The following is a 56961-nucleotide window of genomic DNA, read 5'->3' on the forward strand; positions in this document are numbered from 1 at the left end:
CACGCTTCGCTGCGTGCATGACCAGGCGTTTTTTTGCGGTCGTGGTTTGTGGTGTCAGCCTTGGCGTGGCGTGGCGTGGCGTGGCGTGGCGTGGCGTGGCGTGGCCGGCGTGGCGAGGCGTCCTGGTGCGGTGCGTTGCGGTGCGGCTCTGATGTTGTCGCCTTGCCGCCCGGTGTCTTGTCGTCTATTCCAGCTTGATATCGGCGCGCCTGGCCACGGCGCTGAATGTCTGCACTTCTTCTTGAATCCGGTCCTTGAACGCTGGTCCCGGCAGGAACACCGGTTCCAGCGCCAGGTCCGACACCGCCTTCTTCACCTGCGGGTCCTGCATGATCTGCGCGACCGCGCGGCTCAACGTGTCGATCACGGGCGCGGGGGTATGGGCGGGCGCCGCCAGCGCGTACCAGCCCACGAACGACACCTGGGGAATCCCGGCTTCCGCGAAAGTCGGCACGTCCGGCATCCGCGGCACGCGGTGTTCGCCCGTGACGGCCAGCGCCCGCACCTTGCCCGCGCGCACCTGCGGCGCGGCGGATGACACCGTGTCCACGCCCAAGGACACTTCGCCGCCAATCATCGCGGTGATCAATTGCGCGCTGCCCTTGTAGGGCACCGGCACCATCTTCGCGCCGGCGGCCTCGGCAAACATTTCGCCCGCCAGATGCGGCGCCGAGCCCGGCCCGAACGTGCCGTACATCAGCCCGCCCTTGCTGCTTTGCTGCTTGGCCAGCGCCGCCGCTTCCTGCACGGTGTTGGCCGCCAGGCCGTTTTGCGCCAGCAGCACCACGGGCGCCATGGCGACGATGCCCACGTGCTCGAAGCTGCGAATGGGGTCGTAGGGCAGCGACGGTTTCAGTGCGGGCAGGACGGTGTACGTGGTGCTGCCCGACAGCAGCAACGTGTAGCCATCGGGCTGGGCGCGCGCCACGACGTCCGCCCCGATCACCGTGGACGCGCCGGGCCGGTTTTCCACGATCACCGACTGGCCCAGGCTGCCCGACAGCTTGTTGGCAAGCAGCCGCGCCACGGCATCGGTCGCGCCGCCGGGCGTGAACGGCACCACGATCTTGATCGGCTGCTCGGGGTAGGCGGCATGGGCGCCGCCCGCATAAGCGGCGGCGGCAAGGTTGAACGCCATCACGGCGGCACAGAATCTAGCGGTCATGGCAACGCTCTCGGTAATGAAACGGTCGGTCAGGCAGGAACGGCTTCGCCCAGGTCCCAGTACAGGCCGGCCATGATGGCCAGCCCTTCGCGCGCCACGCTACCCAGCAAGTGCTCATTCGGGGCATGCTGCGCGCACGCGGGGTACGAATGCGGCACCCACAATGTGGGCAGGCCCAGCAGGTCGGCGAAGATCTCGTTGGGCAGCGAACCGCCCAGGTTCGGCAGCAGCGCGGGGCGCTTGCCGGTTGTGCGTTCCAGCGATGCCGCCGCCCAGCGCACCCACGCGTTGTCGGGCGACAAACGCGTGGCGCCGCCTTGCATGCCCACGCGCACCTGCACGTCTTCAAAGCCGCCTTGGCGCAGGTGCTGGCGCACATGCGTTTCCAGGGCGCGCCAATCGGTGCCCACCACGAAGCGCAACTGGCACCACGCCACGGCCTCCGGGGGAATCGCGTTCACGGGCTTGGCGGGGTCGCCCGCGCCAAAGGTCAGCACGTCCAGGCTGTTCCAGCCGAATACTTTTTCAGGCGCGGTCAGCCCCGGCTCGCCCCACCAGGCGTTGATGTCGGGGTCGTCTTCGCCACCGCCTACCTCAAGATCCGCCAACGCCTCGCGCACGGCCTGGGGGATGGCGGGCGGACGCAGCGCCGGCACGGTAATGCGGCCACGCGCGTCCACCAGGGTGCCGATGGCGTGCATCAGGACGATGGCGGGGTTGGCCAGCAAGCCGCCCCAATTGCCGGAGTGGTAGCCACGCTCACGCGTGCGCAGCTTCAATTCAAAATTGACCGCCCCGCGTGATCCCATGAAAAGGGGGGGGCGCGACGCATGCAGACGCGGGCCGTCGCTGGCGATGAACACGTCGGCCGCCAAGGTGTCGCGCTGCGCGTCGCAGAACGCGGCCAGGCCGGGCGAACCGGCTTCTTCGCCGGTCTCGATCAGCCAGGTGACGTTGAACCCCAGCTTGCCGCCGCGCGCGGCGATCACCTGCCGCAGCGCTTCCAGATTGATGCTGTGCTGGCCTTTGTTATCGGCCGTGCCTCGGCCATACCAGCGGTCGCCGTCCACTTGCAACTGCCAGGGGTCGCGGCCCGCTTCCCACTTGGCCGCATTGCCGCGCACCACGTCGCCATGGCCGTACATCAGCACGGTGGGCAGCCCGGGCGCCTCAACGCGGCGCGCCACCAGAATGGGCAGGTCCACGCCGTCGGGGTTGGGATGCACTTCACAGGTAAAGCCCATGCGGTTAAGCACCGGCATCAGATCCTGATTCAGATAGGCGTGCTGCATCGGCGCCTGCTCCGGCACCTCGCTTTCCGTGGCATAGGCGACGCGACGCGCCAGGGCGGCTTCAAGGGTGCCATTGTCAAAGGCTTCAACGGCTTGCTGGACGGCTTGTTCGCGGTTCACGACGGCACTCGAGACGAAGGAGGCACAAAGTTATTACGCATCGGTACATTCCACAATCAGATAATTGGCATCTTTGCATTGCCTTTTTGGCATGCATCGCACGGAGGCGGGATGATTTCGTTGGGACTGCGGTACTTTCTTGAGGTCGCGCGTAGCGGCTCGATCGCCGGCGCGGCGGCGTCGCAGCACGTGGCGGCATCGGCGGTCAGCCGTCAGATCGCCAAGCTGGAAGATGCCTTGGGTGTTGCGCTGTTCGAACGTCAGGCGCGCGGCATGGAACTTAGCGAGGCCGGCCGCCAACTGGCCGCGTACGCCAACGCTGCCGCGCTGGAAGCCGAGCGCGTCACGTCCGAGATCCGCCAGCGCGGTCATGTCGGAGACGTCACGATCCGCCTGGCCTGCACCGAAGGCTTCGCCCATCACTTCCTGCCCCTGTGCATGGCGCAATTCAAGCGCGAGCGGCCCGAAGCGCGCTTTCATCTATACGTGGAGCGCCCCGAAGAAGTCAGCCGCCACATTCTTGAAGGCTTGGCACAGATGGCGCTGCGCTACACCACCGCGCAAGACGACCGCTTGAAAACCGAGCTGCTGACCCGCGCACCCGTCTACGCCGTAATGTGCCGCCAGCACCCGCTGGCCGGCCGCCGCAGCATCGGCATGCGTGACCTGGTCCACTATCCGCTATCGGTGGGCGACCACGGCACCACCGTGCGCCAGCTGTTCGACGCCGCCTGCGCCAACGCGGGCCTGCACATCGAACCGGCCTACGTCTCAAACCACTCCGCCGCCTTCCTGCCAATGCTGCCCGGCAGCCAGATCGTCGCCTTGTCCGGCTACCTGACGCTGATGGGTCAATTGGGCGAAGGCGGCCTCGTCGCCGTGCCCTTCACCAACCCCGAAATGCGCCAACGCAGCATCCAGGTGCTGACCCTGCAAGGCAGGACGCTACCGCAACTGGCCCGCGAATTCCTGGCCTTCATGTCCGACCGCCTGACCGCCGCGCCACGGTGGCCGGAGTAGTGGGTTGTTTGAATGGGGAAATGTGTTTGGCGATTAGCTGCCCAGCTAAACAATGCAAATTAGCTAAAGCGCGCCCGGATTCCAATGGTCGTGGCCGACACGTTAAGCCCTGGGGCAAAAGCCATGCTGCGCGAGCGGCGCATCGGCTACTTCGAACCGGACGGATGCCTTTACTTCCGATGGCGTACGTGGCTTGTGAATATCGAACGCCCGAAACGCGTGCCGTCCCGGACGCGGGCGATGCCGCTGTTTAGCGGATCGCGCGAGAACGTCGTACACGCATTGCTTATGTCGCGGGGTAGCTGGATCGCGGGCCAGGAATCGCTTTACGGCGCATTCGGCAGTCTGAAGTCATCGTTGCGACTGGTCGGCGGACTGGTGCCGCGCTATTTGACCCCGGCTTCGCCTCCCGAAGTCCCGCAATATGCCGGCACTTCGGCGTCGCGCCGTTAGTGGCGATGGCGAGCGCGTGTCGGCACTGACGGTCAAATACGCGAATGTCCTCCGAACGCGTCCGCTTTGCGGACGTGCCGGCCTTTGTCGCCATCGGGCAACCGATGCAGTAAGACCCGCTGCGGCCTCGGCGCGTGTTGCCGTCAGGTGGTGAGCTTTCGCCCCGCACCCCCCAGCTTCACTCGCAGCCGTTCCAATGCCAGATACACGATCGGGGTCGTATACAGCGTCAGGAACTGGCTGATCATCTGGCCGCCGACGATGGCGATGCCCAGGGGGCGGCGCAGTTCCGCGCCTTCGCCCATGCCCAGCACCAGGGGCAGGGCGCCCAGCAGGCCGGCCAGGTTGGTCATCACGATGGGGCGCAGGCGCAGCATGGCGGCGCGGTGGATGGCGGCGCGGGGAGTCAGGCCTTCGCGGCGTTCCAGGCTGAGGGCGAAGTCGATCATCAGGATGGCGTTTTTCATGACGATGCCGACCAGCAGGAACAGGCCCAGCAACGCGATCAAGGTGAATTCGATGTTGGCGATGCGCAGCGCCAGCAGCGCGCCCACGCCGGCGGACGGCAGGGTGGACAAGATGGTCAGCGGGTGCAGGGGGCTTTCGTACAGGATACCCAGCACCAGGTAGATGGCGACCAGCACGGCCAGGATCAGCCAGGGCTGGTCTTGCAGGCTTTGCTGGAAGTTACGGGCGTCGCCGCCCAGGCGTGTCTGGATGGTGGACGGCACCATCAGCTTGGCCATGGCGGCGTCGATGGCGGCCAGGCCTTGTTCCAGCGACACCCCGGGCGCCAGCGAAAAGCCCACGCCGACGGCCGCGAACAGGCCGTCGTGGTAGACGCGGTCGTTGACCAGCCCGTTGTCGTAGGTGGCGAAGGCGGTCAGCGGGATGCGCGCGCCGTCGGCCGCCACCACCTGCACCTGCTCCAGCACTTCGGGGTCTTCGGTGTAGCGCGGGTCCAGCTCCAGCACCACGCGGTATTGGTTCATGGCGTCGTACAGGGTGGCGACCTGGCGTTGGCTGAACGAATTGCTGAGCACGCTGCTGATCGTGTCCATATCCACGCCCAGCCGTTGCGCGGCGGCGCGGTCGATGTTGATGACGACCTGCTGCGTGGCGCCGTCGCCTTGGGCGTCCACGTCGCGCAGTTCGGGAATGTCCTGCATGGCCTTGGAGATCTTGCGTGCCCAGTCGCGCAGCGCGGGCACGTCGCTGGCCATGATGGCCAATTCGTGGTCGCCGGAATTGCCGAAGCCGCCGGGCATGCGCAGGTCCTGGTCGACGTTCAGGAAGAACATGCCGCCGGGCACGGGGGGCGCGTGGGTACGCAGCCAGTTGATGACGTCGGTGGACGATACGCCGCGCTCGGCGGCGGGCTTCAGGCGAATAAGGAAGAGTGAATTGCTGATGCCCAGGCTGCCGCCGTTGTAGCCGATGACGTCCTGCACAGCCGGATGCTTGAGCACCAGCTGGCGGTATTGGTCAATCTTGGGTTGCATGACCTGGAACGAAAAGCCATCGTCGCCGCGCACGAATCCCACCAGTTGGCCGGTGTCTTGCACGGGCAGAAAACCCTTGGGCGCTTCGACGTACAGATACACGTTCAAGCCGACCACGGCGGCCAGCAACAACAGGGTCAGGCGCGCATGCCCCAGCACGCGCGCAAGGGACCGGCCGTAGGCATCATGCGCGCGGGCGAAGGCCGATTGCAGGCGCGACGGGTGCGACTGGGGCGATCTGGACGACTGGGGCGATGGGGCCGAATGGGCCGTTTGGGCCGTTTGGGCCGTTTGGGCCGATGGGGCCGATTGGGCCAATTGGCCCGGTTGGCCCGAGGGTTGATCCGCGCGCAGCCAGCGCGCGCACAAGGCCGGGATGATCGCCACGGACACCACCAGCGAAATCACCGTGGCGGCCACCAGCGTGATCGAAAATTCCCGGAACAGACGTTCGACCAGTCCGCCCATGAACAGGATCGACACGAACACCACGCTTAGCGCCACCGTCATGGCGACCAGCGTGAAGCCCACTTCGCGCACCCCGCGCAACGCCGCCTTGCGCGGCGACAGGCCGCGTTCAAGGTGCCGCGAGATGTTCTCCAGCACGACGATGGCGTCATCCACCACCAGGCCGGCCGCGACGATCAGCGCCATCAGCGACAGGTTGTTCAGCGAAAAGCCCCACGCGTGCATGACGGCGAAAGTGGCGATCAGGCACACGGGTATCGCCACGCTGGGTATCGCCGCCGCGCGCGCATTGCCCAGGAACAGCCACACCACCAGGATGACCAGCGCGGTCGCCAGGCCCAGCGTGACGTGGGCCTCGCGCAAGGTGGCGTTGATGCCGGGCGAGCGGTCCAGCGCCACCGTCAGGTCCACGTCGGCCGGCATCAACGCGCGCAGGCCGGGCAGGGCGGCGTTGATGGCGCCGATGGTCTCAATGATGTTCGCGCCCGTCTGGCGGCTGATGGTCAGCACGACGGCCGGGTTGTGGTTGTGAAAGCCGCTGCTGTAGCGGTTTTCGACGGAATCGCTGACGCGCGCCACTTGCGCCAGCCTGATCACCGCGCCATCCGCGTGGCGCACGATCAGGCGGCCGTATTCATCCGCGCGGCGCGGCTGCTCGGGCGTGCCGACTTCCCAGCGCTGGCCGGCCGCGTCCAGCTGGCCTAGCGGGCGCATGGGCGCGGCGTTGGCGATGACGTTGCGCACGTCGTCCAGCGCCACGCCGTAATGGGCCAGCGCGTTGGGGTTCACCTGCACGCGCACGGCGGGCAGCGAACTGCCGCCCAGCGTGACTTCGCCCACGCCGTTGATCTGCGACAGTTTTTGCGCCAGCACCGTCGAACCCAGGTCATACAGCTGGCCGGCCGGGCGCGTGGCGGAACTCAGGGCCAGCGCCATGATGGGCGCCTGTGACGGGTTGACCTTGCGGTAGCTGGGGCTTTGCGGCATGCCCGCGGGCAGTTCGCCGCGCGCGGCGTTCAGCGCGGCCTGCACGTCGCGGGCGGCTTCGTTGATGTCGCGGTCCAGCTCGAACTGCAACTGCACGCGCGTGGCGCCCTGGTTGCTGGACGAGGTCATGGCGCTGACGCCCGCGATGCTGCCCAGCGCGCGCTCCAGCGGCGCGGCCACCGTGCTGGCCATGCTTTCCGGGCTGGCGCCGGGCAGCTCGGCGCGCACCTCGATGGTGGGAAAATCCACCTGGGGCAAGGGCGCCACGGGCAACAGCCGCCACGCCACCGCGCCCAGCAGCGTTAACGCCAGCGCCAGGAACAGGCAGGCGACGGGGCGATGCAGCAACGCGCGGATCATGCGTTACGCCCGTCGGGGCTCACACCGACCCGGCGCCGCTGCCCCAGCCGGTGAAAGAACAGATAGACCGCAGGCGTGGTGAACAGCGTCAGCACCTGGCTGACCAGCAGGCCGCCCACCATGACCCAGCCCAGCGGCTGGCGCAGTTCGGCGCCCGACCCGGTGGCCAGCATCAGCGGCAGCGCGCCGAATAGCGCGGCCAGCGTCGTCATCAAGATTGGTCGCAAGCGCAGCAGCGCGGCTTCGCGGATGGCGTCCCGCGGCGTCAGCCCGCGCGTGCGCTCGGCTTCCAGCGCAAAGTCCACCATCATGATGCCGTTCTTCTTGACCAGCCCGATCAGCAGGATGATCCCGATGACCGCAATCAGGTCCAGTGGCCGGCCGGTGATCAGCAGCGCCAGCAAGGCGCCCACGGTGGCCGACGGCAGGGTGGACAGGATGGTGACGGGGTGGATGGCGCTTTCATACAGCATGCCCAGCACCAGGTACATCGTGACCACCGCCGCCAGCATCAGCCACAGCGTATTGGACAAGGACGCCTGGAACGCCGAGGCCGCGCCTTGCAGCCGCAGTTCCACGCTGGGCGGCAGGGCGATGTCGGCCTTGGCGGATTCAATGGCGGCAATGGCGTCGCCCAACGACCCGCCCGGTGGCAGGTTGAACGACAGGTTCACCGCCGGAAATTGCGACAGATGGTTGATCGCCAGCGGCACCGCGCGTTCGCTGACCGTGGCCAGCGCCGACAGCGGAATTGCCTGCCCGTCCTCGGTTTGCAGGTGGATGCGTTCCAGTGCCTCGGGCCCCAGCGCCAGGCGGCGGTCTACTTCCAGCACCACGCGGTATTGGTTCGACTGCGTGAACAGCGTGGCCACCTGGCGCTGGCCGAACGCGTTGTACAGGGCCTGCACCACGTCTTCCATCGTGACGCCCAGGCGCGCGGCCGTATCGCGCGACACTTCCAGGTAGGCCTGACGGCCGTTGCCTTGCAGGTCGGACGACACCTCGGCCAACGCGGGCGACTGCGCCAGCCGCTGCGTCATCGCCTGGCTCCATTGCGCCAGCAGCGCGCTGTCTGGCGAGGTCAGGCTGAATTGGTATTGCCCCCGGCTGACACGGTCTTCGATATTCAGTTCCTGCACCGGCTGCAAGAACAGCGAGATACCGTGCACGTCGCGGGCTCTGGCGTCCAGTCGCGCCATGATGTCCGCCAGCGGCGCGCTGCGTTGCGCCCAGGGCTTCAGGTTGATCAGCAGGCGGCCCGTGTTCAGCGTGGCGTTCATGCCGTCGATGCCGATGAAGGACGACAGGCTTTGCACATCGGGATCGGCCAGCAGCGCCCGAGCCACGGCTTGCTGGCGGCGCGACATGGCGTCAAACGAGGTGCTTTGCGTGGACTGCGTCACGCCTTGCAGCACGCCGCCGTCCTGCACCGGGAAGAAACCCTTAGGTACTGCCAGGTACAGCAGGCCAGTCAAGGCCACGGTGCCAAGCATCACCATCAACGTCAGGCGCTGGTGGCGCAGCGTGACGTCCAGCCAACCCGCGTAGCGCGCCTGGACGCGGTCCAGCAGGCCGGGGCGCGATTGCACGTGCGCCGGCAGCAGCCGCGCGCACATCATGGGCGTGAGCGTCAGCGATACGGCCAGCGATATCAGGATGGCCACGGCCAGGGTGATGGCGAATTCACGGAACAGCCGGCCCACCACGTCTTCCATGAACAGCAGCGGGATCAGCACGGCAATCAGTGACAAGGTCAGCGACACCAGGGTGAAGCCGATCTGCCCGGCGCCTTTCAGCGCGGCCGACATCGGGCTGTGCCCCTGTTCCCGATACCGCGCAATGTTCTCCAGCATGACGATGGCGTCATCCACCACGAAGCCCGCGCCGATGGTCAGCGCCATCAGCGTCAGGTTGTTGGTGGAAAAGCCCGCCAGGTGCATGAAGCCGAAAGTGCCGATCAGCGATAGCGGCACGGCCAGGCTGGGGATCAGGGTGGCGGGCAGGTTGGAGAGGAACAGGAACGTGACCAGCACCACCAGCCCCACGGCAAACACCAGTTCCCATTGCACGCCGCGCACCGACGCACGGATGCTTTCGGTGCGGTCGGTCAGGATGCGCACCTGCGCGGCGGCGGGCAGGCTGGCCGTCAGTTGGGGCAGCAGCGCCTTGACCTGGTCGGCCACGGCAATCACGTTGGCGCCCGGCTGGCGTTGGATATTGACCAGCACGGCCGGCTGCTTGTCGACCCAGGCGGCCAGGTAGCGGTCTTCGGCGCCGTCTTCAATGGTGGCGACCTGGCCCAGCCGCACCGGTGCCCCGTTCTTCCAGGCCACGATCAGTTCGCGGTATTCAGCGGCGCTTTGCAGCTGGTCGTTCGCGTCCATGATGACGGAGCGCACCGGCCCGTCGAAGCTGCCCTTGGGCTGATTGGAATTTGCCTTGGCGATGGCTTCCTGCACGTCGGACAGTTGCAGCCCGCGCGCCGCCAGCGCCATCGGGTTGACCTGCACGCGCACGGCCGGCCGCTGGCCCCCGGCCAGGCTGACCATGCCCACGCCCGACAGCTGCGACAAGCGTTGCGTCATGCGCGTGTCGACCAGGTCATACACGGTGGGCAAGGGCAGGGAATCCGAGGTGACCGCCAGCGTCAGGATGGGCACGTCGGCCGGGTTGACCTTGCGGTAAACAGGCGGCGTGGGCAAATCGCCCGGCAGCAGCGAACCGCTGGCGCTGATGGCCGCCTGCACCTCTTGTTCCGCCACGCCCAGCGACACGTCCAGCGAAAACTGCAATGTGATGACCGAAATGCCGCTGCCGCTGGTGGACGACATCTGCTTTAAGCCCGGTATCTGCCCAAAGCGGCGTTCCAGCGGCGCGGTCACGGCGCGCGCCGTCACGTTCGGGCTGGCCCCCGGGTACGGCGTGGTGACCTGGATGATGGGGTAATCGACCTGCGGCAGCGCGGCCACGGGCAGCATGCCCCACGCCAGGATGCCCGACAGCAGCAGGGCGATCATCAGGAAAGACGTCGCGACCGGACGCAGGATAAAGGGGCGTGACAGGCTCATGCGCGGTTCAAGTCAGGGGTTCTACGATCTGGACGTTGCGGCCATCATGCAGGCGGTCCACGCCTTCGACCACCACGCGCTCGGCCGGCGCCAAACCGGCTTGCACGACGATATGGCCCGCGTTGGCGGGGCCCAGCTGCAACACGCGGCGCGTGGCGCGCGCGTCCTCGCCAATGACGAAGACGAAGGCCCCTTCCGAGCCATACTGCACGGCCGCCGATGGAATGGTGACCACGTTGTCTTGCTGGACCAGCGCCAGCCGGATGTTCACGAATTGATTGGGAAACAGCGATTCGTCGGTGTTGTCGAAACGGGCGCGCAGCCGCACGGTGCCGCTGCCGGTCTGGACGCGGTTGTCCAGGGCTTCAAGCGCGCCTTCGGCCAGCAGCCGGCGGTCGTCGGCATCCCAGGCTTGCACGCGCAACACGTCCGTTCGCGCCTGCGCCTGGCGCAGCAGGTCCAGCCGCGTTTCCGAAATGCTGAACAGCGCCGAAATGGGCGTGGTCTGCACCAGCGTGGTCAGCCCGTCGGCATCGTTGGCAAGCACATGGTTGCCGGCGTCGACGCGGCGCAGGCCGATGCGGCCATCGTGCGGGGCAGTGATGCGCGTCAGCCCCAGCCGCCGCTGTGCCTCGGCCACCTGTGCGCGGTTCAGTTCGCGCTGCGCGGTGTAGGCGCGCACCTGCGCCTGGGCGGTGTCCAGTTGCTGCCCCGCCACGGCTTCCTGGCGCGCCAATGTGCGATAGCGCTGTAGATCGGCCTGGGCGTTATCCAGCAGCGCCTGTGTGCGTGCCCGTTCGCCTTCGGCCGCCGCCAGCGCGGTTTGATAGGGGCGCGGGTCGATCTCGGCCAACAGCTGGCCGCGCACCACGGCCTGACCCTCGGTGTAATGCAGGCGCACCAGTTCGCCGTCCACCTGGCTGCGCAGCACGACGTGGGTCAAGGGCGTGATGGTGTCCAGCGCATGCAGGTCGCGTTGCAGCGGGCCGACGCGGGCCGGCGCCACACTGACCGCAACGGGAATCTGGTTGTATTCGGGTGGACGCGGCGCGGCGGGACCGCTTTGGGTTTTCCACCACATGGCCAGCGCCGCGACCAAGGCAAGTACCAGCACGGTTGCCGTCAGGATCACGCGGCGCCGTGATCGGGCGACGGGTGGAGGAGGGGCGTGGGCGGAGGCGCGCAGGGGGGCAGGGCCCGCGGCGGGGGGCAAAGACATCGGGACTGCCAAATAGAGGTTGCGCTGACGTTGCGAAAGACGTGGCGAAGGGGTTGCGGACGGGGTGTCCCGGACAGCCGAGATTCTATATTAATAATAATGATTAGCGTTATTAACTGAAAAATCCAAGAGGGGTTTGCCCGAATCGTTTAGAGTGGCGGCTACTTTCATTACCCGGTTTGCAAGGAGCAGGTCATGGGCCAACATTCACTGGAAACCCCGCGTCAGTTATTCGAGCGGCTACAGGCACGGCTGGAAACGGAACGCGGCCGCCTTGATCAATGGCAGGCGGTAGAGGCCGAGTACCAGCGCAAGTACACGGAAGGCCTGGCGCCGCTGGAAAAGAAGCTGCACGAACTGCGCATGAAGCTGGTGCTGTGTTTTGACCACGCGCACAAGAACATGGGGCTGTCCAAGGCCGAGCGCGAATTCGTGTCCGAGCTGGTGACCGAGTTCTCGGCCGAATTGCTGCTGCTGGACGCCAAGGGCGAATTGCCGGCCGGTTGCGATGCCGACAAGCTCAAGGCCCTATATAAAAAGCACAGCGGCCTGGACTACGACGAGGCGGCCGCCGACGAATCGGAAGACGCCAAGGCGGAACTGATCGAGGCGCTGGAGCTGGACCCCGACACCGATCTGTCGACCTTCACGCCGACGCAACTGCTGCGCATCATTCAGGACCAGTTCGAAGACGACGAAGCCGAAGACCTGCTGGCCTTGGCCCGCGCCGCCCTGCGCAACACCACGCCCAACGCGGTGGCGTGGCAGGCGATGCAGGACGAAGAAGCGGCGCGGCGCAAGCAGGGCACACCGGATTTGACGCCGCTGGCGGACGTGTCCGACGACGGCCTGCCGCAAGCCAACGCCGCGCTGCAAGCGCAGCTGGACGAAGTGCTGCATCAAGCCAGCTACGCCGAAGAAGGCTTCAAGCTGCGCTACGACCTGGACCCGTTCGCCTCGTTTGACCCCGAGACCGTGCTGGAAGAACTGGACGATGACATCGTCGACATCCAGGACTACATCGGCGAACTGGAACACGAAGTGATGCAGTTCTCGGATCAGGCGCTGCTGAAGGCGTGGCTGAAGGCCATGCGCCGCGAAGTCGAGGCGATCGAACGCCGCGAAGGGCGCGACTAAACGGGCAGGCGGGGCGGGCCGCCCCGCTTAGACGCGCGGCCGGGCGGCCGGCATCACGCGCATCATCGGCGCCGCCGGCTTGGCGGCGTCGGCGCGTGGGCGGATCATCAGCGGGAAGAAGCGCCACAGGTACAGGCCCATCGCCAGTACCCAGGCGCTGGTGGCGGCATGCAACAGGCCGGTGCTGGCCACGCCGGGCCACAGCGCCGCCAACCGCAGCAGGGCTGCCACGATGACCAGCACGAAGCTGGCTACCATGCAGCGGTCGGTTTGCAAGGGCCTGCCCAGGTGGCCCAGCGCGGTGCGCGTCACCATGCCCACGATCAGTACTGAAAAGCCCGCCACGCCGATCACGTGCGCCGGCCACGCCAGCCGGACGACCATGCCCGCCAGTTGCGCCGCGCCCACCAGCAGGCCCGCGCCCAAACCGACATAGCCGGCATACAGAATCCACAGCAGCGGCACGCGCCGCACGGCCCAAGGCTTCCACGACATCCATTGCCATAGCGCGATCAAGCCCGTGGCCGCCAAGGCCACCGCGGCCAGACGCGGCTGCCCGCCCAGCAAACCGGCAATGGCCGCCACGCCCGTGCCCAATTGCCAGTGACCGCTGCGGGTCTGTGCGGGAATATCCAGGCCCGCCACGGCACGCTTGGCGAAGAACGGAATCACCCGACGCGCAATCAGCAGCGTCAGCACCGCCATGCACAGCAGGCCGGCGTTGAAGTAGCGCATTACCGCCAGATAGTCCCCTTGCGCGGCGGCCCATGAATACAGCGCGTTGGTGGCGGCCAAGCCCAGCATCAAGACCGGCACGCCCGCGTTGCGCTGGTTGCGCGTAATCCAGACAGCGCGGCCCAGGGCGGCGGCGCCCCACACGAAAAATCCCAGGTCCGCCACGATGGCAACCACGTACGCGGGCCTGCCGGGCGTGAGGTAGCCCACGCGCGCGACCACCCATAACAGGCACAAGAGCGCCAGCGCGTTGCCGCGCAGCGGGTTCTTGCCCGTCCAGTTTGCGCCGGCCGTCAGCAGAAAGCCCACGGCAATCGTGGCGACGAACCCCCACAGCATTTCATGCGCATGCCAGAACACGCCGGCCATCAGCCCGGTGATGCGGCCCGGCGCATGCACCCACAACCACACCGATATCAACGCCCACAGGCAGCCGGCCAGATACAGCGGCCGGAACCCCATTTCGGTAAAGGCGCGCCACTGCGGGCGAGGGCGGCGGGGTGGCGCGGCGGGTTCATCGATGGTCAGCAACGAGGGCATGGCGGTCTGCGCTTTTTTTGAAGGTGTATTGGTGAAGATGTATTGGCAATACATATTAATCCTGGGGCTGCGCCGGGCATAGGCCAACGCTTGATCCAGCGCAAACGCGCGCGTGGAACCCGGGTGACTAGGCACATCGGCGTGCCCCGAATGGTCGGCCGGCGAATGGTCGCCGGCGCAGCGCGTGCCTAGGCTAGCGCCATGTCTTCGTGAGTAAAGCGAGAGTAACCATGACAGCAGCAACAACCCCGTCCGGCAGGCCGATGCGGGTCCTGATTTCCAGCACGTTCGCCTTCACCATCTGCTTCGCGGTATGGATGATCTTCGCGGTGCTGGGCATACCCATCAAGGCGCAACTTGGCCTTTCCGAAACGCAATTCGGCCTGTTGGCCGCCATGCCGGTGTTGACCGGTTCGCTGGTGCGCGTGCCCCTGGGCATCTGGACCGACCGCTACGGCGGCCGGCCCGTGTTCTTCATCCTGATGCTGTTGGCGGTGGTGCCGATCTGGCTGCTGTCCTACGCCACCGAGTACTGGCAATTCCTGGTGCTGGCGTTGTTCGTTGGCCTGACGGGCGGCTCGTTCTCGGTCGGCACGCCGTATGTGGCGCGCTGGTTTCCGCGCAACAAGCAGGGCCTGGCCATGGGCGTGTTCGGCGCGGGCAACTCCGGATCGGCCATCACCAAATTCGTGGCGCCCGCGTTGATCGCGGCGGCCGGCGGCGCCTGGGTCGTCGTGCCGCAGGTGTACGCGGTGGCGCTGCTGGTCACGGCGGTGCTGTTCTGGATGTTCTCGGCGTCGGACCCGTCGCACCGCGTGACCCAACGCGCCACGCTGTCGGCGCAATTCGCCATGCTGCGCGACCCGCGCGTCTGGCGCTACTGCCAGTACTACTCGGTGGTGTTCGGCGGCTACGTCGCGTTGGCGCTGTGGATGACCAAGTACTACATCGGCGAATACGGCTTCGACATGAAGCTGGCCGCGCTGCTGGCCGCCTGCTTCTCGTTGCCCGGCGGCGTCTTGCGCGCGATGGGCGGGTGGATCTCGGACCGCTACGGCGCCTACAAGACCACGTGGTGGGTGATGTGGGTGTGCTGGGTCGCGTTCTTCCTGCTGAGCTATCCGCAGACCCAGTTCACCGTCATGACCACCGGCGGCCCCCGGCAGTTCGGCATAGCGTTGGGTCCGGTGACCTTCACCGTGCTGCTGTTCGTGGTGGGCATCGCCATGGCCATCGGCAAGGCATCCGTCTTCAAGTTCATCTCGGACGAGTTCGGCGAGAACATCGGCGCGGTGTCCGGCATCGTGGGCCTGGCGGGCGGCATGGGCGGCTTCGTGTTGCCCATCCTGTTTGGCGTGCTGCTGGACCTGACCGGCGTCCGGTCCAGCGCCTTCATGCTGCTGTACGGCACCGTCTGCGTGTCGCTGATCTTCATGCACTTCAGCTTCCGCCCTGAAAGCGCGGCGCTGGGGCGCGCGTCGCTGACGGCCCCGCAACCCATTTCCTCCAAATAGAGGCTCCTATGTCCACACAAGTCCTGACGCGTTGGGAGCCGGAAAACCCCGGCTTCTGGAAGCAGACCGGCGCCCGCGTCGCCAACCGCAATCTTTGGATCTCGATTCCCGCGCTGATGCTGGCGTTCAGCATCTGGATGCTGTGGAGCGTGGTCGTCGTCAACCTGGACCGCGCGGGCTTCATGTTGTCCAAGAACCAATTGTTCTGGCTGACGGCGCTGCCCGCGCTGTCGGGCGCCACCTTGCGCATCTTCTATTCGTTCCTGGTGCCCGTGTTCGGCGGACGCAAGTGGACGGCGATCTCGACGGCGTCCTTGCTGGTGCCCGCGTTGGGCATGGGCTTTGCGCTGCGCGATCCGACCACGTCGTTCCCGACGCTGCTGATCCTGGCGCTGTTGTGCGGGCTGGGCGGCGGCAACTTCAGTTCCAGCATGGCAAACATCAGCTTCTTTTTTCCCAAGGAAAAGAAGGGCCTGGCGACGGGGCTTAACGCCGGCATCGGCAACCTGGGCGTGTCGCTGGCGCAGTTCGTCGTGCCCGTGGTGATTTCGGTGGGTGTCTTTGGCGTGGCCGGCGGCGCACCGCGGGAAATCACCGTCAATGGCGCGTCGCAGAACCTGTGGCTGCAAAACGCCGGCTTTATCTGGGTGGTGCCGATCGCCATTGCGGCCATCGCGGCATGGTTCGGCATGAACGACATCGCCGACGCGCGTGCGTCCTTCGCCGACCAGGCGGTGATATTCAAGCGCAAGCACAACTGGTTGATGTGCTGGCTGTACGTGGGCACGTTCGGCTCGTTCATCGGGTTTTCGGCGGGCTTTGCCATGCTGACCAAGACGCTGTTTCCCGACGTCAACCCCATGGCGTACGCGTTCCTCGGGCCGCTGGTGGGTTCGTTGACGCGGCCCGTTGGCGGCTGGGTGTCGGACAAGCTGGGCGGCGCGCGCGTCACGCTGGTCACCTTTGCCGGGATGATCGCGGCGGTGCTTGGCGTGATGCTCTTCCTGCCCATGGCGGGCCAGGGCGGCAACTTCAACGGCTTTCTGGCGATGTTCATCGTGCTGTTCGCGCTGACGGGCGTGGGCAACGGCTCGACGTTCCGGATGATCCCCGTGATCTTCCTGCGCGAACGCACGCAGGCGGCAGCCGGCAAAGGCCCCGAGGCGCATAAGCGCGCACTGGGCGAAGCGGCCAAGGAATCGGCGGCGGTGTTGGGCTTTTCCGGGGCCATCGGCGCCTACGGCGGCTTTTTCATCCCGCGCAGTTTCGGCACGTCGCTGGAAATGACGGGCAGCGTGCAGGCGGCGCTGTTTTGCTTCATCGGCTTTTACGCCACGTGCATGGTGATTACGTGGTGGTTCTATGCGCGCAGGAACGCGCCGGTGCCTTGCTGAACCAGACGCGCGGCGCGTGACTAGTCACTCTGCCGCGCCCGGGTTGGCCCTCTGGCGAATGGTCGGGGGACGGACCCCGCCCTACAGTGAAACCAGCGCAACGATTGCAGTACGCGCCGCCGACGCGGCGCTCTTGGAGAAACACAATGAGTCACTTCCTGGACCGGTTGAAGTTCATGTCCCGCGTCAAATCCACCTTTGCCGACGGCCACGGCGAAACGGTCAATGAAGACCGCAAGTGGGAAAACGCCTACCGCGCCCGCTGGCAGCACGACAAGGTGGTGCGGTCTACCCACGGCGTGAACTGCACGGGCTCGTGCTCGTGGAAGGTCTATGTCAAGAATGGCCTGATCACCTGGGAAACGCAGCAGACCGACTACCCGCGCACGCGGCCCGACCTGCCCAACCACGAGCCGCGCGGCTGTCCGCGTGGCGCCTCGTACAGCTGGTACGTCTATTCGGCACAGCGCGTGAAGTACCCGATGATCCGCGGCCGCCTGATGCAGATGTGGCGCGAAGCCCGCAAGACGATGGACCCGATTGCTGCCTGGGAGTGGATCAGCCAGGACCCGGTGCGCGCCAAGCGCTACAAGTCCATCCGCGGCCTGGGCGGCTTTGTGCGCGCCGATTGGGACACCGCCACCGAGATCATTGCCGCCGCCAACGCGCTGACCATCAAGAAATTCGGCCCCGACCGTGTGATCGGCTTTTCGCCGATTCCCGCCATGTCCATGGTCAGCTACGCCGCCGGCGCGCGTTACCTGAGCCTGCTGGGCGGCGCATGCCTGAGCTTCTACGACTGGTACTGCGACCTGCCGCCCGCCAGCCCCCAGATCTGGGGCGAACAGACCGACGTGCCGGAATCGGCGGATTGGTACAACTCCACCTACCTGATGGTGTGGGGCTCGAACGTGCCGCAGACCCGCACCCCCGATGCGCACTTCTACACCGAAGTCCGCTACAAGGGCACCAAGACCGTGGCCGTGTCCAGCGACTTCGGTGAAATGGTCAAGTTCGGCGACATCTGGCTGGCGCCCAAGCAAGGCACCGATGCCGCGCTGGCCATGGCGATGGGCCACGTCATCTTGAAAGAATTCCACCTGTCGGCCAACCCGTCGCCGTACTTTCGCGACTACGTGCGCCGCTACACCGACATGCCCATGCTGGTGTTGCTGAAGCCGCGCGAGGGGTTTTACGCACCCGACCACTTCCTGCGCGCCTCGCACCTTGACGGCGCGTTGGGCGAACAGAACAACCCCGACTGGAAGACGCTGGTGCTGGACGCGCACAGCGGCAGCCTGGTGGCGCCTAACGGCAGCATCGGCTTTCGGTGGGGCGAGGGCGCGGTCAACGACGGTGAAAAGGTCGGCCGCTGGAATCTGGAACCCCGCAATGGCGGCAACGGCCAGGCCATCGAACCCACCCTGAGCCTGCTGGACCAAGGCGCGGAAACGGTCGGCGTGGGCTTTCCGTACTTTGGTGGCGAGCACGACGACGTGCTGGTGCGCAACGTGCCGGCCCGCCGCATCCGCCTGGCCGATGGCACGGACGCGCTGGTCGCCACGGTGTACGACCTGCAAATGGCCAACTACGGGCTGGACCGTGGGCTGGGTGGCGCCAACGTCGCCACGTCCTACGACGATGACGTGGCCTACACGCCCGCCTGGCAGGAAAAGCACACCGGTGTGCCGCGCGCGCAGGTCATCCAGGTTGCGCGCGAATTCGCGCAGAACGCGCACGACACCGAAGGCAAGTCGATGGTGATCGTGGGCGCCGGCCTGAATCACTGGTACCACATGGACATGATCTACCGCGGCATCATCAACATGCTGATGATGTGCGGTTGCGTGGGCAAAAGCGGCGGCGGCTGGGCGCATTACGTGGGCCAGGAAAAGCTGCGCCCGCAGTTCGGCTGGGCCCCGCTGGCCTTTGCGTCCGACTGGGTGCGCCCGCCCCGCCAGATGAACGGTACGTCGTTCTTCTACGCGCACACCAGCCAGTGGCGTCATGAAAAGCTGAACGTGCAGGAAGTGCTTGGCCCCACCGCCGACCGCGCCAAGTACGGCGACCTGTCGATGATCGACCTGAACGCGCGCGCCGAACGCATGGGCTGGCTGCCGTCGGCCCCGCAGCTGCGCACCAACCCGCTGGACCTGGTGGCCCAGGCCGACGCCGCCGGCAAGGACCCCATTGCGCACGCCGTGGAACAACTGAAGTCCGGCGCGCTGCGCATGTCGTGCGAAGACCCGGACGACCCGGCCAACTTTCCGCGCAACATGTTCGTGTGGCGCTCCAACATCCTGGGTTCCAGCGGCAAGGGCCACGAGTACTTCCTGAAATACCTGCTGGGCACGCAAAACGCCGTGTTTGGCGACGAAGCCGCCGCCATCAAGCCCACCGAGGTCACCTATCAGGAAGACGCCGCCGAAGGCAAGCTGGACTTGCTGACGGTGCTGGATTTCCGCATGAGCACCACCTGCCTGTACGGCGACATCGTGCTGCCCACGGCCACCTGGTACGAAAAGGACGACCTGAACACGTCCGACATGCACCCCTTCATCCACCCCTTGAGCGAAGCCGTGCAGCCGCTGTGGGAAAGCAAGACCGATTGGGAAATCTACAAGCTGCTGGCCAAGAAGTTCAGCGAGATCGGTGGCCCCTACCTGGGCAAGCGCCGCGATCTGGTGCTGACCCCGCTGATGCACGACACGCCGGGAGAGCTGGGCCAGGCCTTTGAACCGCGCGACTGGAAGCTGGGCGAATGCGATCTGGTGCCGGGCAAGACCGCGCCGTCGATGACGGTGGTTGAGCGCGACTACAACGACATCTATCGCAAGTTCACGTCGGTGGGCCCCTTGCTGGACAAGCTGGGCAACGGCGGCAAGGGCATCAACTGGAACACCGAGCACGAAGTGCACGAGCTGGCCGGCATCAATGCCAGCGTGGGCGAGGCCGGCGTCAGCCAGGGCCGCCCGCGCCTGGACACCGCCATCGACGCGGCGGAAATGATCCTGACCTTTGCGCCCGAAACCAACGGCCACGTGTCGGTGAAGGCCTGGCAAGCGCTGGGCAAGATCACCGGACGCGACCACACCCACCTGGCCGTGGGCCGAGAGCACGACAAGATCCGTTTCCGGGACATTCAGGCGCAACCGCGCAAGATCATTTCGGCGCCGACGTGGTCGGGCCTGGAAAGCGAAGAGGTCAGCTACAACGCGGGCTACACCAATGTGCACGAACTGATTCCGTGGCGCACGCTGACCGGCCGCCAGCAGTTCTACCAGGACCACCGCTGGATGCTGGACTTTGGCGAAGGCTCGTGCGTGTACAAGCCCGCCATCGACACCAAGACGGTGGCGCCCATGCTGGGCAAATATCCCAACGGCGAAAAGGAACTGGTGCTGAACTGGCTGACCCCGCACCAGAAGTGGGGCATTCACAGCACCTATTCCGACAACCTGCGCATGCTGACCTTAAGCCGTGGCGGCCCCCACGTGTGGGTGTCGGAAACCGAGGCCAAGCAGGCCGGGCTGGTGGACAACGACTGGGTTGAAGTCTTCAACGTGAACGGCACGCTGACCGCGCGCGTCGTGGTCAGCCAGCGCGTGCCCGTGGGCATGTGCCTGATGTACCACGCGCAGGAAAAGATCGTGAACGTGCCCGGCGCGGAAACCAGCGGCAAGCGCGGCGGCATCCATAACTCGGTCACGCGCACGGTGCTCAAGCCCACGCACATGATCGGCGGCTACGCGCAGCAGGCCTACGGCTTCAACTACTACGGCACCGTGGGTGCCAACCGCGACGAATTCGTGGTGCTGCGCAAGATGAAGAAGGTGGACTGGCTGGAAGGCCCGCTGGTCGAGGATCCGGCTGAACAAGCCACGCAACAAGAAGAGAAGCAATCATGAGGATACGCGCCCAAATCGGCATGGTGCTGAACCTGGACAAGTGCATCGGCTGCCACACGTGTTCGGTCACCTGCAAGAACGTCTGGACCAGCCGCGACGGCGTCGAATACGCCTGGTTCAACAACGTGGAAACCAAGCCCGGCATCGGCTACCCCAAGGAATGGGAAAACCAGGGCAAGTGGAAGGGCGGCTGGAAACGCACCGCCGCCGGCAAGCTGGAACCGCGCCAGGGCGGCAAGCTGCGCATCCTGGCCAACCTGTTCGCCAACCCGAATCTGCCGGCCATCGACGACTACTACGAACCCTTCACCTTCGACTACGAACACCTGCAGAACGCGCCGCTGTCGCAAACGCCGCCCACCGCGCGCCCCGTGTCGGTGCTGACCGGAAAGAAGATGGACAAGATCCATTGGGGGCCGAATTGGGAAGATGACCTGGGCGGCGAATTCAGCGCGCGCAGCCGCGATGCGTTGTTCGAAGGCGTGCAGAAAGAGATGTACTCGACGTTCGAGAACACCTTCATGATGTACCTGCCGCGCCTGTGCGAACACTGCCTGAATCCCGCCTGCGTGGCCAGCTGCCCGTCGGGCTCGATCTACAAGCGCGAAGACGACGGCATCGTGCTGGTGGATCAGGACAAATGCCGGGGCTGGCGCATGTGCATCTCGGGCTGCCCGTACAAGAAGATCTACTACAACTGGAGCAGCGGCAAGGCCGAGAAGTGCACGTTCTGCTATCCGCGCATTGAAGCCGGCCAGCCGACCGTGTGCTCGGAAACCTGCGTGGGCCGCATCCGCTACCTGGGCGTCATGCTGTACGACGCCGACCAGATCGAACGCGCCGCCGCCACCGCCAACGAACAGGACCTTTATGAATCGCAGCTGGACCTGTTCCTGGACCCGCATTCCCCAGAGGTGATCGCCGCCGCGCGTGAACAGGGCATACCCGAATCGTGGCTGGAAGCCGCCCGGCAGTCGCCCGTCTACAAGATGGCCGTGCAGTGGCGCGTGGCGTTCCCGCTGCATCCGGAATACCGCACCTTGCCGATGGTCTGGTATATCCCCCCGCTGTCGCCCATCCAGACGGCGGCCGAAGCGGGCCAGATGCCGCAGCGCACCGTGGGCAAGAGCGCGATGATCCCGGACGTGTCCAGTCTGCGCATTCCCGTGCGCTACCTGGCCAACCTGCTGACGGCGGGCAAGGAAGCGCCCGTGTTGCAGGCGCTGGAACGCATGTTGGCGATGCGCGCCTACAAGCGCTCGGAAACCGTGCATGGCGAACGCGATACGGCGCTGCTGGAACAGGTGGGGCTGTCCGAGGAAACGGTGCAGGACATGTACCAGATCATGGCCATTGCCAACTACGAAGACCGCTTCGTCGTGCCCAGCAGCCACAAGGAAATCGTGGAAGACAGCTTCAACGAAAAAGGCAGCTGCGGTTTTACCTTCGGCAACGGCTGCTCGGGCGGGGTGTCCGTAGGCACCTTGTTTGGCCGCAAGCCGCAGGGCAGCGAAATCTTTATCGAAATGCCCAAATCCCGCAAGAAGGCCGCCCAGGCGCGCTAGGACAGGAGAGAACACCATGACGCACTACCGCTTGCTTTCCGCCTTGCTCAGCTACCCCGAGCCCGACTTGCTTGACGCGCTGGGCGAGGTCGAGGCCGCGTTGGCCGACGACCCCGACGCCGAAGAGGCCCTGCAACCGCTGGTCGCCTATCTGGCCACCAACGACCTGATCACCGTGCAGGAAAACTACGTTGCCACCTTCGACCGCAACCGCTCGCATTCGCTGCACCTGTTCGAACACGTGCATGGCGAAAGCCGTGACCGCGGGCAGGCCATGGTTGACCTGCTGGATACCTACCGGCAGCACGGCTTTGAGCCGGTTGTGTCCGAGCTGCCCGACCATGTGCCGCTGTTCCTGGAATTCCTGGGCGTGATCGATCCGGCCGATGCGCAAGACCTGCTGGACGAGGCCATCCACGTGCTGGCGGCGATCGGTGCGCGGCTGGCTCGTGGCGACAGCCCGTACGCGGGCATCTTTCAAGTGCTGCGCGCGGCCGCCCGCGTGGTGCCGCGCGAGCAGACCGACGCGCCCGTGCGCGACATGGACGAAGCCATGGAAACGTTTGGCGTCAGCGCGGACGGCGTGGAACCGTTGCTGCGGCCGTTCGCGGGCGATGGCGCACAAGCCGTGCGCTTCTATCCCCGCGCCAACCCCCCCATTCGTGCTCAGGACGACGCATCATGAATACCCTGAATCAATTCCTTTTCGGTATCTATCCCTACATCGCGCTGACCGTCTTCCTGCTGGGCAGCCTGGCGCGTTTCGAGCGCGAGCAATACACCTGGAAAACCGATAGTTCGCAGCTGCTGCATCGCGGCCAGCTGCGGCTGGGCAACATCCTTTTTCACGTCGGCATCCTGGGCTTGTTCTTCGGCCATCTGGCCGGCCTGCTGACGCCGGTGGTGGTGTGGGACACGCTGGGGGTGTCGCATACGCTCAAGCAAACGGTGGCCATGGTGGCGGGCGGCGTGATGGGCGGGCTGTGCCTGATCGGCCTGCTGATCCTGATCCATCGCCGCCTGACCGACCCGCGCATCGCTCGCACCACGCGGCCGGGTGACAAGCTGCTGCTGCTTTGGATACTGGTGACCTTGCTGCTGGGCCTGTCGACCATCGCGTTGTCCGCCGGTCACATGGACGGCGAAATGATGGTGCGCCTGATGACCTGGGCCCAGCACATCGTGACGTTCCAGGGCGACGCCGCCAGCCACATCGCCGGCGTGCCGCTGCTGTTCAAGGCGCATCTGTTCATGGGGCTGACGCTGTTCGTGATCTTCCCGTTTACCCGGCTTGTCCACGTCTGGAGCGGCTTTGCCTCGCTGGGCTATCTGGGCCGCGCCTGGCAACTGGTGCGCCCACGCTGAAACCGTCTGAACCAGGAGCCCAACATGCCTGTCATCGTCAATGGCGTCGAACTGAACGACGCCGATCTGGAACGTGAACTGCCGCTGCATGCCGACACCAGCAACCCCATGCGGCACGCCATCACGGCGTTGGTCCTGCGCCGGGTGTTGCTGGACGAGGCGCGGCGGCTGGACGTCAACAACGCCGATTTCGATGACGCCGGCGACAGCGCCATCGGCGACAACGAAGACGCCATCATCACCGCCTTGCTGGCCCGCCGGGCCGCCTCGCCCATGGCGGACGACGCCGCCTGCCGGCGCTTCTATCACGCCAATCCGCAGCGCTTCATGGTCGGGGAGCTGGTCGAAGCCGATCACATCCTTTTCCAGGTGACACCCGACGTCAACCTGGACATGCTGCGCGCGCATGCCAACGCGGTGCTGCAAGATTTGCTGGCCGATCCGTCAAGCTTTGCCCAGGTGGCGCGCGAGCAGTCCAACTGCCCGTCGGCGGCCGTGGGCGGCAGCCTGGGCCAACTGGGCCGGGGCGACACCGTGCCCGAGTTCGAACGCGCCGTGTTCGCCCTGCCGTCGGGCGGCTTGTTGCCGCAACTGCTGCACACGCGGCACGGCTTGCACATCGTGCGGGTCACGCGCCGTATCGAAGGCCGCATGCTGCCCTACGAACACGTGGCGCAGCAGATCGCGGCGGCGCTGTCGGCCATGAGCCAGGACACGGCCTGGCGGCAATACACCAAGCTGCTGGTGGATAAGGCGGACGTGCAGGGCATCGACCTGCAAGGCAGCGAGGCGGATCGCGTGGTCGGCGAGAGAGCCGCGTGATGGTGATGGACGGCCCCACGGTAATGGACGACTCCGCGGCAATGGACGACCCCGCCGCCGTCCGCGACTTGCGCACGCTGACCGACGGCTTTGGCCGACGCATCGACTACCTGCGCGTGTCCGTCACCGATCGCTGCGACCTGCGTTGCAGCTACTGCCTGCCCAAGGATTTCAAGGGCTTTGAAACGCCCGCCAACTGGCTCACCCACGCCGAGATGGCGCGGCTGATCGGGCTGTTCGTTGCGCTGGGCGTCGGCAAGGTCCGGTTGACGGGCGGCGAGCCGCTGCTGCGTCGGGGCGTGGCGGACCTCGCCGCCGCCATCGGCGCCATGCCCGGGGTGTCCGACCTGTCGGTGTCCACCAATGGCACGCAGCTGGCGCGTCATGCGCGGGCGCTGCGCGCGGCGGGCGTGACGCGGCTGAACGTCAGCCTGGACACGCTGGATGCAGACGCCTTCAGCAGGATCACCGGGCGCGACTGCCTGACGGACGTGCTGGCCGGCCTTGCGGCGGCGCGCGACGCAGGCTTTGCGCCCATCAAGCTCAATAGCGTCGTGCACGCGGCCACGCCCCAAGCGCACGTGCGGCGGCTGCTGGATTACGCCGTGGCGCAGGGCTTCGTGCTGCGCCTGATCGAGCCGATGCCGATGGGTACGTGCGGGCAAGGCATGCGGCATACGGACTTGAACGCGCTGGGCGCCACGCTGGCCGCCGAGGCAGGGCTCATCCCGGCCATGCCGGTAGCGGGCGGGGCGTCGGGGCAGGGCTCAGTCAGGCAGGCGGGCTCCGGCCCCGGCCCCGCCCGTTACTGGACAGCCGGCCATGGCGCGCCGGTGCTGGGCGTCATTACCCCCATGTCGCGCCATTTCTGCGCGGCCTGCAACCGCGTCCGCCTGGGCGTGGACGGCACCTTGTATCTGTGCCTGGGTCAAGAGGACCAAGTGCCCTTGGGCCGCATGCTGCGCGCCGGCGCGACCGACGCCGAGCTGACGCGCGCCATCCTGGCCGGCATCGCCAGCAAACCAGAACGCCACGACTTCCAGGAAAAGCCGGAACGCATCGTGCGCTTCATGGCGCAGACGGGCGGCTGAAGGGCGAGGAACAACCATGCGCGACATCGAACGATTCATCGACGGCTTCCAACGCTTTCAACAGCAGTACTACGAAGACGCGCCCGCGCTGTACCGCCACCTGCGCGACGGGCAGCACCCCAGCACCTTGCTGATTGGTTGCTGCGATTCCCGCGTCGACCCGGCCATGTTGCTGGGCTGCGACCCTGGCGACATCTTCGCCGTGCGCAACGTGGCCAACCTGGTGCCGCCCGCCAGCGCGGATCGCGGCCTGCAAGGCGTGCTGGCCGCGATTCAATTCGCGGTTGAACAGTTACGAGTCAGCCGCATCATCGTGCTGGGCCATGCACATTGCGGCGGCATCCGGGCGCTGATGGAACAGCGCACCCGCAGCGACGGCGAAACTGATTACCTGGAACGGTGGATGGATATCGCCGAGCCGGCCCGCGACCGGGTGCTGCGGCAGATGCCCGCCGCCACCGACGCCGAACGGCGGCGCGCGTGCGAGCAGGCGTCCATTCTGATTTCGCTGCGCAACCTGGACGACCTGCCTTTTGTGCGGCGCGCGGTGGCGGCGGGCAGCCTGACGCTGCACGGCTGGTACTTCGATCTGGTGGCCGGGGCATTGCTGGCATACTCGCCCCGGGCGGATGCGTTTCTGCCCATTGTCTGTCCCTTGTTTTCGGAGCACGCATGAGCCCAGTTTTCGGTATCGCCGGCCGGTCCGGCAGCGGCAAGACCACTCTTATCGAGGCGATGCTGCCGCTGTTGGCGGCGCGCGGCCTGCGCGTGAACGTCATCAAGCACAGTCATCACGACTTTCAGATGGAGCCGCCCGGCAAGGACAGCGCGCGCTTTCGATCGGCCGGCGCGCAGGAAGTGATGGTGGCCTCGCCATATCGCTACGCCATCGTGCATGAATTGCGCGACACGCCCGAGCCCACGCTGGACGAGCAACTGGCGCGGTTGTCGCCCGCCGACCTGGTGCTGGTCGAAGGCTTCAAGCAGGCCGCGATTGCGCGCATCGAAGTCTATCGGCCCGCCCTGGGAAAGCCACCGTTGCATGCGGAAGACGGCGGTTTTCTGGCGGTTGCCACCGACGCTGCCCTGGATACCGCCTTGCCATGCCTGCCGCTGAACGACCCCGCGCGGGTGGTGGACTTCCTTTGCGACCAACTGGGCCTGCCCTGAAGGCGAATACACTAGCGACCGCGCGGGACGCACGGCAGGCATTGCAGGCATTGCAAGTCCCGCATCGCAAGTCCCGCATCGCAAGTCCCGCATCGCAAGTCCCGCATCGCCCTGATCCGATCACCATGACGACTTCTCCGTCCACCGCCGGTACCGCCACCTCGACGGACAGTAGCGCCAACGCCCGCACTGCCGTCAACGCCCGCACTGCCTCCCCGGACGCCGACGCCGACGGCCTGCCGTCCCCCCGGCACCGGCTGTCCACGCGCATCGTCGCCAGTTCGCTGGCCGCGCTGGTGGTCGTGCTGTCGATGATCGGTTGGACGCTGTGGCTGTCCTGGCAGCTGGAAGGCGCGGGCGCCGCCATCAACGACACCGGCAGCCTGCGCATGCGCGCCAACCGCGTTGCGGTCGAGCTGATGCGCCCGCAAGCCGGCCGCGAAGCGCGCAGCCAGGAACAGATGGCCGAAATGGACGACACCATTTCCCGCCTGGCGCGCGGCAACCCGGCGCGCCCGCTCTTCATCCCCAATAACGAAGCGATCCGCACGCAATGGCATGACGTGGCCAACTATTGGCACGACGTGATGAAGCCCGCGGCATTGCGGGCGCTGGCGCAGCCGGATGCGGCCATCTATTTACAGACGCTGCCGGAATTCGTGACGCGCGCCGACACGCTGGTGCGCATGATCGAGCAGGACAACGCCGGCAAGACCACGGCGTTGCGGCTGTCGCAAGGCGTGCTGGCCGCGATTGCCTGCGCCGGCACGCTGGCGATGATCTATCTGCTGTACCTGTGGATCATCGCGCCGGTGCTGCGCTTGCGCGATGGTCTGCAACGCATGGCCGACCGCGATTTCAGCACCCGCCTGCCCGTGGAAAGCGAAGACGAATTCGGTGTGCTGGCGCGCGGCTACAACCGCATGGCCGACCAGCTGCAAGACCTGTACACCGGGCTGGAAACGCGCGTTGAACAAAAGACGGCGCAATTGGCCGCGCAAAACCGCGACATCGGCGCGCTGTACGACATGGCCGCTTTCCTGAACCAGCCCAACGACATCGAAGCCATGTGCGACGGCTTCCTGCGCCGCGTCATGTTGCAATTCGACGCCGACGGCGGCAGCATCCGGGCGCTGGACCCCGACAATGAAAAGCTGAACCTGGTGGTGTCGGTGGGCCTGTCCGACGCGCTGGTGGAATCCGAACACTGCATGAAGGTGGACGACTGCTATTGCGGCGTGGCCACGCGCCAGGCGGGCGTCGTCGTCATCCAGGATTTTCGGCATTCCCCCCCCGACATGGATTTGAACTGTGTGCGCGATGGCTTTGCCAGCGTGGCGGTCTTTCGCATCGTGACGCGCGACGAAGTGCTGGGCTCGTACTCGCTGCATTTCCGCCAACAGCGCCGGCTGGCGCCGTCCGATTCGCAGCTGCTTGAAACGCTGGGCCAGCATCTGGGCGTGGCGCTGGACAACCGCCGCCTTAGTGCGCAGGCCCGGCAACTGGCCGTGGTTCAGGAACGCGGGCTGGTCGCGCAAGGGCTGCACGACAGCCTGGCGCAAGGGCTGAATTTCCTGAACCTGCAATTGCAGATGCTGGACGCGGCCGTCAAGCGCGGCGACGAAGACGAGGTGGCTGAAATCTTGCCGCTGCTGCGCACCGGCGTCGACGAAAGCTATCAGGATGTGCGCGAACTGCTGAACAACTTCCGCACCAAGCTGGGGCAGGGCGACCTGCAAGCCGCTATCGAAAGCACCGTGGATCGTTTTCGCCGGCAGACCGGCATCGACACCGCGTTGCGCGTTGAGCGCGGCGAAGGCGCGCCCTTGCCGCCCGACCAGCAACTGCAAGTGCTGTTCATCCTGCAAGAAGCGCTGTCCAACGTGCGCAAGCATTCCGAGGCCAGCCGCGTGGACGTCACGGTGGGCAACGACCGCGACTTCAGCCTGCACATCGTCGATAACGGCCAGGGCTTCGACCCCGCCGACGTGGCGGCGCGCGGCGACGCGCACGTGGGCCTGCACATCATGCAAGAGCGCGCGGCCCGCATGCGCGCCGTGATAAAACTCGAATCGCAGCCCGGCGCCGGTACGCGCGTCATGCTGACCTTGCCCGGCAGTGAACGCCAGGCCGCCTGACCTTTATTGACCATGCCCATCCGTATTCTGCTTGTCGATGACCACACCCTGTTCCGTTCCGGCGTGCGCCTGCTGCTGCAACGCCAGCCCGACTTTGAAGTCGTGGCCGAGGCGGGCGACGGCGTGGAAGGCATCAAGCGCGCCAAGGAATTGCAGCCCGATGTGATACTGCTGGACTTAAACCTGCCCGGCTTGTCCGGCCTTGAAACGCTGCAACTGCTGACGCAGGATCTGCCGTCTTGCGCCGTCATCATCCTGACCGTGTCTGAAGAAGCCGACGAACTGGGGCAGGCCTTGCGCGATGGCGCGCGGGGCTATCTGGTCAAGAACATCGACGCCGACGTGCTGACATCCGCCATTCGGCGCGCGGCGCGGGGCGAATCGGTCATCGCCGAGAGCATGACGGCCAAGTTGGTCGATCAATTTCGCGGCCAGGCCACGCAAGCGGCGCAGGCCGCGCAAGGCAAGGGCGTGGCCGAGCGCCACCGCCTGACCGCCCGCGAAACGCAGATCGTGCAATGCCTGGCGCGCGGCGCCAGCAACAAGGTCATCGCGCGCGAGCTGGACGTCAGCGAAAGCACGGTAAAGATCCACGTGCAGAACGTGTTGAAGAAATTGAACCTGACCAGCCGGGTGCAAGTGGCCGTCTATGCGGTGGAACACGGCCTGTATTCCGAAGAAGAATGACGGCAGCGTCACTAAACAATGACGGCCCTGAAATATTGAATCTAAGACGAGATTCAATACTAGTACGACGGGACTATCCCGATTCCTCCCAGTTCATATAAATTAGATTTCAAGGGGCTGGCATACCGAATCCGATTCGGTATCGCCGGGTGGCCCGTCCATTTTTTCATCGTTCCGCCATGCCCGTCCGGGGCATCGTCAACGGGCAGAACACTTTCCCGATATTGCCTCTATTGCTGCGCGCTGCTGAACCGGTGCGAGGCGAATCATTTGCGCGCGGTTGCTTTTCGAGCAATTCGTTTTTGCCATCTGATTATTCAGATCGAATTTATACGAGGTTTCACGCGCTAGCGACAAAACACAAGTCGGATTAATTCCTTTCACTAGGATTCGTGACAGAAATGTCTGAATTTGCTGGGAAAAATCCTCTGATTCTTACTACAAGAATCAGCGTCGCATTTACTGCTGGCGAATCGCGAAATTCGTCAATGGAGATTGGCCGTGAACAAAATCTATAGCCTCGTTTGGAACCGTGTGACCGGTGCATGGGTCGTCGTGTCGGAATTGACGAAATCCCGTGGGAAATCCAATCGGGGCGCCCGTCAAGCCGCCTTGCGCAGGGCGGGGGGCATTGCGGCGCCATTGATACTCGCGGCGGCAATGGGAGGCTCGGTCTGGGCAGGCACCGCCGTCCAGGGCATGGCTGTTAACCCCATCACAACGGGTGGACTTACGCCCGCCTCGGTCGATGCGAACTCCATTGCCATCGGCGGCGGGTCCGGGGCAACCGCAACGAACGTCAGTATCGCCATCGGCGACGTGTCGATTGCCACGGGATCCAACTCCATTGCGATAGGGCGCCTTTCCTCAACGACCGGCAACAATGCGACGGGTGTGGGCTCCCAGTCCTCCGCCACCGGTATCGGCGCGACGGCATTCGGGTCCAGCGCGAACGCGGGGGCGAACAACACCTTGGCGGTGGGTGCGGGGTCCACCGCTTCCAATACCGGCGCGACGGCCTTGGGGCAAGGCTCGACGGCGTCGGGCAACAGTTCTCTGGCGGTGGGCACGGGATCGACAGCGCTTGGCGCAGGCTCGGTATCCATGGGGCTGAATACAACGGCAAGTGGCAATAGCACCGTCGCCCTGGGCCAATTGGCCAGCACCGGCGCGGGCAATGCCGTATCCATCGGCGTGTCGTCGACCGCAACCGCGACCGGCGCGGTGGCGTTGGGTGCGGGCGCCGCGTCCAGCGGCATCGGCTCGATTGCCACCGGCGTCAATGCGCAGGCGTTAAATCAGAATTCACTGGCGATCGGGTCCAGCGCGGTTGCAGGCGCGACCGTTGGTGGCCCGATCAACGACACGGCAATCGGCAACAACGCGCAAGCCAGCGGCGGCAGTTCCCTGGCCGCGGGCAATGGCGCGCGTGCCACCGCCGCGGGCGCGGTCGCGCTGGGCGGCAACGCCACGACCGGCGCTTCTTCAGCCGCCATCAACGGCATCGCTATCGGCGGGCAGTCTTCGGTGACTGCCGTGGCAACGTCGGGCATCGCGGTGGGCCGTGATGCACGCGCAATTGGTGCTTTCGGCATTGCCGTAGGCGATGGAGCCAGGTCCAACGCCACCGGCCAGAACGTGGCGATCGGGTCGGCGGGCACCTCGGCCAACGCCGCCACGGTGAGCGGCGGCGCGGTGGCCATCGGACGTCAGCAAAGCGCGACGGGCGACGGCGCCGTGGCAATCGGAGACCCGAACACGGCCACCGGCACGGGCGCGGTCGCCGTCGGCGCTGACAACAGTGCGACCGCAATCGGCGCGCTGGCGATCGGCAACGCAAACTCGGCGGTCACGCCGGGGGCGGTGGCGCTGGGGGCGGGATCGCAGGCGCACGGCGGCAACGGCGCATTCGGCGCGGGTTTCTCGTCCAATGCCTCGGGACGCGGCGCGGTCGCCATCGGCAACACCAACCCGGCAACGGGGCAAGGCGCAGTCGCCATCGGCGACTTGAACGTGGCAACGGGGCTGGCATCCATCGCCATGGGTTCGGGTTCGCTTGCCACATCAGCCAGCACCATCGCGCTGGGCTATCAGGCCGCCGCGACATCGGGCCAGGCCGTCGCCATCGGCTATCAAACCGTGACGGCGGGCGCCAACAGCGTCACGGTCGGCTATCAAAGCAGTGCGGCCGGGTCGAATTCGGTGGCGTTGGGCGCCAATGCCTTCGCCACGGGCACCTCGTCGGTCGCGATCGGCCGGGGCGCCATTGCCCAAGGGCTGGAAGACACCTTCATCGGCGTAGGCGCGGGCACGGGCACCCTGGCCAGCCGTGGGCAGAACACCGCCATCGGCGCGTACGCGGGATCGCTGGCTACGGGCGAGGGCACCACCGCCATCGGGCAGGACGCAGGCCAAAGCGTGTCCGGCGACGACAACCTGGCAGCCGGCCGGGGCGCGGGCAGCAACGTCACGGTGGACCGCACGGTGGCGCTGGGATATCTGGCCAACACCAACATCGCAAACTCCGTGGCCCTGGGCAGCAATGCGTCCACCACGGCGGCACTGTCCACCAGCACGGCCGGCATGACGTCTTACGGCAGTAGCACGATCAGCGGCAACACCTACAGTTTCGGTGGGGGCCAGGGTTCGCCCACCGGGGTGGTCAGCGTGGGCGATGCGGGCTCTGTGCGCCGCATTCAGCGCGTGGCGACGGGCCTGCTCAGTTCAAACAGTACCGACGCGGTCAACGGCTCGCAGCTGTACGCCGTGGCGCAGCAGATCTCCGCCGGTGCGCCCACCCCCACCAACTACTTCAACGCCAACTCCACGGTGACGGGCGCGGGCAGCAATACGCGCGCCAACTCGGGCGCGACCGGTACGGACGCCGTGGCCGTGGGCGCCAGCGCCGCCGCCACCGGGGTGAACGACATGGCGTTCGGCAAGACGGCCACGGCGGGGGCGGGCAACGCCATCGCCATCGGCGTGGGCGCGCAGGCGACGGGCATCGCCTCGATTGCGTTGGGCGCGGGTGCGACATCGGCAGTGCCGGGCGGGGTTGCGCTGGGCACGAACGCGGTGGGCTCGTCCAACGTGCAGACAAGCGGCCTGGTGTCGCCCAGCACGGCGGGGCCCATCGCGGGTATCGCGTTCGACAACACCTCCAACATGGGTGCGGGTGCCATTTCCGTCGGCACGGCCACGGGCAAGCGTCAGATCAAGAACCTGGCGGATGGCTCGGACCTGACGGACGCCGTCACGGTGCGGCAGATGACGGCCGTGACCAGCGCGGCCAACACGGGCATGAACAACGTGGGCACCAGCGTGGCGACGAACCTGGGCGGGGGGGCGACCTACACCCCGGCGTCCGGCACCATCGGCCCCCCGACCTACAACGTGCAGGGCACGTCCTACACCAACGTCGGCACCGCGATAGGCGGGCTGAACACGGCCGCGACCAACCTGGCCACCGGCAAGATCGGCCCGTTTGTGGCGGACAACAGTGTGACGACCGTGCAGGCGGTATCCTCCGGCGCCAGCGCGGCGGCGGGCGGCTTTGGCGCGTCGGCCACCGGCGCGGCCTCTACCGTGGTGGGCAGCCAGTCGACCGATAACGCGGTGGCCAACTCCGCCATCCTGGGCCAGGGCGCGTCGGTTACGGCGGGCCTGACCGGCAAGAACGTGGCGCTGGGCCAAGGTTCGACGGCGACGATCGGGTTGCAAGCCGGCTATTCCTCGTTCGGGCTGGCGGCGGCGCAGAACTCCGCCGGCGAAGTGTCGGTGGGCACGGCGGGCAGCCGTCGAAAGATCACCAACGTGGCGGCCGGCAGCGCATTGACCGACGCCGTGAACGTGGGCCAGCTGAGCGGCGCGGCCTCCAACGTAGGCACCAGCGTGGCCACCGGCCTGGGCGGCGGCGCCACCTACAACAGCACGGCGGGCACGGTCAGCGCGCCCGGCTACACGGTGCAGGGCACGGCGTACACAAATGTGGGCGCGGCATTGGCCGGTGCGAACACCGCGCTGACCGGCCTGGTAACCGGCAAGACCGGTGGGTTTGTCTCGGACAACAGCGTGACGGCGGTTCAATCGCTCGCCTCGGGCGCGAACAGCAGCGCAGCGGGCTTCGGTGCGTCGGCCACCGGGGCGGCGTCCACCGTTGTGGGCAATTCGGCCACGGATAACGCGGTTGCGAATTCCACGGTGCTGGGTCAGGGCGCTTCGATCACGACGGGGCTGAGCGGATCGAACGTGGCGTTGGGTCAAGGTTCCGTGGCAACGACCGGATCCGAAACGGGCTATACGGCAATTGGTTTGGCGGCAGCGCACAACTCCAGCGGCGAAGTGTCCTTGGGCACGTCGGGCGCGGAACGCAAGGTCACGAATCTTGCAGCCGGCAGCGCCGCCACGGACGCCGTGAACGTCGGGCAACTGACAGGCGTATCGAACGCGGCAACCTCAGGGCTGAACACGCTTGGCACCAGCTTGGCGTCCGGCCTTGGCGGCGGATCGGCGTTCGACCCGACAAGCGGTACCGTGACCGCGCCAAGCTACGGCGTGCAGGGCACTACGTACGCCAACCTGGGCGGCGCCATTGGCGGGCTGGACACTGCGGTCACCGGCCTCGGCTCGGCGGTCATCAGCCTGGACTCGGCGGTTACCGGCCTGGACTCCGCAGTCACCAGCCTGGACTCCGCAGTTACCGGCCTGGACTCGGCAGTGGCCGGCCTCGACTCCGCAGTGGCGGGGCTGAGCAGCGGCAACATCGGGCCCTTTGTGTCGGACAACAGCGTGACGACGACGCAAGCCGTCGCGTCGGGCGCTGATGCGTCGGCGGGTGGGTTTGGGGCGTCGGCGACCGGCGTCGCGTCAACGGTCTTGGGCAATTCCGCGACGGATAACGCGGTGGCCGATTCCACCGTCCTCGGGCAAGGGGCGTCGATCACGGCGGGCTTGACGGGTTCCAACGTGGCGCTGGGTCAAGGCTCGACGGCAACGATCGGATCCGAAACCGGCTACACCGCAATCGGACTGACGGCCACGCAAAGCTCCAGCGGCGAAGTGTCCTTGGGCACGTCGGGCGCAACACGCAAGGTCACGAATCTTGCAGCCGGCAGCGCCGCCACGGACGCCGTGAACGTCGGGCAACTGACGGGCGTATCGAACGCGGCAACCTCAGGGCTGAACACGCTTGGCACCAGCTTGGCGTCCGGCCTTGGCGGCGGATCGGCGTTCGATGCGACAAGCGGTACCGTGACCGCGCCAAGCTACGGCGTGCAGGGCGCTACGTACGCCAACCTGGGCGGCGCCATTGGTGGGCTGGACACTGCGGTCACCGGACTGGATTCCGCGGTTTCCGATCTGGACTCCGCCGTCACCAGCCTGGACTCCGCAGTTACCGGCCTGGACTCGGCAGTTTCCGGGCTGGACTCGGCAGTGGCGGGGCTGAGCAGTGGCAACATCGGGCCCTTTGTGTCGGACAACAGCGTGACGACGACGCAAGCCGTCGCGTCGGGCGTTGATGCGTCGGCGGGTGGGTTTGGGGCGTCGGCGACCGGCGTCGCTTCAACGGTCTTGGGCAATTCCGCGACGGATAACGCGGTGGCCGGTTCCACCGTCCTGGGGCAAGGCGCGTCGATCACGGCGGGCTTGACGGGTTCCAACGTGGCGCTGGGTCAAGGCTCGACGGCAACGATCGGATCCGAAACCGGCTACACCGCAATCGGATTGACGGCCACGCAAAGCTCCAGCGGCGAAGTGTCCTTGGGCACGTCGGGTGCGGAACGCAAGATCACGAATCTTGCAGCCGGCAGCGCCGCCACGGACGCCGTGAACGTCGGGCAACTGACGGGTGTATCGAACGCGGCAACCTCAGGGCTGAACACGCTTGGCACCAGCGTGGCGTCCAACCTGGGTGGCGGATCGGCGTTCGATCCAACGACCGGCACAGTCAGCGCGCCGACTTACGGCGTGCAAGGCAACACGTACTCCGACCTGGGCAGCGCCATCGGCGGGCTGGATTCGGCGGTCAGCACGATCGGCAGCGGCAAGGGCGGGCCGTTCGTATCCGACAACAGTGTCACCACCGTCCAGGCCTTGGCGTCGGGCGCGGACAGCGCAGCGGGCGGGTTCGGCGCGTCGGCAACGGGGGATGCGTCCACCGTCATCGGCAACCAATCCACCGACAACGGCGTCGCGGCATCCACCATCCTGGGTAACGGCGCCAGTGTTACGACGGGAATCACGGGTTCCAACGTGGTGTTGGGACAGGCCTCGACGGCAACCCTGGGCGCACAAAGCGGCTACGCGGCGTACGGCTTGAGCAGCCCGCAACGTTCCGTGGGCGAAGTGTCCTTCGGTTCGACAGGCGCCGAGCGCACGCTCACCAACGTGGCGGCGGGCAGCGGCGATACCGATGCCGTCAACGTCGGCCAGTTGAAGGGCTCGGCGGCATTGCTGGGTGCAAGCGTGGCGACCGGTCTGGGGGGCGGATCGGCCTTTGACCCCGCCACGGGTTCGATCAGTGCGCCCACCTACACCGTGCAGGGCAATACGTACACGACGCTGGGCAACGCGATTGGCGGGCTGGATGCCACCGTGTCCAACATCAGCAGCGGCAAGTCGGGGCCCTTTGTGGCGGATGCGTCGGTCACCACCGCGCAGCCCGTGGCAGCGGGCGCCAACAGCGCGGCGGGCGGCTTGGGCGCACTGGCAGCGGGCGCGGCGTCCGTCGTGCTGGGCAACCAGGCTAGCGACAACGGCGTGGCCAATTCCACTGTGCTGGGCCAGGGCGCAACCATCAATGCCGGCTTGACCGGCGCCAACGTGGCGTTGGGCCAGGGGTCTGTAGTGTCGATGGGCGCGCAGAACGCGTATGTGGCCTTTGGTTTGGCCGGCACGGTCAGCTCGGCGGGTGAAGTCTCGGTGGGCTCGCCCGGCAACCTGCGCAAGCTGACCAACGTGGCGCCGGGCAGCGAGCTGACCGACGCGGTCAACGTGCGCCAATTGCAGACGGTCAATACGCGCCTGGGCCAAGTCAACTACGACGCCCTGATGTGGGACCCCACATCCAATGGCGGCGTGGGCGCGTACACCGCCGCGCACGGCAGCATCGGCGGGCCCAGCATCATCACCAGCGTGGCGCCGGGCGTACTCAGCGCAAGCAGTTGGGACGCCGTGAACGGGGCGCAGCTGTTCGCCACCAACGAAGCCATGATGCAATTGGCCAGCACGGTAAACAACAACGCCGGCTCGCTTGACCCGATCGTCAACGGCCAGGGGTCGCGCTACGAGCGCACTAACGACAACGGCATGGTGCAAGGCAACGCGTATGCGCGGGGGCAGGGCGCCACCGCCATCGGCTACAACGCACAGGCCGACGGCGCGGGCAGCCTGGCCATGGGCGCCAACACGCAGGTGACTGTGGATGGCGGTGTCGCCATCGGCGAAGGCTCCATCTCGGATCGGGCCGCCGTGACACGCGCCGCGACGCGTGCCGTGGCACCGGGGGCGTTCTCAGTGGGCGCGCCGGGCATGCTGCGACAGGTCATCAACGTGGCCGACGGCACCCAGGCCCAGGACGCCGTGACGGTGCGCCAGTTGCAAGGCGCCATCGCATCGGTCGCGGTGACGGGCACCCAGTACTTCCACGCCAACAGCACGCTGGTGGACTCGCTGTCCGTCGGCACGGACGCCATTGCCGTCGGGCCCCAGGCGGTGGTGAACGGGGACGCTGGCATCGGCATCGGCCTGACCGCGGAAGTGGACAGCACCGCCATCAACGGCATCGCGATCGGGTCTTCGGCGCGTTCCTCGCTGGACTCGGCCGTGGCCTTGGGCACGTCGGCACTGGCGGGCGGCTCGCGGTCGATGGCCTTGGGTGCATCGGCAAGCGCCGCGGGCGATCGGGGCGTGGCGCTGGGTGCGGCCGCCAGCGCCTCCGGAAATGACTCCCTGGCGCTGGGCTCGGGCGCGCAAGCATTGCAAGCGGGCGACGTGGCGCTGGGTGCGAATGCGGTGGCCGACATGGGCGCGGCACCGGCCTACACGGGCAAGTACTCCGGCGTGTCCAACACCATCGCCGGCACGGTGTCCTTGGGCACGGCGGGCGCCGAACGCACGATCAGCAATGTGGCCGACGCGCAAAACGCCACTGACGCCGTGAACCTGCGGCAACTGGATGGCGCGGTGATACAGGCCAACCAGTACACGGATCAGCAGATCGCCACCGTCAATAGCGGTTTGACGCAAGGCGGCAGCGGCATGTTCCAGGTGAACCAGGCCAGCGCCACACCGGCGCCCACGGCCACCGGCGCGGACGCCACGGCGGCCGGCGCGGGCGCGGTCGCCTCGGGCAGTGGCAGCACCGCATTGGGCAACGGCGCCGAAGCCCGTGGCGCCAACTCGGTGGCGTTGGGGGCGGACAGTACCGATGGCGGACGCGCAAACGTCGTGTCCGTCGGTGCGGCCGGCACGGAACGTCAGGTGACCAACGTGGCGGCTGGTACGGCGCAGACGGACGCGGTCAACGTGCAACAGCTGGACGCCGCCAAGCAGGGGTCTGTGCAGTACGCCACCACGCCGGGCACGGACGCGGTGGATTACTCGCGCGTCACGCTGGGCAACGGCGGTGCGCCGGTCACGCTCGGCAACGTGGCCGATGGCGTGGACAACCACGACGCCGTCAACGTGCAACAGTTGAACGAAGGGCTGGGCGGCGCGTTGCAGCAGTCCAACGCCTACACCGACGGCAAGTTCCAGAACCTGCGCAACGACGTTGATCGCTATCGCCGGGATGCGGCGGGCGGCACGGCCACGGCGTTGGCCGTGGCGGGCCTGGCGCAAGCCTACGCTCCGGGGCGCGGCATGTTCTCCATCGCCGGCAGCACGTATGACGGGCAGCAGGGCTTTGCGATGGGCCTGTCCACCGTGTCGGCCAGCGGCAGCTGGGTCTACAAGCTGTCCGGTTCCACCAACACGCGCGGTACGTATGGCGCGGTGATCGGAGCAGGCTATCAGTGGTAAGGGAACGTCGGCCTGCCGGAACGATTTTCCGGCAAGCCGGTGGGCTTGGGCTCGTGCTGTGTGCTTGTGCCAATGCGGTGTTTATCTTTTTACAGTGAGGACTTATGCGACAACAAACTCTGATTTCTTGCGGCTTGCGCGTCGGCCTGTTCAGCGGCGCCCTGTTGCTGGCGGCGCCTGCCCTGGCGGCCGATCCGTCGCTGGACAGCGCGGTGACGGCGGCCCGGCAATGGGCGTCGATGTCGGATAGCGGCGCCACGGACAAGATGTGGAGCGCCAGCAGCGACATCATGAAAAAGCAAGTGGACAAGCAGGGTTGGTCCGAATACCTGAGCCAGCTGCGCAACGAGGTGGGCCGCCACACGAAGCGCGAATGGCTACAGGTGGTGCGGGTGTCCGACCCGGCCGACCTGCCGCAAGGGCAATACGTGAACGTCATCTTTGAAACCAAGTTCCTTAACATGCCCGCCACCGAAACCGTATCGATGGTGGCAAGCAAGAACCGCTGGGTGCCGATGGGATATGTGGTGCGCAAGATTGCACCGGACGGGCAGACTCCCATGTAAGCCGGCCGCCGCGCCCGTGGCCCGTCCAGCCGGGCCATGTTTTGATTTGCGACAAGGCCCGCGTGTGCGCCGGACTCTAGACTGCCGGGCATGGATACGACTTCCCATCCCCTGGAATTGGTGGCGCCCGCCGGTAGCCTGGCGGCGCTGACCGCCGCATTGGATGCCGGCGCCGATACCGTCTATCTCGGCCTGCGCAACGCCACCAACGCCCGCAATTTCGCCGGGCTGAACTTTTCTGAAAACGACATACGCCAGGGCGTCGAGCTTGCGCATCGGCGCGGACGACAGGTGCTGTTCGCCATCAACACCTTTGTGCAGCCGGGCATGGCAGGCGAATGGCACGCGGCGGTGGACGCGGCGCACGCCTTGGGCGCCGACGCGGTCATCATGGCCGACCCCGGCCTACTGGCCTACGCCAGCGACCGCTATCCCGACCTGCGCCTGCACTTGTCGGTGCAGGGGTCGGCCACGCACGCCGACGCCATCGAACTGATGAAGGAACAATTCGGCATCCGCCGCGTGGTGTTGCCGCGCGTGCTGACCCTGGCCGAAGTGGCGCGCATCTGCGCCAACGTCAGTGTTGAAGTCGAAGTGTTCGGCTTCGGCAGCCTGTGCGTGATGGCAGAGGGCCGTTGCCTGCTGTCGTCCTACGCCACGGGCGATTCGCCCAACAACAAGGGCGTGTGCTCGCCCGCCCACGCGGTGCGCTGGGTGGAAGAGAACGGCCGCATGGACGCACGCCTGTCGGGCATTTTGATCGACCGCTACGAACCCGGCGAACCAGCCGCGTACCCCACGCTGTGCAAGGGCCGTTTCGAGGTGGACGGCCGCGCCGATCACGCCTTGGAAGAACCCACCAGCCTGAATGCCATCGGCCTGTTGCCACGGTTGGCGCAGATGGGCGTGCGCGCCATCAAGATCGAAGGCCGCCAGCGCAGCCCGGCCTACGTGGCGCAGGTGGTCGCCACGCTGCGCGCCGCGCTGGACAGCGCGCAGGCCGACCCCGCGCGCTATGCCCCGCTGCCCAAGTGGAACGCCTTGCTGGCGCGACACGCGGAAGGATCCCAAGTCACTCAAGGCGCATTTGAACGGCCATGGAAATGAACGCAAAACAATTTCAGATTTCTGTCGGGCCGCTGCTGTACTACTGGCCCCGGCGCGACACGCTGGACTTCTACGCCGCGCTGGCCGACGGGCCGGCCGACATCCTTTATGTTGGCGAAACGGTCTGTAGCCGCCGCCATGAACTGCGCGCGGACGACTGGCGCGACCTGGCCCACGATCTGCGCGCGGCGGGCAAGACGGTGGTGTTGTCGGGTCGCACCCTGATCGAGACCAGCGCCGAAGCCGGCGCGTTGAAGAAGCTGTGCGTCCAGGACGACTTCATGATTGAAGCGGGCGAGCTGGGCGCGGTCCGGCATTTGGCCGGGCGGCCTTTTGTGGCGGGGCCGCACGTCAACGCGTATCACGGCGGCACGCTGCAATGGCTGGCGCAGCAAGGCGCCATCCGCTTCGTGGCGCCGCTGGAGATGGATGGCGAAACGCTGGCCAGGCTGCTGCAAGAGCGGCCCGTGGGGCTGGGCGCGGAAACGCTGGTGTGGGGGCGCATGGCGCTGGCATTTTCGGCACGCTGTTTTACCGCGCGGCACTTTCGCCTGAAGAAAGACGAGTGCGGATTCCGCTGCATTGAACATCCGGACGGTCTGGACATGCGCACCCGGGAATCGCGCGAATTTCTCGGCATCAACGGCATCCAGGTGCAGTCCGCCGCGTGCCTGGATCTACTGGCGCAGGCAGGCGAACTGGCGCGAATGGGGGTGGACGTCTTGCGCGTCAACCCGCAGTCGGCGGGTACGCACGAAGCCATTGCCGCGCTGGATGCCATACGCCATGGCCGCATTGCGCAGAACGTACAGCCGCCCGCCGGTATCGGACGATGCAATGGCTATTACCACGGCCGCTCGGGCATCGAACTGCTGGAGGCAGCGGCATGACGGTGTCGATGCGCATTCCCGCCATGTTCAGCGCGTTGGGCCGCCGCGTGCCGCCACCGCTGGCGTCGCTGCACATGGTGGCGGGGCTGGAATTGGCGCGCCGCTTCAAGTGGCTGGCGCCGCCCGCCGAGCTGGACGGCCGCACGTTTGCGATCACCATCGAGGACCTGGGCGTGCGTGCCGGCTTCTGGGTACAAGGCGGCGCCTTCCGTCCAACATGGCGGCGCGCGCCAGCCGATCTTGAACTGGGCGCGGCGCTGGCGGACTTCATCAGCATGGCGCGCGGCGACACCGACGCCGATACCTTGTTCTTTCAACGGCGCCTGCGGATATCCGGCGACACCGAACTGGGCCTGATCGTGAAGAACTGGCTGGACGCCGCGCCGCGCCCGGCGTGGATGCGCGCGGCGGTATAAGGCCTTGGGCAGGCTCGTAGACCTGCGAAAACTAAGGGTTTCCACTCATTAGGCAGACTAATTCAGAGGATAAAAAATAAGAATTTTTCTTATGGCGGGGCCGGGGCTATAACGATTGGCTGATAGACCTCAACCTACGTAAGAGAGATAAACCATGAGGGGAAATTCCGTGACGGGCCACCAGCCGGTGCGCGCGTCGACCGCCGCTTTTGTCGGCACCATGATCGAGTGGTACGACTTCTACATCTACGCCACCGCCGCCGCGCTGGTGTTCGGCAAGTTGTTCTTCCCATCGGCCTCGGGCTTTTACGGCACCTTGGCCGCGTTCGGCACGTTTGCCGTGGGCTTTTTTGCGCGGCCGCTGGGCGGCGCCATCTTTGGTCACATCGGCGACAAGATCGGCCGCAAGAAATCCCTGGTGATCACCTTGGTGATGATGGGCTCGGTCACGGTGCTGATCGGCCTGTTGCCCACTCACGCGTCCATCGGCGTCTGGGCGCCCGTGCTTTTGATCCTGCTGCGCATCGTGCAGGGCATTGCCGTGGGCGGTGAATGGGGCGGGGCGGTGCTGATGGCGGGCGAGCATTCGCCCGACAAAAGCAAGCGCACGTTCTTTGCATCGTTTGCCCAACTGGGTAGCCCCGCCGGCCTGATTTTGTCGATGCTGATGTTCAAGCTGGTCACCGGGCTGGATGACGAGGCGTTCCTCAGCTGGGGCTGGCGCGTGCCGTTCCTGTTCTCGGCCGTGTTGCTGGTGGTGGGATTCGTGATTCGGCTTAGCGTGAACGAATCGCCCGACTTCGTGGCCGAACAGGCCGCGCAGGCCACGCGCGCCAAGTCCGCCGCGCTTGCAGGCGCCCAGCCCGCGCAGGCGCCGCTGACGCAAGTGCTGCGCGGCGCGCCGGGCTTGCTGGCGCTGGCCGTGGGCGCCAATGTGCTGGGCATTGCCGGCTTCTATTTCACCAACACGTTCATGATTGCCTACACCACGCAGTACGTGGGCCTGAACCGCGCGGGGATCCTGGACTGCCTGCTGGTGGTGTCGATCATGCAGTTCTTCATCACGCCGCTGTCGGCGTACATCGCCAGCCGCGTGGGCAACCTGCGCTTTCTGGGCGCCATGGCGTTTGCGTCGATCTTCACGCCCTATGCGATGTTCAACCTGGTCGACCAGGGCTCGCTTACCAGTATTACGCTGGGGGTTGGCGTGGCGGTACTCTTCATGGGCGCCTATTACGCCGTGATCGCCGGCTACGTCAGCGACAGCTTTCCCACCCGCATCCGCTACACCGGCATTTCGATGGCGTATCAGTTGTCGGGCGCCATCTTCGGCGGTTTGACGCCGTTGCTGGGCACGGTGCTGGCCGAGAATTTCAAGGGCCAGTGGTGGCCGCTGGCGATGCTGTTTTCGGCGATCTCGTTGCTTTCCCTGGTTTCCGTTTTGCTGCTGGGCACTGTCGGCCAGCGCACCCAGAATTTTCAACTGAAGGATCAGCAAGCATGAAGGCATTTTTTCACGACGACCAGAAGCTGCATCATCCCCAGACCTATTTCTCACGCGGCAAGATGCGCACGCCGCAAGAAGTGCCCGCCCGTCTGGACGGCCTGGTGCAGGCGGCGCAAAAGCTGGGCTTTGACGTGCAGGCGCCGGCCGACCATGGCGCGGGCGCCTTGGCGGCGGTGCATTCGCTGGACTACCTGCGCTTTTTGCAAGACGCGCATGCCGACTGGATGAAGCTGCCGGGCGACTGGGGCGGCGAAGTGGTGTCGAACGTGTTCGTGCGCGAACCCAACGCCTTGCGCGGCGTGCTGGCCAAGGCCGGGCGTTACCTGGCGGACGGCAGTTGCCCCGTGGGGCCGCACACCTGGCAGTCGGCCTATTGGGCGGCGCAGTGCGCGGTGGCGGGTGCCGAAGCCTTGCTGGCCGGTGACCAGCATGCTTATGCCATCTGCCGCCCGCCTGGCCACCATGCGCGGCGCGATGCGGCCGGCGGCTTTTGCTATCTGAACAACGCGGCCATCGCGGCGCAGCGGCTGACGTCGAAGTTTCCCCGCGTGGCCATCCTGGACACCGACATGCACCACGGCCAGGGCATTCAGGAAATCTTCTACGAACGCAGCGACGTGTTGTACGTGTCGATCCACGGCGACCCTGAAAACTTCTACCCGGTGGTCGCCGGCTTTGAAGACGAGCGCGGCGCGGGCGAAGGCTACGGCTACAACATCAATCTGCCCATGCCGCACGGTTCCAGCGAATCGGTGTTCTTTGACCGGCTGGCGCAGGCGCGCCGCGCCATCGAACTGTTCCAGCCGGACGCGCTGGTGCTGTCGCTGGGTTTCGACATTTTCGAGAAAGACCCGCAGGCTATGGTCAGCGTTACGGAAGACGGTTTCGAGCGGCTGGGCGGTGAGGTCGGGGCGCTGCGCCTGCCCACGCTGATCGTGCAGGAAGGCGGCTACTATATCGACGGATTGGAATCCAACGCGTCGCGCTTCTTCGCGGGGCTGACCGGCGTCTGAAACACGGGGCATCGGCGGGGCCGGCGTGGATTCCACCCGGCCTTTTTTTGATCTTGCCCCTACGCCATGCCCCAGCCGCCCGCCCGCACTGTCCCGTCACAACCGCTTGCCCCTGAACGCATGGACTGGAACCTGCTGCGCACCTTCATGTTTGTCGTGCAAGAGCGGGGCGTGGGGCGCGCCGCGCAAGCGCTGCACCTGAGCCAACCGGCGGTCAGCCAGGCGCTGAAGCGGCTTGAAGAGGCGGTGGGCGGCTTGCTGCTGCACCGGCGCAATGGCGAATTCCGTCTGACCGGGCTGGGCGATGAAATCTACGCCATTGCCCGCGACATGTACGGCACGATGGCGCGCATTGAAAATGCCGCCACGCAAGACCGCGCGGAAATCGCCGGCACCTTGCGGCTGCTTGTCATGAGCAAAGTGCAAAGCCCCGCTTACGACGATTTTCTGGCGCAGTTTCATCGGCGCTATCCCAAGATTGAATTCCACGTGGACGTGCTGCCCAGCGCCGCCATCCTGGACGCCCTGGCCAAGCGCGTGCCCGCCCTGGGCATCTGCCTGTGCCGTAAGCCGGTTGACGCGCTGGAAAGCCGGTTGTTCCTGCGGCACCACTACGCGGTGGTTTGCGGCCGTCACCATCCGCTGTTTTCCAAGCCGCGCGTCAATCTTGAAGATCTGATGGATCAGAACTTCGTGTGCTTTGCCAGCGACCAGATCGGCGATACGCTATCGCCCTTGACGATCTTTCGCGATCAGCAGGGGTTTACCGGCCGCATCGTAGGCACGTCGCCCAATATCGAAGAGATACGCCGCATGGTGGTGGCGGGCATCGGCCTGAGCTTCCTGCCCGAACACCTGATCCGCCAGGACGTCATGAGCGGCGATCTGCGGCGGCTGCCGCCCGCCGAGTCGGTGGCCGAGATCGATGTGTTCCTGACGTGGCACAAGCAACGCAAGCTGAGCACGGTGGAAGTCGCGTACCTGAGCGCGTTCGACCGTTTCCTGAACCGCATTCCGCTGGATTCGCGCGCGGGGTGAACACGCCGGCAATAAGGAAAGCGCATGACCACGGCAACGTCCGGCCAAAGCGGCCAGGAACCCACCGCATCCGAAAAGATCGATGCGCAAGGCGACACCATCAGCGAGCCGGCATTCAAGGCGCTGATCCTGGCGGCGGCCCCGAAGAACGCGCGCTAGCCCGGGGCTGGCGGCTGCACTGATCCGGGCACCAAACTCGGTACTAAAGCCCGCGCCAAACCCACACCAAACCCGCACCAAACCCGCACCAAACCCGCACCGAACCCCGTCCTAACCCCCGCGCGTTTCCATGCGCCGCGCCACGCGTGACAGCGCCAGGCTGGCGCCGAAGTACCCCAGCGCCACCGCCAGGTAGACCTCGACGTGATAGGGCCGCCAGTCGGTGCCGGCGACCACCGCCTTGGCCGCGCCCAACACGTCGAAGACGCCGATGATACTGACCAGCGAGGTGTCTTTGACCGCGCCCACGAACACGCCCAGGGCCGCTGGCGCGGCGATGCGGCGAGCTTGCGGCCAGATCACCGTGGCATAGGCGGTGAAGGGCCGCATGCCCAGTGCGCGCGCCGCCATCATCTGGCCGGGTGGAATCGCCTGCAACGCGCCGCGCAGCACTTCGGCCAACAGGCACGCGGTGTGCAAGGTCAGCGCGGCCAGCGCCATGCTGAACTTGGACACGTGGCCGCCCAGCAGCATGGGCAACACGAACGAGGCAAACAACAGTTGCGTCACCAGCGGCACGCCGCGCACCGCTTCGATCAGCCCGGCGGCCGCCAGCGATCCGGCCCGGCTGCCGGACCGGCGCAGCAGGGCCAGGGCAAACGCCAGCGGCACGGCGGCGGCGAGCGCGGCAACGGCCAGTATCAGCGTGACCAGCAAGCCGCCCCACCGTTGCGGCCCGATAGGGTTGCCGCCCCAAGGCCAGCCGGACAAGGCGGAAACGGCGATGGCCAGCAACGTCAGAAGTAACCCCGGCAGCAACCCCGGCAGCAACTTCCCCACCAAGTCCGCCAGCCGCCGTGGCTGCGGCCCCCGCAGCAACCTCGGCAGCAAGCCCCGCAGCCACCCGGCCCGAAGGCGCGCGGCCAAGCCCTGTGCGCCCAGCGTCAACGCGATGCCTGCCACCAGTGCCGCGCACGCCACCAGCGCGGCGCCCCGGTCGCCCGGAGCCATCGTTCCGAAGACCAGCAACGGCAGGTTTTCGCGCACGGCTGCCCAGCATGCGCCGGCGGCGCGGGCGCAGGCGGCGGGCTCGCCCTGCCAGGCCGCGCCCAGCACGGCCCAGTCCAGCAATGCCCACACCGCCATCGCAAGCGCCAGGGTGCTTGCCACCGTCATGGAAAGCCGGAATCCGAAGATCAATGCCGCCTGGATTGCCGAGGCGTACGTTGCCCTTGTCGCCAAGTTCAATGGCGCCGTGATTGCCGATGCAGAAGCCTGTGCTGTTGCCCACGCCGCCAGCCCTTTCAGCGTGGCAGCCCCCCGCCTGCCGCGCCGGCGTCGGCCGTCATTGCTGGCGTTCCAACGGGGGCGATCACCCAGCCGCGGCCCGTGTGTGTCGCCCGGCCCATGCCGTGCGTGGCGCGCGTTCCAGGCCGACAGGCCGCCGCCTACCAGCAGCGCCAGGCCCAGGTAAAGGGCCAGCGCCAGCGTAATGCCCTCCAGCGCAAGCCCCGTCTGCGTGATGGCCGTGTTGATGACGGCCATCAATTCCTGGTAGCCGATGGCGATGGCCAGGGTGCTGTTCTTGATCAGCGCCAGGCACTGGTTGGCGTAGGGCGGCAGCGCCACGCGCACGGCATACGGCGCGATCACGCGCTGCATCACGGCGCGCGGCGTCAAGCCCATGGCCTGGCCGGCTTCGACCAGCCCCAGCGGCACCGCGCGCACGGCGGCACGCACGATGTCGGCGATGTAGGCGGCGTGAAAGACCACCAGCCCGATCAGCAGCGCCACGAATTCGATGCTGGGCTGCCAGCCCCCATGCAGCCCCAAGCCGCGCCTGACCGGCAGGTCAATCTGCACGGCGGGCAGCAGCGCCCACGCAAAGAACGCGGCAACCGCTGGCGCCGCATACACCGCGCGCGGGCAGGCGCGGCGTCGCGCCCAGGCGGTCAGCGCCAACGCGGCCAGCCCCACGGCAGCATAGGGCAGCCAGCCGTGCAAGGCAGGCAAGGCCAAGCCGCGATTGGACAGCAGCACGGACGGCAACGGCGCCCAGGCTTGCCTTGCATCCGGCAGCCGCAACAGCAGCCCATACCAGACGAACAATTGCAGCAACACCGGCGTGTTGCGCAGCGGGGCGATGATGGCCGCCGCAGCGCGCGCCGCCCACGGCTTGGCGGATAAGCGCATCAGTCCCAGCACGATGCCCAGCAACGTCGCCAGCGCAATTGCCAGCACTGCCACGGTCAGCGTGTTGCCCAGGCCCGCCGCGATCGACATCCAGTAAGGATCGTCGGGCGTGACGCTCAACAGGCTTTCCGAAATGCGAAAGCCCGACGGCTGAAGCAGGAAGCCGAACCCGCCTTGCACCCCGCGCGCGGCCTGCACGCCTTCGATGTGCGCAAGCAGCACGGCGGCCATGCCGCCCAGCACCAGCGTCCATGCCAGCGTGGGCAGCCAGCGGCGCAGGAAGCCGGGCGGCGGATAGGGAAGTGTGGTTGCAGTCATTGAAGTCTTGCCCATGCAAAAGGCGGGCCCATGGCCCGCCCGCCGCGTTCAGTGGTTAGCGCTTTACTGGAATGGCGGCGAATACAGCAGCCCGCCCTGGTTCCATTGGGCATTCAGGCCACGTTCCAGTTTCAGCGGGGTGGCGGCGCCCAGGTTGCGGTCCCACACTTCGCCGTAGTTGCCCACGGCCTTGATGGCGTTTCGGGCCCAGCCTTCGTCCAGGCCGAAGCTCTTGCCGATGCCCGGGTCCACGCCTAGCAGGCGGCGCACCTGCGCGTCGCTGCTTTGCGATTGGGCGTCGGCATTGGTCGACGTCACGCCCAGTTCTTCGGCGGCCACCAGCGCGTTCACCGTCCACCGCACAATGGCGGCCCAGTTGGGATCGTCCTGCCGCACGAAGGGGCCCAGCGGCGACTTGTTGATGCGTTCGGGCAGGATGACGAAGTCGTCCGGCTTGGCGGCGCGCGCGGCGCGGCTGGCGGCCAGCGTGGACGCGTCCGACAGGTACACGTCGCAGCGCCCGGCGTAGAACGCCTGTTCCAGCTCGACCAGGTTTTCAATCACCACGGGCCGATACGTCAGCTTGTTCTTCTTGAAGTAATCGACCAGGTTCTGTTCATTGACGGTGCCCGGCTGCACGCAGACCTGCGCGCCTTCAAGCTCGGTGGCGCTTTTGACGCCCAGCTTGCGCGGCACCAAAAAGCCCTGGCCGTCGTAGAACACGATGCCGGCCGACGCAATGCCCAGGCCCGCATCGCGGCTGGACGTGATGGTGGTGTTGCGGTTCAGCACGTCGATTTCGCCTGACTGTAGCGCGGGAAAGCGTTGCTGCGAACTCAACGGCACGAAGCGGGTTTTGTTCGCATCGCCCAGCACGGCGGCGGCCAGTGCGCGGCAAAGGTCGGCGTCCAGGCCGGTCCAGCGGCCGTCCTTGTTCGCGATGGACAAGCCGGCCGACCCTTGGCTGACGCCGCATACCAGTTCGCCGCGCTTCTTGATGGTATCGACGGTGCCTGCCTGCGCCACGCCCGCCGCCGCCGCCACCGCCACCGCCACGCCCGCCGTCTTCCAGAGTTGAATCAATCGCATGCCGTTCCCGTATCGTATGTATGCAAGAAAGGCATGAATTCTAGGGGTGCGCCCGCGATATCCGAGCGACTGTATCGTCATATCAATATAAGAACTAAGCCTTATCCAGATGCGCATCGGGTCCCTAGAATTCGGCGACACCACGTTGCAATCCACAGGAAGGCCGCGCATGAGCTGGCAGGACGAATTCAGACAGTTATTTCCCATCACGCGCGACAAGGCCTACGCCAACATCGCCTACACCAGCCCGCTGTCGCCCAAGGTGGCCGCTGCGGTGGCACAGTTCTTTGAGGGCATCACACACGCCCGCAGCGACAAGCCGCAATGGCTGCGCGATGCCGACGCGTTGCGCGTGCGCCTGGCACGGCTGATCGGCGGCGACGCCCGGCGGCTGGCATTCACCAAGAACACCACCGAAGGTTTGAACACCGTGGCGCAGGGCCTGGCGTGGCAGCCCGGCGACAACTTGATCGTGGATGATCAGGAACACCCCACCAATGCCTTGCCGTGGTTGAACCTGCGCCGTCACGGCGTGCAGGTGCGCGTGGCGGCGGCGTCGTCGCATCGCTATACGGTGGACGATTTATGGCAGCACGTGGATGCGCGTACCCGCCTGATCGCGGTGTCATGGGTGCAGTACGGCACCGGCCTGCGTACCGACATTGCCGAGCTGGGCCGGCGCTGCGCACAGCGCGGCATCTGGCTGGTGGTTGATGGCATCCAGGGGGCGGGGCTGCTGCGCGCGCGCGTCGATGAATGGCAGGTGGACGCCTTTGCCTGCGGTGCGCATAAAGGCATGCTGGGGCCGCTGGGCGTGGGCCTCTTGCATGTGTCGGAAAAATTATTGAACGCGCTGGACCCGCTTTACGTGGGGCCATCCGGCGTCACCACCCTGGATAAGTCCGGCCTGCAATGGCAGGTGGGCGTGGCGGATGCGGGCGATGCGCGGCGCCTGGAAACGGGCAACCTCAACTATCCCGGCATCGCGGGTTGGGCGGGTGCGCTGGACCTGATTGAAGGCGCCGGCCCGGACCGCATCGAACCCTGGGTGCTGGAACTGTCGCACGCGCTGCAAGACGGACTGCGGGCGCAGGGCGTGGCGGTGGTATCGCCGTCCGACCCCGAATTGCGCAGCACCACCACGGCCCTGCGCGTGGCGGACCCCGCCGCGGCGCTGGCGCATTTGGCGCGCGCCGGTGTGGTGGCCAGCGTGGTGGAGTATGGTTACGTGCGCTTGTCTGTCGGCGCCTATAACAATCACGCGGACATCGACCGTATCCTGAGCGCCACGCGCGCCCTGGCGGCCTGATCCGCAACATCGAATCAACGACATCCCTGGAGAGACACATGACTGACCCGAAGAAGCCCAACTGGCGCCTGGAAACCGTGGCCGTGCATGGCGGCTACCGCCCTGATCCGACCACGCGCGCCGTCGCCGTGCCGATCTATCAAACGGTTGCCTACGCGTTCGACGACACGCAGCATGGCGCCGACCTGTTCGACCTGAAGGTGCCGGGCAACATCTATACCCGCATCATGAACCCCACGACCGACGTGCTGGAGCAGCGCGTGGCGGCCCTGGAAGGCGGCATCGCCGCGCTGGCGCTGGCCTCGGGCCAGTCGGCCGTAACCTACGCCATCCTGACCATCGCGGAAGCGGGCGACAACATCATTTCGTCCAGCACGCTGTATGGCGGCACCTACAACCTGTTCGCGCACACGCTGCCGCAATACGGCATCACCACGCGCTTTGCCAGCCCCGGCGACCTGGCCGCCTTCGAAGCGCAGATCGACGACCGCACCAAGGCCATCTTCGCGGAATCGGTCGGCAACCCGCTGGGCAACATCACCGACATCGCCGCGCTGGCCGACGTCGCGCACCGCCATGGCCTGCCGCTGATCGTGGACAACACCGTGCCGTCGCCATACCTGCTGCGCCCCATCGAACACGGCGCCGACATCGTGGTGCAATCGCTGACCAAGTACCTGGGCGGCCACGGCACCAGCCTGGGCGGCGCCATCATCGACTCGGGCAAATTCCCGTGGGCCGAGCACAAGGCCCGCTTCAAGCGGTTGAACGAGCCGGACGTGAGCTACCACGGCGTGGTCTACACCGAGGCGTTCGGCCCGGCTGCCTACATCGGCCGCGCGCGCGTCGTGCCGCTGCGCAACACGGGCGCGGCGATCTCGCCGTTCAACTCGTTCCAGATTCTGCAAGGCATCGAAACGCTGGCGTTGCGCGTGGATCGCATTGTTGAAAACGCGGTCAAGGTCGCCAACTTCCTGCGTGAGCATCCGAAGGTGGAATGGGTGAACTACGCGGGCCTGCCCGACCACCCCGACCACGCGCTGGCGCAGAAGTACCTGGGCGGCAAGGTGCCGGGCCTGTTCACGTTCGGCGTGAAGGGCGGCCGCGACGCCGGTGCGCGCTTCCAGGATGCGCTGCAACTGTTCACGCGGCTGGTCAATATCGGTGATTCCAAGTCGCTGGCGACGCACCCGGCATCCACCACGCACCGCCAGCTGAATCCCGAAGAGCTGCAAAAGGCGGGCGTGCGCGAAGAAACGGTGCGGTTGTCGATCGGCATCGAACACATCGACGACCTGATCGCCGACCTGGAACAAGCGTTGGCGCAGGTCTAAGCGCCGCCCGGCGGGCGCTTGCGCAGGGCCGAGGGCGCAATGCCCTCGGTGCGCTGAAACACCCGGCTGAACGCGGCCTGCGATTGGTACCCCACACGCTCCGCCGCATCCTGTATGCCCATCCCCTGGCTCAGATAGCGACGCGCCACGCGCATGCGCAGCAATTGCAGCAGTTGCGCGGGCGTGGTGCCGCTTTGCAGCGTGAAGCGCCGGTGGAACGTGGCCTTGGACATATGCAGACGGTCGGCCATGTCCTGCATGCTCCAGGGCGCGGCCGGTTGCGCCAGAATGGCTTGCAGCAGGCTGGCCATGGCAGGGTCGCGCGCCAGCACGAACAGCCCGTAGGCTTGGCGGTCGTGCAAGGCCAGATGGCGCAGCATGAAGAAGATCAGCAGATCGGTCAGGCGTTCAAGCACCACGGGCGAGCCGCCGGGCGTGGGTGCGCTGGCGGCGGTTTCGGCCAGGATCAGGTCGAACACGCCGCGCGCGGTGCGAAAGCGCTCGTCTTGGGCACGCAGCACCAGGTAATCGGGCAGCGTGTCGGCCAACAAGTCGGCCAGCCCGGGCCGGAATTGGAAGAAGCCGCAAGCAAGACCCGTGCCGTCGGCCTGCCGGGGCAGCAGCGGTTCCATGGCGCGGCACAGCGCCGCGCCGGGCCCGGGCGCGTCAAGCGGCGTCAGTGCATGCGGAATATCCCGCAGGAAAAATATGCCGTCGCCGGCGGCAAGCGTCAGCGTGTCCAGCTCGGCGCCTTGGCCGTCATGCACGGCAACCCGGCAGCGGCCATGCAAAATCAAATGAAAGCTGGCGCGGGCGCGGCCGCTGGTGCTGGCCGACCAATTGCCGCAATACTGGCCCAGGTGATACAAGCTGGATTGCACTTCCAGGCTGGACAGAAGCAGCGCGTCGACAGCGGCTTGATCGGTGGGGGAGGCGTCGTTGGGCAAGGTGGGCAGGCGTGGCGGTGGGGGGGTGACTATGGCGGTGCCTGTGGTGGCAAGCGGGATCTGATCCGGTTCGGTGACCGTCGCAGTTTCGGCGGATGATGTCGGCTTGGAATCGACACGGTAACCGGACTGCAAGCGGGAGCCGCGTCGGACGCGAACCCGCGTGGGGGTTTGGTTATAAGCGCATAGCTGAAAGTCGATAAGATCTAGCATCAAGTTGCGATCTTCGCGCATTGTCGCTTGTGGCCGGGCGCCCGCACAATATTGTTTTCAACGTTGTCTTGAACGACACCCAGGAGATCTACATGGCCCGTTTGCCCGTCCATACCGCGCAAAGCGCTCCCGAACCCACGCGCGCCGCGCTGGCCGCCGCGGAGCAGGGCGCGGGATACCTGTCCAATCTGCTGGGCGTGCTGGCCAATGCGCCGGTGGCGCTGGAAGCCTATCAAACCCTGTCGCAACTGAACGCGCGCGCCGGCCTTACCTTGCAGGAACGCGAAGTGGTGCAACTGGTGGCGGGCACGCGTCACGGCTGCACGTTTTGCGTGGCGGGCCACACCGCCATCGCCCGCAACAAGGCGCGCCTGTCGCCCGAAGTTGTCGATGCGCTGCGCGCGCAAGGCGTCCTGCCCGACGAACGCCTGCAAGCGCTGGCGGCGTTCACCGAAGCGGTGATCGAAACGCGTGGGCGTGTCAACGACGACGCACTACAAGCGCTGCGCGATGCCGGTTATACGGACGGCAACGCGCTGGAAGTCATTGTGGGCGTGGGGCTGGCCACCATCTGCAACTTTGGCAATAACCTGGCGCAGACCCCGCTGAACGAGCAGCTGCGCGACTACGCCTGGAGCGGCGCATGACGGCGGCGCAAGCCTTCAGCAACAACGCAGGCCAGCGCGTGCCGGACGATCTGGCCGCGTGGCTGGCCGAACATGCCGACGCCCTGGACGACGGCACCCAGGACGCCGCCAGTGTGTTGCCCAAGCTGGCGCAGGCCGGCATCTTTCGTATCGGCGTGCCGCAAGCGCGGGGCGGGCTGGCCGGCACGGACATCGGTGACGCCATCGAAGCCGTGTCGCAAGTGGCCGAATATTCGGTCGCCAGCGCCTTCGTGGCGTGGGGCCAGCGCGTCTTTATCGAATACCTGTTGCGCAGCCCGAACGAGGGGCTGGCGCAACGCTGGTTGCCCGCGCTGTTGTCGGGCGAACAAGCCGGCGCCACCGCGCTGTCGAACGCGATGAAGTTCTTGTCGGGCATTGAATCGCTGCAAATCAGCGCGCGCGAAGACGATGGCGCCTGGGTGCTGGATGGCCGCATGCCGTGGGTAACCAATCTGCGGCCCCAGGGCTTTCTGGTGGCGGCCGCCGTCAGCGCGCCCGACGGCACGCCGGCGGTGGTGGCGTTGCCGCACGATATCGCGGGGCTGGTGCGCAGCGCGGACCTTTCCCTGATGGCCTTGCAGTCCAGCAATACGGCGGCGCTGGAGGTGCAGGGCGTGCGTATCAAGCCGGAATGGCTGATCCACCCTGACGCGCGCCAATATCTGCCCGGCGCCCGGCCGGCCTTTGCGGGGCTGCAATGCGGCTTGTCTATCGGCCTGGCGCGGCGCGCCTTGCAGACGGCGGCGCAAAGCGGGCAGGGGCAGGCGTCGCGTGGCATCCTGGGCGAACCGCTGGCGGCGTTGGGCGCGCAGGTAAAAGCACTAAGCGCAAGCCTGATCGACGGGGTGCGCAGCGGGCGCTTCGTGACCGAGCCCTGGGCGTTGTTCGAAATCCGCATCGCACTGGCCGAGGCCGCGCAGCAGGCGGTGCAACTGGAACTGCAAGCCAGCGGCGGCGCGGCGTATCTGAAGCCGGCGGGCGCCGGCTTTGCGCGGCGCTGGCGCGAGGCGGCATTCCTGCCTATCGTCACGCCCAGCCTGGTGCAGTTGAACACCGAATTGGCCAAGCGCCGGGCCAAGCTGGCGGCCGAAGCGGCCGGGGTTACGGCATGACGGCGGGCGAGCCACGGGTGCACCTGACGGCGGACGCGCTGCCGACGCGCATGACGGCGGATGCGCCGCCGGTGTTGCAGGCGCGCGGCCTGGCCCTGCGTTATCCCGCCGCGCCGGCGGCGGTCTTTGAAGCGGTCGACCTGGACCTGGCGCGCGGCGAAGTGGTGGCGGTGCTGGGCGCCAGCGGCGCGGGCAAGTCCAGCCTGCTGCGCGTGCTGGCGGGCCTGCAAGCGGCCACGGCGGGATCGCTGCTGATGGAAGGCGCGCCGCTGACCGGCGTGCACCCGCGCGTGGCGGTGGCGTTTCAAGACCCCAGCCTGTTGCCGTGGCTGTCCCTGGAACGCAATGTGGCGTTCGGGTTGGACTTCAAGCATCAACCGGCGCTGACGGACGCGCAGCGCCGGGCGCGCGTGGATCAGGCCATCGACGAAGTCGGCCTGTCGCATGCGCGCCATCTGCGTCCCGCGCAGTTGTCCGGTGGCATGGCGCAGCGCACCGCCTTGGCGCGTTGCCTGGCGCGCCAGCCGTCGGTGCTGCTGCTGGACGAGCCGTTCGGGGCGCTTGATGAAGTCACGCGCGGCGACATGCAAGTGCTGCTGCGCAAGGTCGTCGCCGACTTCCAGACCGCCGCCGTCCTGATCACCCACGATATCGACGAAGCCCTGGTGTTGGCTGACCGCATCGTGCTGCTGGGCGGCGCGCCCGGCCGTATCCTGGGCACGTGGCAGGTTGACCTGCCACAGCCGCGCGCCGACCTGTTGCCTGAAATGGGCGCGCTGCGCCTTGAAATCCTGACCCGCTTGCGCAGTGCGCTGCGCGCGGGTCATGTTGCGTCTGTACCGGCCTGACCGGATTCCGATTCCCAAGCAAGGAGTGTTTGATGTGCCTGGAACACATGTCGCGTCGCGACTGGTTGAAACTCTCGGCCCTGCTGACGGCAGGTGGCGCAACGTCCTTGCTATCGGCCTTCAACGCCCGCGCGCAGACCGAGTCGGATGCGCCCGTGCGCATCGGCTACCTGCCCATTACCGACGCCGCGCCGCTGCTGGTGGCGCATAACAATGGCTTGTTCGACAAGGCCGGCGTCAAGGCCGAAAAGCCCACGTTGCTGCGCAGCTGGGCGCAAGTGATCGAAGCGTTTATTTCCGGGCAGGTCAACGTGGTGCATCTGCTGTCGCCGATGACCGTGTGGGCGCGCTTTGGCAGCCAGGTGCCGGCCAAGGTCGTGGCATGGAACCACGTGGGCGGGTCGGGCCTGACCGTGGCGCCCGCCGTCAATAGCGTCAAGGAACTGGGCGGCAAGACCGTCGCCATTCCGTTCTGGTATTCCATCCACAACGTCATGCTGCAATACCTGCTGCGCGAAAACGGCCTGACGCCGGTGGCGCGCAAGGACGGGTCGGTGGGCACCAATGAGGTCAACCTGGTCGTCATGGCGCCGGCCGACATGCCGCCCGCGCTGGCGCAGAACCGCATCGCCGGCTACATCGTGGCCGAGCCGTTCAATGCGCTGGCCGAAACGCTGGGCGTGGGCAAGGTATTGCGCTTTACCGGCGACGTCTGGCGCAACCACGCGTGCTGCGTGGTGTTCATGCACGAGCGCGACCTGGAACAGCGGCCGGCGTGGTCGCAGAAGGTGGTGGACGCCATCGTGCAGGCGCAGCTGTGGATTCGCGATCATCGCGCCGAAACCGCGCAACTGCTGTCCAAGGAAGGCATCAACCGCTACACGCCGCACGCCTTGCCAGCGCTGACGAAGGTGCTGGCGCCGCCCGCGTCCGACCGCGAGCAGTACCTGGCCAGCGGCGCTATCCGCCATGCCGATTGGGATGAGCGGCGCATCGACTTCCAGCCGTATCCGTTTCCCAGCTACACCGAAGAACTGGTGCGCCGCCTGCGCGACACGGTGATCGAGGCCGACCGGGGCTTTCTTGCCGACCTGGACCCGGCGCGCGCGGCGCGCGAGCTGGTGGACGACCGCTACGTCAAGCGCGCCATTGAATCCGTGGGCGGCCTGAGCCGCTTCGGCTTTCCCGACGCCTACAGCCGGACTGAAATGGTGCAGGCGTGACGGCACGGGAATCGCTTGCCGGCGGGGCGGTGGACGGTATGGCAAAAACGGCACAACCGGTACAACCGGCACAAGCGGTACAACCGGCACAAGCGGCACAAGCGGCTCAACCGGCACAAGCGGCTCAAGCGGCTCAAGCGGCACAAGCGGCACAAGCGGCTCAACCGGCACAAGCAGCACAAGCGGCACAAGCGGCACAAACCGGGCACACCGGGCACACCGGGCACACCGGGCAAGCGCCACAACCGCCGTCCGTGACGTCCACGACGC

39 protein-coding genes and 1 pseudogene are annotated in these 56961 nt (G+C 66.5%); 31 read left to right on the forward strand and 9 right to left on the reverse strand.

Going from position 1 to position 56961, the window contains the following annotated elements; translation table 11 throughout:
• Nucleotides 1-184: 184 nt before the first annotated feature.
• Nucleotides 185-1165, reverse strand: coding sequence for a Bug family tripartite tricarboxylate transporter substrate binding protein (locus tag ACNPP0_RS10110; protein WP_448705784.1), 981 nt, complete (start codon nucleotides 1163-1165; stop codon nucleotides 185-187).
• 29 nt (nucleotides 1166-1194) lie between these two features.
• Nucleotides 1195-2577, reverse strand: coding sequence for a M20 family metallopeptidase (locus ACNPP0_RS10115; RefSeq protein WP_448705785.1), 1383 nt, complete (start codon nucleotides 2575-2577; stop codon nucleotides 1195-1197).
• Nucleotides 2578-2688: 111 nt separating this feature from the next.
• On the opposite strand from ACNPP0_RS10115, the gene ACNPP0_RS10120 reads away from it, so the two are divergent.
• On the forward strand, nucleotides 2689-3597 hold the full coding sequence (locus tag ACNPP0_RS10120) for a LysR family transcriptional regulator (RefSeq protein ID WP_332608388.1): 909 nt from the start codon (nucleotides 2689-2691) through the stop codon (nucleotides 3595-3597).
• 90 nt (nucleotides 3598-3687) lie between these two features.
• Nucleotides 3688-4050, forward strand: a complete 363-nt coding sequence (locus ACNPP0_RS10125; protein WP_448705786.1) for a hypothetical protein — start codon at nucleotides 3688-3690, stop codon at nucleotides 4048-4050.
• A gap of 143 nt (nucleotides 4051-4193) precedes the next feature.
• On the opposite strand, the gene ACNPP0_RS10130 is transcribed toward ACNPP0_RS10125, so the two are convergent.
• The 3 genes from ACNPP0_RS10130 to ACNPP0_RS10140 are packed head-to-tail and all read right to left on the reverse strand — an operon-like array spanning nucleotide 4194 to nucleotide 11567.
• Nucleotides 4194-7367 (reverse strand): efflux RND transporter permease subunit, encoded by a 3174-nt coding sequence (locus tag ACNPP0_RS10130; RefSeq protein WP_448705787.1) that lies wholly within the window; start codon nucleotides 7365-7367, stop codon nucleotides 4194-4196.
• Entirely contained in the window at nucleotides 7364-10435 is a 3072-nt protein-coding gene (locus ACNPP0_RS10135) for a multidrug efflux RND transporter permease subunit (protein WP_448705788.1), read from the reverse strand. The genes ACNPP0_RS10130 and ACNPP0_RS10135 overlap by 4 nt, the downstream gene beginning before the upstream one ends.
• Nucleotides 10436-10442: 7 nt before the next feature.
• Nucleotides 10443-11567, reverse strand: a complete 1125-nt coding sequence (locus ACNPP0_RS10140) for an efflux RND transporter periplasmic adaptor subunit (protein WP_448705789.1) — start codon at nucleotides 11565-11567, stop codon at nucleotides 10443-10445.
• A 282-nt stretch (nucleotides 11568-11849) separates the two neighbouring features.
• On the opposite strand from ACNPP0_RS10140, the gene ACNPP0_RS10145 reads away from it, so the two are divergent.
• On the forward strand, nucleotides 11850-12791 hold the full coding sequence (locus tag ACNPP0_RS10145) for a molecular chaperone DnaJ (RefSeq protein ID WP_332608383.1): 942 nt from the start codon (nucleotides 11850-11852) through the stop codon (nucleotides 12789-12791).
• Nucleotides 12792-12818: 27 nt separating this feature from the next.
• Here ACNPP0_RS10145 and ACNPP0_RS10150 read toward each other — a convergent pair whose 3' ends face one another.
• Nucleotides 12819-14066 carry an NnrS family protein gene (locus ACNPP0_RS10150; protein WP_332608382.1) on the reverse strand — a complete coding sequence of 416 codons (1248 nt, stop codon included), beginning with the start codon at nucleotides 14064-14066 and terminating at the stop codon, nucleotides 12819-12821.
• A gap of 263 nt (nucleotides 14067-14329) precedes the next feature.
• On the opposite strand from ACNPP0_RS10150, the gene ACNPP0_RS10155 reads away from it, so the two are divergent.
• The 22 genes and pseudogenes from ACNPP0_RS10155 (at nucleotide 14330) to ACNPP0_RS10260 (ending at nucleotide 45437) form a co-directional block, all read left to right on the forward strand.
• Nucleotides 14330-15580, forward strand: coding sequence for an MFS transporter (locus ACNPP0_RS10155; RefSeq protein ID WP_442880249.1), 1251 nt, complete (start codon nucleotides 14330-14332; stop codon nucleotides 15578-15580).
• 8 nt (nucleotides 15581-15588) lie between these two features.
• A complete protein-coding gene (locus tag ACNPP0_RS10160; RefSeq protein WP_332608380.1) occupies nucleotides 15589-16974 on the forward strand; it encodes a NarK family nitrate/nitrite MFS transporter in 1386 nt (461 codons plus the stop codon).
• Between the two features lie 146 nt (nucleotides 16975-17120).
• The gene (locus ACNPP0_RS10165) at nucleotides 17121-20882 is read left to right on the forward strand and encodes a nitrate reductase subunit alpha (protein ID WP_448705790.1); all 3762 of its coding nucleotides are present in this window, start codon (nucleotides 17121-17123) and stop codon (nucleotides 20880-20882) included.
• Nucleotides 20879-22447 carry a nitrate reductase subunit beta gene (gene narH / locus ACNPP0_RS10170; protein WP_448705791.1) on the forward strand — a complete coding sequence of 523 codons (1569 nt, stop codon included), beginning with the start codon at nucleotides 20879-20881 and terminating at the stop codon, nucleotides 22445-22447. The genes ACNPP0_RS10165 and narH overlap by 4 nt, the downstream gene beginning before the upstream one ends.
• A gap of 16 nt (nucleotides 22448-22463) precedes the next feature.
• The gene (gene narJ / locus ACNPP0_RS10175) at nucleotides 22464-23132 is read left to right on the forward strand and encodes a nitrate reductase molybdenum cofactor assembly chaperone (protein ID WP_104145214.1); all 669 of its coding nucleotides are present in this window, start codon (nucleotides 22464-22466) and stop codon (nucleotides 23130-23132) included.
• Entirely contained in the window at nucleotides 23129-23812 is a 684-nt protein-coding gene (gene narI / locus ACNPP0_RS10180) for a respiratory nitrate reductase subunit gamma (protein WP_448705792.1), read from the forward strand. The genes narJ and narI overlap by 4 nt, the downstream gene beginning before the upstream one ends.
• Before the next feature lie 24 nt (nucleotides 23813-23836).
• Nucleotides 23837-24634, forward strand: coding sequence for a peptidylprolyl isomerase (locus ACNPP0_RS10185; RefSeq protein WP_448705793.1), 798 nt, complete (start codon nucleotides 23837-23839; stop codon nucleotides 24632-24634).
• 41 nt (nucleotides 24635-24675) lie between these two features.
• Nucleotides 24676-25725: a GTP 3',8-cyclase MoaA gene (moaA, locus tag ACNPP0_RS10190; protein ID WP_448705812.1), complete on the forward strand. Its 1050-nt coding sequence runs from the start codon at nucleotides 24676-24678 to the stop codon at nucleotides 25723-25725.
• A gap of 16 nt (nucleotides 25726-25741) precedes the next feature.
• On the forward strand, nucleotides 25742-26401 hold the full coding sequence (locus ACNPP0_RS10195; protein ID WP_219990274.1) for a carbonic anhydrase: 660 nt from the start codon (nucleotides 25742-25744) through the stop codon (nucleotides 26399-26401).
• Nucleotides 26398-26895 carry a molybdopterin-guanine dinucleotide biosynthesis protein B gene (gene mobB, locus ACNPP0_RS10200; protein WP_332608373.1) on the forward strand — a complete coding sequence of 166 codons (498 nt, stop codon included), beginning with the start codon at nucleotides 26398-26400 and terminating at the stop codon, nucleotides 26893-26895. The genes ACNPP0_RS10195 and mobB overlap by 4 nt, the downstream gene beginning before the upstream one ends.
• 125 nt (nucleotides 26896-27020) lie before the next feature.
• Entirely contained in the window at nucleotides 27021-29033 is a 2013-nt protein-coding gene (locus ACNPP0_RS10205) for a type IV pili methyl-accepting chemotaxis transducer N-terminal domain-containing protein (RefSeq protein WP_448705794.1), read from the forward strand.
• Between the two features lie 12 nt (nucleotides 29034-29045).
• Nucleotides 29046-29720 carry a response regulator gene (locus ACNPP0_RS10210; protein ID WP_332608371.1) on the forward strand — a complete coding sequence of 225 codons (675 nt, stop codon included), beginning with the start codon at nucleotides 29046-29048 and terminating at the stop codon, nucleotides 29718-29720.
• Between the two features lie 555 nt (nucleotides 29721-30275).
• A pseudogene (locus ACNPP0_RS10215) lies at nucleotides 30276-30761 on the forward strand (hypothetical protein); the annotation flags it as partial.
• Between the two features lie 63 nt (nucleotides 30762-30824).
• Nucleotides 30825-38741 carry a hypothetical protein gene (locus ACNPP0_RS10220; protein WP_448705813.1) on the forward strand — a complete coding sequence of 2639 codons (7917 nt, stop codon included), beginning with the start codon at nucleotides 30825-30827 and terminating at the stop codon, nucleotides 38739-38741.
• 104 nt (nucleotides 38742-38845) lie between these two features.
• On the forward strand, nucleotides 38846-39307 hold the full coding sequence (locus tag ACNPP0_RS10225; protein WP_448705795.1) for a DUF4019 domain-containing protein: 462 nt from the start codon (nucleotides 38846-38848) through the stop codon (nucleotides 39305-39307).
• Nucleotides 39308-39397: 90 nt separating this feature from the next.
• Nucleotides 39398-40414, forward strand: coding sequence for a ubiquinone anaerobic biosynthesis protein UbiU (gene ubiU, locus ACNPP0_RS10230; RefSeq protein WP_448705796.1), 1017 nt, complete (start codon nucleotides 39398-39400; stop codon nucleotides 40412-40414).
• Entirely contained in the window at nucleotides 40411-41304 is an 894-nt protein-coding gene (locus tag ACNPP0_RS10235) for a U32 family peptidase (protein WP_448705797.1), read from the forward strand. Before ubiU ends, ACNPP0_RS10235 begins: the two co-directional genes overlap by 4 nt.
• Complete coding sequence (ubiT, locus tag ACNPP0_RS10240; RefSeq protein ID WP_332608365.1) at nucleotides 41301-41720, forward strand: ubiquinone anaerobic biosynthesis accessory factor UbiT; 420 nt, start codon at nucleotides 41301-41303, stop codon at nucleotides 41718-41720. Before ACNPP0_RS10235 ends, ubiT begins: the two co-directional genes overlap by 4 nt.
• Before the next feature lie 154 nt (nucleotides 41721-41874).
• Nucleotides 41875-43224, forward strand: a complete 1350-nt coding sequence (locus ACNPP0_RS10245; protein WP_448705798.1) for an MFS transporter — start codon at nucleotides 41875-41877, stop codon at nucleotides 43222-43224.
• On the forward strand, nucleotides 43221-44240 hold the full coding sequence (locus tag ACNPP0_RS10250; protein ID WP_448705799.1) for a histone deacetylase family protein: 1020 nt from the start codon (nucleotides 43221-43223) through the stop codon (nucleotides 44238-44240). The genes ACNPP0_RS10245 and ACNPP0_RS10250 overlap by 4 nt, the downstream gene beginning before the upstream one ends.
• A gap of 120 nt (nucleotides 44241-44360) precedes the next feature.
• Nucleotides 44361-45278, forward strand: coding sequence for a LysR family transcriptional regulator (locus ACNPP0_RS10255; protein WP_332608362.1), 918 nt, complete (start codon nucleotides 44361-44363; stop codon nucleotides 45276-45278).
• 24 nt (nucleotides 45279-45302) lie between these two features.
• Nucleotides 45303-45437 carry a hypothetical protein gene (locus ACNPP0_RS10260; protein ID WP_332608361.1) on the forward strand — a complete coding sequence of 45 codons (135 nt, stop codon included), beginning with the start codon at nucleotides 45303-45305 and terminating at the stop codon, nucleotides 45435-45437.
• A 111-nt stretch (nucleotides 45438-45548) separates the two neighbouring features.
• Here the strand turns inward: ACNPP0_RS10260 and ACNPP0_RS10265 are convergent, their stop codons facing one another.
• Nucleotides 45549-47948, reverse strand: a complete 2400-nt coding sequence (locus tag ACNPP0_RS10265) for an ABC transporter permease subunit (RefSeq protein WP_448705800.1) — start codon at nucleotides 47946-47948, stop codon at nucleotides 45549-45551.
• 63 nt (nucleotides 47949-48011) lie between these two features.
• The gene (locus ACNPP0_RS10270; protein WP_448705801.1) at nucleotides 48012-49037 is read right to left on the reverse strand and encodes an amino acid ABC transporter substrate-binding protein; all 1026 of its coding nucleotides are present in this window, start codon (nucleotides 49035-49037) and stop codon (nucleotides 48012-48014) included.
• Nucleotides 49038-49206: 169 nt separating this feature from the next.
• Here ACNPP0_RS10270 and ACNPP0_RS10275 point away from each other — a divergent pair, with 169 nt between their 5' ends.
• Both ACNPP0_RS10275 and ACNPP0_RS10280 read left to right on the forward strand, forming a co-directional pair.
• Nucleotides 49207-50346 carry an aminotransferase class V-fold PLP-dependent enzyme gene (locus ACNPP0_RS10275; protein ID WP_448705802.1) on the forward strand — a complete coding sequence of 380 codons (1140 nt, stop codon included), beginning with the start codon at nucleotides 49207-49209 and terminating at the stop codon, nucleotides 50344-50346.
• A 38-nt stretch (nucleotides 50347-50384) separates the two neighbouring features.
• A complete protein-coding gene (locus ACNPP0_RS10280; RefSeq protein ID WP_332608357.1) occupies nucleotides 50385-51680 on the forward strand; it encodes an O-acetylhomoserine aminocarboxypropyltransferase/cysteine synthase family protein in 1296 nt (431 codons plus the stop codon).
• Here ACNPP0_RS10280 and ACNPP0_RS10285 read toward each other — a convergent pair.
• Entirely contained in the window at nucleotides 51677-52840 is a 1164-nt protein-coding gene (locus tag ACNPP0_RS10285; RefSeq protein WP_448705803.1) for an AraC family transcriptional regulator, read from the reverse strand. The two genes, ACNPP0_RS10280 and ACNPP0_RS10285, sit on opposite strands and share 4 nt — an antisense overlap.
• Before the next feature lie 92 nt (nucleotides 52841-52932).
• On the opposite strand from ACNPP0_RS10285, the gene ACNPP0_RS10290 reads away from it, so the two are divergent.
• From ACNPP0_RS10290 to ACNPP0_RS10305, 4 genes are read left to right on the forward strand one after another with little or no spacing between them, the layout of a single operon-like run.
• Nucleotides 52933-53487: a carboxymuconolactone decarboxylase family protein gene (locus ACNPP0_RS10290; protein ID WP_448705804.1), complete on the forward strand. Its 555-nt coding sequence runs from the start codon at nucleotides 52933-52935 to the stop codon at nucleotides 53485-53487.
• Nucleotides 53484-54620: an acyl-CoA dehydrogenase family protein gene (locus ACNPP0_RS10295; RefSeq protein ID WP_448705805.1), complete on the forward strand. Its 1137-nt coding sequence runs from the start codon at nucleotides 53484-53486 to the stop codon at nucleotides 54618-54620. The genes ACNPP0_RS10290 and ACNPP0_RS10295 overlap by 4 nt, the downstream gene beginning before the upstream one ends.
• Before the next feature lie 50 nt (nucleotides 54621-54670).
• Nucleotides 54671-55468 carry an ABC transporter ATP-binding protein gene (locus ACNPP0_RS10300; RefSeq protein ID WP_448705814.1) on the forward strand — a complete coding sequence of 266 codons (798 nt, stop codon included), beginning with the start codon at nucleotides 54671-54673 and terminating at the stop codon, nucleotides 55466-55468.
• 32 nt (nucleotides 55469-55500) lie between these two features.
• Nucleotides 55501-56691, forward strand: a complete 1191-nt coding sequence (locus ACNPP0_RS10305) for an ABC transporter substrate-binding protein (protein WP_448705806.1) — start codon at nucleotides 55501-55503, stop codon at nucleotides 56689-56691.
• Nucleotides 56692-56961: the final 270 nt, after the last annotated feature.

The organism is Achromobacter semiaridum (assembly GCF_053543755.1).

Coding starts and splice junctions, on each gene's coding strand:
- ACNPP0_RS10135 (WP_448705788.1), bottom strand. CDS start 10,435: ATGAGCCTGTCACGCCCCTTTATCCTGCGTCCGGTCGCGACGTCTTTC.
- ACNPP0_RS10165 (WP_448705790.1), top strand. CDS start 17,121: ATGAGTCACTTCCTGGACCGGTTGAAGTTCATGTCCCGCGTCAAATCC.
- ACNPP0_RS10280 (WP_332608357.1), top strand. CDS start 50,385: ATGACTGACCCGAAGAAGCCCAACTGGCGCCTGGAAACCGTGGCCGTG.
- ACNPP0_RS10220 (WP_448705813.1), top strand. CDS start 30,825: ATGGGGCTGAATACAACGGCAAGTGGCAATAGCACCGTCGCCCTGGGC.
- ACNPP0_RS10145 (WP_332608383.1), top strand. CDS start 11,850: ATGGGCCAACATTCACTGGAAACCCCGCGTCAGTTATTCGAGCGGCTA.
- ubiU (WP_448705796.1), top strand. CDS start 39,398: ATGGATACGACTTCCCATCCCCTGGAATTGGTGGCGCCCGCCGGTAGC.
- ACNPP0_RS10185 (WP_448705793.1), top strand. CDS start 23,837: ATGCCTGTCATCGTCAATGGCGTCGAACTGAACGACGCCGATCTGGAA.
- ACNPP0_RS10270 (WP_448705801.1), bottom strand. CDS start 49,037: ATGCGATTGATTCAACTCTGGAAGACGGCGGGCGTGGCGGTGGCGGTG.
- ACNPP0_RS10305 (WP_448705806.1), top strand. CDS start 55,501: ATGTGCCTGGAACACATGTCGCGTCGCGACTGGTTGAAACTCTCGGCC.
- ACNPP0_RS10250 (WP_448705799.1), top strand. CDS start 43,221: ATGAAGGCATTTTTTCACGACGACCAGAAGCTGCATCATCCCCAGACC.
- ACNPP0_RS10150 (WP_332608382.1), bottom strand. CDS start 14,066: ATGCCCTCGTTGCTGACCATCGATGAACCCGCCGCGCCACCCCGCCGC.
- ACNPP0_RS10260 (WP_332608361.1), top strand. CDS start 45,303: ATGACCACGGCAACGTCCGGCCAAAGCGGCCAGGAACCCACCGCATCC.
- ACNPP0_RS10210 (WP_332608371.1), top strand. CDS start 29,046: ATGCCCATCCGTATTCTGCTTGTCGATGACCACACCCTGTTCCGTTCC.
- ACNPP0_RS10285 (WP_448705803.1), bottom strand. CDS start 52,840: ATGCTAGATCTTATCGACTTTCAGCTATGCGCTTATAACCAAACCCCC.
- mobB (WP_332608373.1), top strand. CDS start 26,398: ATGAGCCCAGTTTTCGGTATCGCCGGCCGGTCCGGCAGCGGCAAGACC.
- ACNPP0_RS10130 (WP_448705787.1), bottom strand. CDS start 7,367: ATGATCCGCGCGTTGCTGCATCGCCCCGTCGCCTGCCTGTTCCTGGCG.
- ACNPP0_RS10225 (WP_448705795.1), top strand. CDS start 38,846: ATGCGACAACAAACTCTGATTTCTTGCGGCTTGCGCGTCGGCCTGTTC.
- ACNPP0_RS10290 (WP_448705804.1), top strand. CDS start 52,933: ATGGCCCGTTTGCCCGTCCATACCGCGCAAAGCGCTCCCGAACCCACG.
- narH (WP_448705791.1), top strand. CDS start 20,879: ATGAGGATACGCGCCCAAATCGGCATGGTGCTGAACCTGGACAAGTGC.
- ACNPP0_RS10275 (WP_448705802.1), top strand. CDS start 49,207: ATGAGCTGGCAGGACGAATTCAGACAGTTATTTCCCATCACGCGCGAC.
- ACNPP0_RS10155 (WP_442880249.1), top strand. CDS start 14,330: ATGCGGGTCCTGATTTCCAGCACGTTCGCCTTCACCATCTGCTTCGCG.
- ACNPP0_RS10265 (WP_448705800.1), bottom strand. CDS start 47,948: ATGACTGCAACCACACTTCCCTATCCGCCGCCCGGCTTCCTGCGCCGC.
- ACNPP0_RS10205 (WP_448705794.1), top strand. CDS start 27,021: ATGACGACTTCTCCGTCCACCGCCGGTACCGCCACCTCGACGGACAGT.
- ACNPP0_RS10235 (WP_448705797.1), top strand. CDS start 40,411: ATGAACGCAAAACAATTTCAGATTTCTGTCGGGCCGCTGCTGTACTAC.
- ACNPP0_RS10120 (WP_332608388.1), top strand. CDS start 2,689: ATGATTTCGTTGGGACTGCGGTACTTTCTTGAGGTCGCGCGTAGCGGC.
- narI (WP_448705792.1), top strand. CDS start 23,129: ATGAATACCCTGAATCAATTCCTTTTCGGTATCTATCCCTACATCGCG.
- ACNPP0_RS10295 (WP_448705805.1), top strand. CDS start 53,484: ATGACGGCGGCGCAAGCCTTCAGCAACAACGCAGGCCAGCGCGTGCCG.
- moaA (WP_448705812.1), top strand. CDS start 24,676: ATGGACGACCCCGCCGCCGTCCGCGACTTGCGCACGCTGACCGACGGC.
- ACNPP0_RS10160 (WP_332608380.1), top strand. CDS start 15,589: ATGTCCACACAAGTCCTGACGCGTTGGGAGCCGGAAAACCCCGGCTTC.
- ACNPP0_RS10300 (WP_448705814.1), top strand. CDS start 54,671: ATGACGGCGGATGCGCCGCCGGTGTTGCAGGCGCGCGGCCTGGCCCTG.
- ACNPP0_RS10255 (WP_332608362.1), top strand. CDS start 44,361: ATGGACTGGAACCTGCTGCGCACCTTCATGTTTGTCGTGCAAGAGCGG.
- ubiT (WP_332608365.1), top strand. CDS start 41,301: ATGACGGTGTCGATGCGCATTCCCGCCATGTTCAGCGCGTTGGGCCGC.
- ACNPP0_RS10245 (WP_448705798.1), top strand. CDS start 41,875: ATGAGGGGAAATTCCGTGACGGGCCACCAGCCGGTGCGCGCGTCGACC.
- narJ (WP_104145214.1), top strand. CDS start 22,464: ATGACGCACTACCGCTTGCTTTCCGCCTTGCTCAGCTACCCCGAGCCC.
- ACNPP0_RS10110 (WP_448705784.1), bottom strand. CDS start 1,165: ATGACCGCTAGATTCTGTGCCGCCGTGATGGCGTTCAACCTTGCCGCC.
- ACNPP0_RS10195 (WP_219990274.1), top strand. CDS start 25,742: ATGCGCGACATCGAACGATTCATCGACGGCTTCCAACGCTTTCAACAG.